This window comes from Bradyrhizobium sp. SOJA106, from assembly GCF_059448745.1.
Map to the genome: position 1 here is coordinate 169675 of NZ_CM182549.1, position 56489 is coordinate 226163.

The window sequence follows — 56489 nt, forward strand, 5'->3', positions numbered from 1 at the left end:
AGCACCAGGAGCGCAGGAAGCAGAAATCTCGCCGGGGGACAGGCAACGGACAAACGCTTGGACATACTCTGATCACTCGGCGACTGATCAGAGATGCTTTGCCGATTAACGCTAAAGTCCCGTTAAGGTCGCGATGCTTTGGACCTTAGTCGGTGAATTCGGCGCCGAATTCGCAACCGATCCGCCAGCGCAGACGGCATTGGCGGGAATAGTCCGGCGCGAAGATGATGGTGAATTGCGGCGGCACTTCCAGGAATTCCGCCACGACCTTCACGCCGCCATCCGAGATATCCGTGATCGTGCAATCCCGCGGCAGCGAGCCCGCGCCAAAATGAATCTTGGCGAGCCGGCTGCACACCCGACGTTCGCTTCTCCGGCGATTTACCAGCATTTGCTTGTTCACTTGTTAGACCACGGCCCATCCCGCAGCCCTAGGAGTAGCGGACATTCGTTGGAATGTGCTGAGCACAGCCGCTCGCATTCGAGGCTTAGTGTCTGGGCCCCGTTTACGGTTTGTTAGGGCTTGCCGCGCTCCGGAAATGTTCCTGTATTGTTCTTGCGCGGCGCCCCTGGGTCTGCTACCCTCGATTGTGCGAGAGGGCAGGCTGGTTCGGCATGGTTCAGCGGGTTTCTACCGTCGCTTTTGAGGGGATCGAGGCTCGTGCGGTCGATGTGCAGGTGCAGGTCGCGCCGGGCCTGCCGGCCTTTGCCATCGTCGGCCTGCCGGACAAGGCGGTCTCGGAGGCGCGCGAACGGGTGCGCTCGGCGCTGATCGCCTCGGGGCTGGCGCTGCCGGCGCGGCGGATCATCGTCAATCTGGCGCCGGCGGACCTGCCCAAGGAAGGCAGTCATTACGACCTGCCGATCGCGCTCGGGCTGATGGCGGCGATCGGCGCGATCCCGCCGGACGCGCTGGCGGGTTTTACCGTGCTCGGCGAGCTCGGCCTCGACGGCTCGATCGCGCCGGTGGCCGGCGTCCTCCCCGCCGCGATCGGCGCCAATATGCGCGAGGAAGGCTTGATCTGCCCGGCATCGTGCGGCTCCGAAGCGGCCTGGGCGAGCCCGGACATCCAGATCATCGCAGCTCACTCGCTGATCCAGATCGCGAACCACTTCAAGGGCACGCAGGTGCTGTCGCGCCCCTCGCCGAAGGTGCATGAGGCCGCCGCCTCCACGCTCGACCTGCGCGACATCAAGGGCCAGGAGAGCGCCAAGCGCGCGCTGGAGATCGCGGCCGCCGGCGGACATCATCTCCTCATGTGATCTTCCCAATGCCCATAGGGGGCGCTATAGGGAAGACCAGACATGAACAGCATCACCACCGCAGCCAGCCACCGCATCGTCACCGCAGCCATCAAGTTCAGTTGGGCCGTACAGATCGCAGGGGAGCGCAAGCAAGCCCTTGGGGAACGCATGGAGGCGTGGGCGCACCGCTTAGCCGTCCGGTGGGGTTGCGTCGATACCGTACTCGCCACGGTCACACGCGAAGCTCTGAGCCGCTGAGGGAAGCCCATGGACACGCAGCGGCTCCCGAGGGCGTACAGTTACGTTCGGTTCAGCACACCTGAGCAGGCCAAGGGCCATTCGCTCCAGCGTCAGACCGATGCAGCGCGGGCGTGGGCCGCTGCGGCCAAGATCACCTTGGATGACGAGCTGACTTTTCAAGACAAGGGCGTCTCGGGCTTCACAGGTGCCAATAGAGAGACCGGCGAACTGGGGGTGTTCCTTGAGCGCGTCAAGGACGGGACGATACCGCACGGCTCTTGGCTCTTGGTCGAGAGCCTTGACCGCATCAGCCGGCAAGCAGCGCGACGGGCGGTGCGGGTCATAGAAGACATCATCGAGCACGGGATCACCGTCGTGGACCTCTCCGATGGAGGACGGGAGTACAGCGCCGAGACGCTCGAAAAGGACCCGTTCCTCTTCATGATGATGGTTCTCAAGTTCATCCGCGCCAACGAAGAGAGCGCGACCAAAGGCGTGCGTGTGGCCAAGGCACATGCAGCCAGACGGCAGAAGTTCGCAGGTCAGGAGAAGCTCACCAAGCCCTACACCCTGAAGCTCCCGGCGTGGATCCGCTGGAACACCGAGACAGCAAGCTATGAGCTGATTGAACACCGAGCGAAGTTGCTGCGGTGGATGTTCGAGATGGCTGACGACGGGACGGGGGCTCACAGCATCGCCGCGCACCTCAACGATACCAAGGAGGACACGTGGGGCGCCGGGAAGTGGAAGGCCAAGTATTGGCACCGCTCCTACATCCGCAAGCTCCTGACTAACAAGGCCGCCATTGGGGTCTTTGTGCCGCACACGGTGCGGAGGATTGACGGCAAGCGCACCAAGGAACGGACACCGCAAGAGCCTATCGCGCACCGCTTCCCCGCTGCGGTAGACCGGGACCTATTCGAGCGTGTGAACGCCCGCCTGAGCACCACCGCTCCACGAGGGAAGAATGCCAAAGCGCCCACACGGTCAATCTTCGCGGGCCTCATGAAGTGCCAGCACTGCGGAGGCACCGTCACTCGGGTCAACAAGGGGCAGCAGGTGTATTTGGTTTGCGCAGCGGCACACGGGAAATCAGGGACATGCAAATATGAAAGCGTGCCCTACGCCCAGGCCGTCAGCGCCTTCAGGCTCCACTTGCTCGGAACGCTCGACAATGCGCCGACCGGCAGCAACACCGCAGACATGGACGCCAAAATCGAGCAGTTGAAGGGGACAGTCGATGCAGGTGAGGACTTCGTAAACGAGCTCTTAGAGCTGCGCATCACCGACAAAAGCAGGGCCGCGTCACAACGGCTCCGGGATGCTGAGCGCGAACTTGACGAGCACCGGGAGGCGCTGAGGGAACTGCTGGAGCGCAGGGACGCCCTCAGAAGCACCAACGTGACCATGCGACTGGCCGCCGTCGAGAAGGCGCTCACGAGGGAGCCCATGGACACTGAGGAGGCCAACAAGGCGCTTCGGGGGGCTGTGAGCAAGATGGTGATGCGGCCGCAGAATGCGCGCTTGGACATCTGGTGGCACCACGCGGAGAACCCGCAGGAGACGCTTTTCATGACGAGCCGCTTCGATTGGGACGCGAACTCAATCGAGAACATGTTGGAAGAGGAATGAGCCGAGTGGCGAAGAGCAAGAAGAAGAGCACAGAGCGCAGCCCCAGGGTGACCTGGGCCAACGTCGTGACGCCGAAGGACAGCGGCAAGACGGCTGAGGAGCTGAGGGCAGAGAGCACTGCAGCAGGGCCCCGAGGAACGCAGGGACCGCAGCTACGCAGCGTACCTCGGAGCAGCCTGCACTTGGCCGAGAGCGTGTTTCAGTGGCGTGGAGGGGCACGGGCGGATAAGCGCGAACGTGAGGAGCACATCCGCACGCTCGCAACAGCGCTGAAGAACCAAGGGACGCCTTTGGAACGACTGACCGTGTGGCCGGTGGCGGACAGGCTCTACGTCCTTGATGGGCACCATCGGCTGGCGGCCTATGACACCGTGAAATGGACGAAACCTATACCGGTGGAGGTGTTCGAGGGCGACCTTGACGAGGCGAGGCTCAGAGCCCTCGCAGGCAACATCAAAGACAAGCTGCGCATGACCTCCCGCCAGAAAAGCGAGGTGGCATGGAGGATTACGAAGGAGAACATCGGGAAGCTGAGTGCTGAAGGCGTAGCTGATGCAACAACAATAAGCCGAAGGCAGGCCTTCGTCATGAAACGGGTGTGGAGGGAGCTGAACGGACGAACCGACCTCACCGAGACACAGAGGGAGAAGCTACCGACGATCACATGGCAGCAGGCCCGCGACCCCGCGACCTGGGGGACCGCTGAGGCTTGGGACGCCGATGAGTGGATTGATCAGAAGGCGACGGAGCTTGCAGAACTACTGAGGACGAAGAATGTCGAGGCTGCCTTGACAAAGGACGTCGAAATCACAGCAACAGCACTCTACCTGATCGACGGGCGGCTGCCGGAGAGGCTCATAGAGCAATGGGCAGGGGACCATCGCGAGCTGATAATCGACCTCGCCAAGACCTTCACGGGGCCGGACGAGGATTTCTAGTGCAGACACAGGGAGTGCATTTTGCACTAAATCGGACCCCAAGAGCAGGCCTCGGAGCGCACCAGTTTATGACAAGGCAGGACGGCCTCCGCTGAAGTTCCGACTGTGATATATTACAACGCGGGAGGGAGATCGGGCACGTATAGAGCAAGCGCGGCCAGAGCATCACGGGCGGTCCGCCCATGGAGAGGCAGAGGGCACGCGGACGGGCACACGGGGAACAGCGAAGCGCTCGGTGGGCCCCTTGGGCGGACCTCTCGGGACCGTTGGACCCGCCAAGACGTAGCGGACCCCACGGCCGAAGAGCCAAAGCGCCCCGCCGCTCGCCAAAGCGGCCCAGCCGAACATGGGCACACCCTTGTTGACGAAGACCAGCACGGCGATAGCTCCGCAAAGGAGCGCTGCGGCGGTGAACAGCCAGCCAAGGAAGACACCGAGGCGGCCCAGTAATCCAAGCTCAGGGGGAGGCAAAGGATCATTCCTCGTTGGGGATACGGGAGCAGGCGCCGAGTAGCTGGGGGCACCAGACGGGCCAGTAGGGGCCCCTGAGAGCCGCGCCGGCCGCCCCCTGTTCCGCCCCAGCCAATCCTTGATGGGCATCGCCAGCCCTACGCAGGCCAGAGCGACCAGAGCGGCCTCAACATCGAATAGAACGTAGTGGATCAGGCGGTCCACCACGACCCAATGTGTCGGCTGGAAGTCGAGGGGGACACCAAGCTCGGAGCCGAGCGTGTAGGAGGGCCATTTGCCTGTCTGAACCCACTGCAGAGCTTGGTAGCCCAGACCGAGCACAGCACCCAGCGCGACCATCTCCCCCACGCCGATCAACATCACGACGCAGATCGCGAGAACCCACCAATCCACCGCAGCCGCCCCCAAGCCATTGCAGGCCACCATAGCGGACGATTGCACAGAGGCTCAACACAACCTTGGTGCAACAACGCTCCGGGATAATACGGGGCAGGAACGCCGCAGTCCTGAGCTTGGCGGCGGCGGCGGCTTCAACCCAAGAAGGTTGAAATCGGGTCGGGCATTCGCGCCAGATTAGGATCCAGTTGGGCCGGAGAGGCTCATTTGGGGCCCCAAAGGTTTCGGAGGTGCCATTTTCCCATTGACGCAACGACATGCTGATGATCGGCGCGCCCGGCGCCGGCAAGTCGATGCTGGCGGCGCGCCTGCCCTCGATCCTGCCGCCGCTGTCGCCGGGCGAATTGCTCGAGGTCTCGATGATCGCCTCCGTCGCCGGCGAGATCGAAGGCGGTGCGCTGACCGCGCGACGGCCGTTCCGCTCGCCGCATCATTCCGCCAGCATGGCTGCGCTCACCGGCGGCGGCATGCGCGCAAAGCCCGGTGAGATCTCGCTGGCGCATCAGGGCGTGCTGTTCCTCGACGAGCTGCCGGAGTTCGATCCGCGCGTGCTGGATTCGCTGCGTCAACCGCTGGAAAATGGCGAGGTCGCGGTGTCCCGCGCCAATCATCGCGTGACTTATCCGGCGCGCTTCATGCTGGTCGCCGCGATGAATCCGTGCCGCTGCGGCAATGCGTTCGAGCCGGGCTATGCCTGCAAACGCGGCCGCATCGACCGCTGCACCGGCGACTACCAGGCGCGCATTTCCGGCCCGCTGATGGACCGCATCGATCTGCGCATCGAGGTGCCCGCGGTGACCGCAGCCGACCTGATCATGCCGCCGCCGGCGGAGGGATCCGCCGAAGTCGCCGCGCGAGTCGCGGCGGCACGCGACATCCAGCTTGCACGCTATGCCGATGCCGGCCTGCCCAATGTCCGCACGAATGCCGAGGCGCCCGCCTCCGTGTTGGAGGACGTGGCCAAGCCCGACGCGCAGGGCCAGAAACTCTTGCGAGACGCCGCCGAGACCATGCGGCTGTCGGCGCGCGGCTATCACCGCGTGCTGCGTGTGGCCCGCACGCTCGCCGACCTAGACAACGCCGACAAGATCGGCCGGCTGCATCTCGCCGAAGCCTTGTCCTACCGCGCACTCGCGGAGGATGTGCGACAGTTGGCCTGATCCTTCCGCGCATCAACCCGGCGGTAACGAGTTTCCTTTACGCTCTGCAAACCATAAGGCCACGCGTTCCAGGGGACAGTTCCCGAGCGGCCTTGGTGAGTAGAGTGTCATGTTGCGTTTCAAGATCCTGGCCTCGGTTGTTCCCTTGTTGGCGGCTGCGGTGTTCGCCCGCGGCGAGATCGGATCGGTCTCGCATCCTTGCATCGCCCTTGGCGAAACCTCGGTCGAGCTGACATCGCTGTTCTGGACCGCCGGCGTCCACGTCGCCTTCACCGACGATCCCAAGAAGGCGACGGTCCGGGTTCAGATCACCGACGATGCGGACGCCGCGGACTTCGCCCTCGTCGACGACGGCCTCGGATCCGAGCCGGACTCCTGCCAGGCTACCTCGCCGAACCGCCTCGTCTCGATTGCCGCACAGCCGGTCGACGGCGGCCCGGTGATCTATCTTTCCACCGAGGAACCGGCGGATTACCGCATCTATGTGCGCTCGCGAACGTTCTCGCAGCGTGAGGCGGCGGCGCTGATCGTCGGTGCCCGCGGCGGCCATCGCCATTTCCAGGCTGCCTCGCTTTGAGCCATTAACACCTCGTCAACCCTGTTTGGAGGCAACCCCAAGGCCTCAAACTGTTCGCAAGGTCGGCACGACATCGTCGCACGCGGCGGCAGCGGGGTTTGGGTAAAGGTCTGTGGCAATGGGTCGGATGTTCCGGATCAAGGTGCGCATGCGCCGCTTCAGGCGGCGGCATCCCCGCATCGCCTTCGCTATCCGCTCCTTCATGATCTTCTCGGCGACCTTCGGCGGCGCCTATGGTTTCGTCACCGGCAGCCGCGCCGAAAACTCCGGCTACGATCCCCACGCGTTTGCGATCGGCGCGAGCTTCCTGTTCGCCCTCGCCTGCCTCGGCCTTGCCACGCTGAGCATGCGCCTGCGCTTCGTCAACAAGCGGATGCGCAGGCTCGCCGCGCACAACGAGGCGCTGATCGACCGCAATTGGGAGCTGAAGGAAGCCGAGGAGCGCGCGCGCAGCCTGTTCGAACAGCAGGGCGATCTGATCGTGCTGCGCGACACCCAGGGCCGCATCACCTTCGCCAATGACGCCTATTGCGCGCTCGCAGGGCAGCCGCGCGGCGCGCTGGTCGGCACGCGGTTTGACTTTGACGTGCTGGAGCAGGGCGACAGCGCCCGCGAGAGCAGCGGCACGCGCGTCCACGACCAGAAGATCGCAACTCCGCTCGGCGCGCGCTGGATCGCCTGGCGTGAAGGCTATGTCCGGCTCGATGCCGGCCAGCCCGCCGAACTACAGAGCGTCGGGCGCGACGTCACCGACCGCACCGAGAGTGAACGCGCGCTGTCCGACGCGCGCGACCAGGCCGATGCCGCCAACCGCGCCAAATCGCGCTTCCTGGCGATGGCCTCGCACGAGATCCGCACGCCGCTGAACGGCATCATCGGCATGGGTGGGCTGTTGCTCGACACCAGCCTGACGCCGGAGCAGGTGACCTATGCCAGGGCGGTGAAGACGTCGGGTGAAGCGCTGATGGCGCTGATCGAAGAGCTGCTCGACTATTCCAAGATCGAGGCCGGCAAGCTCGATCTCGAGCAGCGTCCGTTCGCGCTCTCGACCCTGATCGAGGAGATCACCGAGCTGCTGGCGCCGCGCGCGCAGGCCAAGCAGCTCGAGATCGCCGCCTATGTCGACGAGCGCCTGCCGCTGGAAGTGGTCGGCGACGCCGCACGGCTGCGCCAGGTGCTGCTCAACCTCGCCGGCAACGCCATCAAGTTCACTGCGAGCGGCGGCGTCGCGCTGATCGTCGAGCCCGGCACCTGGCCGAACGAGATCAGCATTCTGGTGCGCGACACCGGCATCGGGATCGCAACCGACGCGCAGCAGCGCATCTTCCGCGAATTCGAGCAGGCCGACGAGCGCGTCGCCCGCACCTATGGCGGCACCGGGCTTGGCCTCGCCATCAGCGAGCGCATCGTCAAGCGCATGGGCGGCCGCATCACGCTGACCAGTGAGCCGGGCAAGGGCGCAACTTTCGAGGTCGCGGTGCCGCTGCCGGCATCACCGGGCAGCGCGGGGCAGACGGCATTCCCGAGCCCCGACCTCACCGGCAAATCGATTCTTCTGGTCGCCGACGGTATCGAGGCCACGTTGATCGCGCGGCGCCTGGAGCGCTGGGGCGGCCAGACCTGCATGACGTCCGACGTCTCGGTCGCGGAAGCCCTGCTGCCGGAGCGATCCTGGCACGCAGTGCTGGTCGATCGCGCGATCGGCGCAGCCGCCGCCGACCGGCTTGGCGGCTTGGCGCGCGCGCATGCGGCGCAGCGGCTGGTGCTGCTGACGTCGAGCTCGCGCCACGAGAAGTTTTCGGCTGACTTTACCGGCTTCCTGGTCAAACCCTTACGTGCCGCCTCGCTCGCCGCACGCCTCGCGCTGACGCCGGAGGTCACGTCGCCTGACCTCGCGCCGGAGCCGCCGGCCGACTCCACCGGCGCAGCCCCGGCAAAGGGCTTGTCGATCCTCGTCGCCGAGGACAACGAGATCAACGCGCTGCTAATGCGCTCGCTGCTGACAAAACTCGGCCACCGCGTCGTCATCGCCGTCCATGGCGAGGCCGCGCTGGAATCCTGGCTCGCGGCGGCATCGGCCGGCACGCCCTACGATCTCGTGCTGATGGACATCCAGATGCCGCTGCTCGACGGCATCGAAGCAACCAAGCGCATCCGCGCCCAGGAGGCCGCCACCGGCGGTCAGCACACGCCGATCCTCGCGCTCACCGCGAACACGCTGGTGGAAGACCGCTACGCCTGTTTCGAAGCGGGCATGAACGGGTTTCTGATCAAGCCGCTCGATCGCGAGAAGCTGGAGCAGGCACTGGCCGGGCTGGCCGCGGCACGGCAGCCGGCGGTGTAGCGGCAATTGATGCTGCCCTAAAGCATGATCCGGAAAAGTGCGAAGCGGTTTTCCGGAAAGATCATGCGCAAACAACAAACTAAAGCGCGATGACGATTCATCCCCATCTCATCGCGCTTTAGAGTGGGCAAAGCGTAGCGTGCCCACCATATCGAGCGATGGTGGGCACGGCGCGCGAAGAGAGCGCGCCTTTGCCCACCCTACGGCACCGGGGCGCCGCGGCTTATAGCCTGCGCAGCGCCACGCTTTCCACCGTATGATCCGCGCCCTTCTTCAGGATCAGCGTCGCGCGGGGGCGGGTCGGCAGGATGTTGTCCTCGAGATTGGCGAGGTTGGTGCGCTCCCAGATCGCGATCGCGGTCGCGGTGGCTTCCTCGTCCGACAGCAGCGCATAGCGGTTGAAGTAGGACTTTGGATTGGTGAACGCGGTGTCGCGCAGCGCCAGGAAGCGCTTGATGTACCATTGCCGCAGCGCCGCCTCGTCGGCGTCGATATAGACCGAGAAATCGAAGAAGTCGGAGACCACGGGCACCGCCTTGCCGTCGCGTGGCAGCTTGCCGGTCTGCAGCACGTTGACGCCCTCGACGATCAGGATGTCGGGCTGGTCGACCTCGGCCCACTGGCCCGGAACGATGTCGTAGGTCAGATGCGAATAAACCGGCGCACGCACATGGCGGCGGCCGGACTTGATGTCGGAGAGGAAGCTCAAGAGCAGCGGCAGGTCATAGCTCTCCGGAAAACCCTTCTTCTGCATGATGCCCTGCCGGTCGAGCACCGCGTTGGGATAGAGGAATCCATCGGTGGTGATCAGCTCGACCTTCGGCCGCGGCGACCAGCGCGCCAGCAGCGCCTGGAGCACGCGGGCCGTGGTCGACTTTCCGACCGCGACCGAGCCGGCGACGCCGATGATATAGGGCACCTTGCGATCGCGGATGTTGAGGAACTGGCGTTCGGCGTAATACAGCCGCTGCGTTGCATCGACATAGATCGACAGCAGGCGCGACAGCGGGAGGTAGATGTCCTCGACCTCCTGCAGGTCGAGGCGGTCGTGCAGCGAGCGCAGCCGGTCGAACTCACCCGGCTCCAGCGTCATCGGCGTGTCGTCACGCAGTCGCGCCCACTCTTCGCGCGTATAGACGCGGTAGGGGTTATACTGCTGCTCGGGTGCGCGGATATCCATGACGCGACCTCTCCACCTCGGCTAGTTGCCGCCCTTGCGCGACGCCTTCTCTTCCAAGCCCGACATATTCGTGCGCTTGTCCAGCGCCGCTTCCACCTCTTCCAACTTTACGCCGCGGGACTTGAGCAGCACAAGGAAGTGATAGAGCAGGTCGGCACTTTCAGCGATCAGATGCGCGCGATCGTTTTCGACTGCTGCGATTACGGTTTCGACTGCTTCCTCGCCGAACTTCTTGGCGCAATGCTCGGCGCCCTTGTCGAGGAGCTTGCGGGTATAGGAGGCCTCGCCACCGGACGCCGCGCGGGCGTCGATGGTCTCGGCGAGATGATGGATCGTGAAACGCGCCATACAGAACACTCAAAACACGTCCGGCCGAACGAGCCGGTACCGCCGGCCTATGTAGCATTTTTATGAAGCGGAGTCGTCAGGCATCGAGGCGCATGGGTAGCCCGCGCCGGGCCATATGCTCCTTGGCTTGGCGGATGGTGAATTCCCCGAAGTGGAAGATCGAGGCGGCGAGCACTGCGGTGGCATGCCCGTCGCGGATACCGTCGACGAGATGGTCGAGATTGCCGACGCCGCCCGAGGCGATCACGGGGACGGGGACGCTGTCGGCGATCGCCCGGGTCAGCGGAATGTCAAAGCCCTGCCTGGTGCCGTCGCGGTCCATCGAGGTGAGCAGGATTTCGCCGGCGCCGAGCGAGACCACTTCCTGGGCATATTCGATCGCGTCGATGCCCGTGGAGTTGCGGCCGCCATGGGTGAAAATCTCCCAGCGGTCGCCGCCCGGGCGCTTGACCCGCTTGGCGTCGATCGCGACCACGACACACTGCTCGCCGAATTTCTCGGCAGCTTCCTTGACGAACTCGCGCCGCGACACCGCGGCGCTGTTGATCGAGACCTTGTCCGCGCCGGCGCGCAGCAGCGTCTTGATGTCGTTGACCTCACGGACGCCGCCGCCGACGGTCACGGGCATGAAGCAGGCCTCGGCCGTACGCCGGACCACGTCCAGCATGATGCCGCGATTCTCATGGGTCGCGGTGATGTCGAGGAAGGTGAGCTCATCGGCGCCGGCGGCGTCATAGGCGATTGCGGCTTCGACGGGATCGCCGGCATCGCGCAGATCGACGAAGTTGACGCCCTTGACGACGCGGCCGTCCTTGACGTCGAGGCAGGGGATCACGCGCACCTTGAACATATGTTAGCTCCTCCGCGCGTCGCGGATCAAGGTGAGGGCGGCGGCGGGATCGAGCCGGCCGTCGTAAAGTGCGCGGCCGGCGATCGCGCCGGCGAGCTTCTTGGCGCGCGGCGTCAGCATCGCCTTGACGTCCTCGATCGAGGCGAGACCGCCGGAGGCGATCACGGGAACAGAAATGGCGTCGGCCAATGCAATGGTTGCATCGAGGTTCAGGCCCTTGAGTAGGCCGTCGCGCGCGATATCGGTGAAGATGATGGCGGCAACGCCGGCATCCTCGAAGCGCTTGGCAATCTCCAGCACCGTCACCTCAGAGGTCTCGGCCCAGCCTTCGACCGCGACCTTGCCGTCGCGGGCGTCCAGCCCGACCGCGACGCGGCCGGGGAATTTCTTCGCGGCTTCTTTCACCAGCTGGGGATCGCGCACGGCGGCGGTGCCGATGATGACGCGGGTAATGCCCTTATTGAGCCAGGCTTCGACGGTCTTGAGATCGCGAATGCCGCCGCCAAGCTGCACCGGGATATTGATCGTCTTCAGCATCGCCTCGACGGCCTCGGCATTCACCGGCTTGCCGGCAAAGGCGCCGTCGAGATCGACGACGTGGAGATATTCAAAACCCTGCCCGGCAAAGCTCTGCGCCTGCGCGGCCGGATCGAGGTTGAACACGGTCGCGCGCGCCATGTCGCCCTGCTCGAGGCGCACGCATTGGCCGTTCTTAAGGTCGATCGCGGGAAAGAGAATCACGGTTTCCATCGCAAGAAGTTCGAGATCAGCGCCAGGCCGAAACGCTGGCTCTTCTCGGGGTGAAACTGCGTGCCGACCGCGGTATCCTTGGCGACGATCGCGGTGACTGGCCCGCCGTAATCGGCGCGCGCGAGCACGTCCGCTTCACTGGCGGGGTTGAGGTGGTAGGAGTGCACGAAATAAGCGTGCTGGCCGTTGAGGCCGAGCGGCAGCTTGTTCAGCACCGGATGATCCCTGAGCACCTCGAGCGTATTCCAGCCCATGTGCGGGATCTTCAGGTTCTCGTCGCGCGGCGTGATCTTCTCGACGTCGCCGCCGATCCAGTTCAGGCCTTCGGTGATGACATGCTCCTTGCCGCGGCTCGCCATCAGCTGCATGCCGACGCAAATGCCGAAGAACGGCCGCGCCTTGACGCGCACGGCTTCCGTGATCGCCTCGACCATGCCGTTGACCGCATCGAGCCCGCGCCGGCAATCGGCGAAGGCGCCGACACCAGGCAGCACCAGACGGTCAGCCTCATAGGCCTGATCGGGATCGCTGGTGACGAAAACCTTTTGCGGATTTTCCAGGCTGCGCGCAGCGCGCTCGAAGGCTTTCGCGGCGGAATGAAGATTCCCAGAACCGTAATCGATGATGGCGACGCTCATCTTGACCCTCCCGGTTCTGGAAACAAACCAATGATGCCGCCGGCCGGAATTGGCGGCGGGTTCGAGAATGGCTGGCCGGGCACGCTGCGGGTCGGCGGCGGACCGCCGCGATCGACGGCCCATTGATCGTTGACGATGCCGTGCTGCTTCTGGCTCCAGCGCTCGAAGAAGCGCCGCTCGGCAGTGTCCTCGTCGTCGGCAATGACGACGTCGAGCTGCCGCCATTTGCCCCGCGACAGGGTCCAGCGGCGCAGGCTCGAGGCCTCGAGACCCATCAGGAGCGCGATGATGATGTTCGCGAAGAAAACGGCGCGGCGGCCGACGCCGAGGCTGTGCAACCCGGCATCGAATGCAGCCAGGAACACGATCCAACCGATCAGCGCCAGCCAAAGCCGGTTCCACAATAGCCAGAACGGCCCGAAGATCATTGCCCAGAAGTGAAAACCGTCGCGCACGAACACGAACTGGTCGGTCGCGCGCAGATCGGCTGCGGCGGGAGAGGGAGCATGAACTGTGTAGACAGGCATGGCGATGCCCCGTTCTCGAAATTCAGTGATACCGCTGGCGGCGCGTGCCGCCCGAGGCAGACGTCAGCCGCCGAGCGAGCCCTTGGTGGACGGGATCTCGCCCGCCGCTTTGGGGTCGATCGCGACCGCAGTCCGCAGCGCCCGCGCCAGACCCTTGAAGCAGGACTCGGCGATATGATGGCTGTTATCGCCATATAGGGTCTCGACGTGGAGAGTCACGCCGGCATTGATGGCGAAGGCCTGAAACCACTCGCGCACCAGCTCGGTGTCGAACTCACCGATCTTGTCGCGGGGGAAGTCGGCCTTGAACACCAGGAACGGGCGGCCCGAGATGTCGATGACCACGCGCGACAGCGTCTCGTCCATGGGCATGTGCACGCCGGCATAGCGGGTGATGCCCGCCATATTGCCGAGCGCCTGCTTGACCGCCTGGCCGAGCGCGATGCCGGTGTCTTCGGTGGTATGGTGATAATCAATGTGCAGGTCGCCGACCGCCTTGACCATGAGGTCGATGCGGGAATGGCGGGCGAGGAGATCGAGCATATGGTCGAAAAAGCCGATGCCGGTCGCGATGTTGGCCACGCCGGTGCCATCGAGGTTCACGGTGACCTCGATGTCGGTTTCCTTGGTCTTGCGCTTGATCGTCGCAGTGCGCATTGAAAGCTTTCGCAGTTAGTTGGGCATGACCCTTCGGAAAACCGGTGCCCACTTTCCGGATCATGCCCGTTTGGCCGAAAACGCCAGTCTCTTAACAGCCAAATGACGCATTCGCTACTGCGGGAACGGCTGGCCGGGCCTCTACTTCTGCCTATGGTGAGTGAAATTCGGCCCGGAACGGCCCCGTTGTGCCCCCGCCCTCGACCCCCTAAATCAGCCCGGACAACGAGGGTCATTCATGCAGGATTCCCACAACAGCTCGCCGGGCTGGCACGGCACCACGATCTTGACGGTCCGCAAGGGCGGCAAGGTGGTGGTCGGCGGCGACGGCCAGGTCTCGATCGGCCAAACCGTGATCAAGTCAAACGCCAAGAAGGTCCGCAAGCTCGGCAAGGGCGACGTCATCGGCGGCTTCGCCGGGGCGACCGCCGACGCCTTCACCCTGTTTGAGCGGCTGGAGAGCAAGCTCGAGCAATATCCGGGGCAGCTGACGAGGGCCGCCGTGGAGCTCGCCAAGGATTGGCGTACCGATCGTTACCTCAGGCGGCTGGAGGCCATGATGATCGTGGCCGACAAGGACGTCTCCCTGGTGCTAACCGGCACCGGCGACGTGCTCGAGCCCGAGGCCGGCGTGATGGCGATCGGCTCCGGCGGCAATTATGCGCTGGCGGCCGCGCGGGCCCTGATCGACACCGACAAGGACGCCGAGACCATCGTCCGCCGCTCCCTCGACATCGCCGCCGACATCTGCGTCTACACCAACCGCAATTTGACGATCGAGAGCCTGGCGACGGGCTAGGGCTGTGTCCGACAGCGGAGCTCCGGGCTGGCACCTCTCGGGTTCGCGGGAGAGGGGGCGCAGCATCATCGACGGCGCTAGATGAACCCTACCTACACCTTCTACCCCATGACCACAGCCGATCTGCCGCTGATCCGGCGGTGGCTGGGTGAGGTCCATGTGCGAGAATGGTGGGGCGATCCGGACGAGCAGTTTTCGCTCGTCAGTGGCGATCTCGTTGAGCCCGCCATGGACCAGTTCATCGTGTTGGCCGCTGACAGGCCGTTCGGCTATCTTCAGTGCTACCGCCTGACCGCCTGGAATACGGGCTTCGGGCCGCAACCGGAGGGCACGCGTGGGATCGACCAGTTCATCGGCGAAAGCGACATGGTCGGGCGCGGCCACGGCTCGGCGTTCATCCGACAATTTGTCGATGAGTGCTTCCGGCGAGGCCTGCCGCGCATGGTGACCGATCCGGATCCGCTCAATGCGCGAGCTCTGCGCGCATATGAGAAAGCCGGCTTCATCCGCGACCGCATGGTCGAGACGCCCGACGGGACGGCGCTGCTGATGGTGCGCGAGCCGTGACGCTGACAAGCACGCACGACAGCAGGGCCGCAGTGTCGCCGCTCGCCTGGGTCGGCACCGCGCTGCTGCTGCTCGCGCTGCAAGCCTCGATCCTATCAGCGATGGGGCGCGTGCCGATCTGCACCTGCGGCTATGTCAAGCTCTGGCACGGCGTCGTGAACAGCGCGGAGAACTCGCAGCACATCGCCGACTGGTACAGTTTCTCGCACGTGCTGCACGGCTTCCTGTTCTATGGCTTGACCTGGCTGCTGTTCGCGCAGCTGCCGCTGCTGCGCCTCTCATGGCCCGTCCGGTTGATCATCGCAATGCTGATCGAAGGCGCCTGGGAGATTGTCGAGAATTCGCCCTTCATCATCGAGCGCTACCGCGCCGGTACGATCTCGCTGGATTATTACGGCGACAGCATCGTGAATTCGGTCTCCGACACGCTGTTCATGACAATCGGGTTCCTCGCCGCGCGCATGCTGCCTGTCACGTTGACGGTCCTCACCGGGCTCGCCTTCGAAACCATGCTGGCGCTCCACATTCGCGACAATCTGACGCTCAATGTATTGATGCTGATCCATCCGCTCGAGGCCGTGAAACAATGGCAATCGGGCCCGCCCATCATCTGACCTAAAATGCGGCTTGTCCTTGGCCGCCTCCCGCCCTAGCTAAGCAGACATGACAGACTTCTCTCCCCGCGAAATCGTATCCGAACTCGACCGTTTCATCGTCGGCCAGGCCGACGCCAAGCGCGCCGTCTCGATCGCGCTGCGCAACCGCTGGCGCCGGCAGCAGCTTGAAGGCTCGCTGCGTGAAGAGGTGCTGCCGAAGAACATCTTGATGATCGGGCCCACCGGCGTCGGCAAGACGGAGATCGCGCGGCGGCTCGCCAAGCTTGCGAACGCGCCGTTCCTGAAGGTGGAAGCCACGAAGTTCACCGAGGTCGGCTATGTCGGCCGCGATGTCGAGCAGATCATCCGCGATCTCGTCGAGGTCGCGATCGCCCAGGTCCGCGAGCGCAAGCGCAAGGATGTGCACGCACGCGCGCAGCTCGCCGCCGAGGAGCGCGTGCTCGACGCGCTGGTCGGCGCCAACTCCAGCTCCGCGACGCGGGAATCCTTCCGCAAGAAGCTGCGGGCCGGCGAGCTCAACGACAAGGAAATCGAGATCGAGACGCAATCGTCCGGCGGCGGCATGCCGATGTTCGAGATCCCGGGCCTGCCGGGCGCGCAGATGGGCGCGATCTCTATCGGGGACATTTTCGGCAAGCTCGGCGGCCGTCCCAAGACGCGGCGGCTGACGGTGGAAGGCTCGCACGAGATCCTCGTCAACGAGGAATCCGACAAGCTGCTCGATTCCGATCAGCTGACGCTGGAGGCGATCAGCGCCGTCGAGAACAACGGTATCGTGTTCCTGGACGAGATCGACAAGATCTGCGCGCGCGAAGGCCGCGCCGCCGGCGACGTCTCGCGCGAGGGCGTGCAGCGCGACCTCTTGCCGCTGATCGAAGGCACCACGGTCTCGACCAAGCACGGCGCGGTGAAGACCGACCACATCCTGTTCATTGCCTCGGGCGCCTTCCACGTCGCCAAACCGTCGGACCTGTTGCCGGAATTGCAGGGCCGCCTGCCGATCCGCGTCGAATTGCAGGCGCTGACCCGCGACGACATGCGCCGCATCCTGACCGAGCCCGAGGCCTCGCTGATCAAGCAATATGTCGCCCTGATGCAGACCGAGGGCGTCACGCTCGACATCACCGACAGCGCCGTCGACGCGCTCGCCGACGTCGCGGTCGCCGTCAATTCCACCGTCGAGAACATCGGCGCGCGGCGGCTGCAGACCGTGATGGAGCGGGTGCTCGACGAGATCTCCTTCACCGCCCCCGACCGCAGCGGCGAGACCGTCAAGGTCGATGCCGATTTCGTGCAGAAGCACGTCGGCGACCTCGCCAAGAACGCCGATTTGAGCCGGTTTATTTTGTAATTCCGGCTCAGTCCACTATCTATCCGCTGTCGTCCCTGCGACAGCAGGGATCCATAACCACCGGCATTCCTTATTGGAAAAGATAGCGGCTCCAGCCTTGGCTCAAATAATGCCCTGTGGTTACGGGTCCCGGGTCGCGCTTCGCTTGCCCGGGACGACGGCGGAGTTTGACGCGCCGCAGGTGCCGCGTGCTCGCTGACCTCCAGAAAAACCCCTGGCGCGTGCTGCTCGCGATCAACGCGGCGGTGTTTGTCGGCGTCTTCATTCACAAGATCCTGCTGCCGCCTTACGTTCCCTATATCCACCTTCTCGTCGACTACCATTTCGGCTTCATCAAGCGCGCGCTGATCGGTGCGATTGTCGCGCTGTTCACGGACAGGGTGCCGGTGTGGCTGGTGTTCGCGATCTCAGGCGCGGCGTGGCTGGTGACGCTCGGCCTGTTCCTCAGGCTGTTCCAGAGAACGTTCGGCTTCTCGAACAAGACGCTGCCGCTGTTCGTGCTGATCGCGGGCTCGCCGTATTTCCTGAAGAACTTCATGCACACGCTCGGCCATTTCGACATCTATGGCTGCGTGTTCGCACTCGTCCTGCTGCTGATGCCGGCCGGTTCGCTGCTGTTCGTCGCAGCAGCCACGCTGTTCGCGATCATCCTGGTGCTGATCCACCACATCCATTTGTTGATGTATGTGCCGACGATCATCACCATCGTCGGGATCAGGCACTATCTCGCGCACGGCATCACCAGAACGAATCTCGCATTCGGTTTTGCGGCGCTGCTGTGTGTGAGCGCGCTGTTCTTCGCGGCGCAGTTTCTGGGAACGATGCCGGTCCCCGAGGCGGACTTCCTGGCCTATCTGAAGAGCCGGATGGCCGATCCATCCCGCACCAGCCTGCTCCAGTTCAGCTACATCTGGTACCAGCCGCTGTCGAAGGAAGTGTCCGACACCTGGGCATGGCTGCCGCACAACAGCCTCGGCCTGCCCGTATTCGCGCTGCTGCTCTGGCTGCACACGCCGGTGTGGCGTTATTTTGCGAGCCTGATCGCCGCGCTCGCAAACGAGCTGCACCGGCGTCTCGTCATCGCGGCGCTGATCGGAATCGGCCTCGGCTATCTCGTCATGTTCGCGATGGTGTTCGATTATTCGCGCTGGATGTCGAACTGGGCGGTCTGCATGTTCCTGATCCTGCACGCGGTCAAGACGCTGCCCGCCGCGCGCGACACCGCCCTGATCCCGTCGGACGACAGGAAGACCAACATCTTCGGCCTGGTCCTCACCCTGATCCCGCGCGTCGGAATCGTCCGGCCGTTCTAAGATCTCGCCCGCCTGATCCGCACATACAGCGCCCCCTCGCCGCCGTGGCCGATCGCGGCCTCCTCGAAACCGACCACCAAGGCGCGGAATTCCGGCAGGCTCAGCCATTCCGGCACTTGCCGCCGCAGCACGCCGCTTTCGCCGCCGCTTCGGCCCTTGCCGGTGATGACGAGCACGAAGGTCAGGCCGTCCTGATGCGCGCGGTGCAGGAAGCCGGTGAGGGCGCGATGGGCGCGCATCTGGGTCATGCCGTGCAGATCGAGCCGCGCCTCGATCTCGCTGCGGCCCCGCGACAGTTTTGCGCGCTCGCGCTTGCCGAGCGGTGCCAGCGGCGGCATCACCGGTTTTGCCACGCGCGGCGCCGGCGCAGCCGCGATCGGCCGCGGTGATGGCGCAGGTCGCGCCACCGGCGCAGGCGAAGGCTCCGCGCGCGGCGCGATCGGCGCCTTTGGCGCGCGATGCTTGCGCAGTGGCTTGACGTGCTTGGCGACGAGATCCCACAGCTCGCGCTCTTCCTCGCTCAGCGCGCGGCGGCGCGGCGAGGGACGAGGCTCCAGCACGGGCGGACGGGACGATCGCTTCATTGCTGCCTGTGGAGCCGATTCTTCATCGGCCGCCGCGGCTCCTGCACGGGCTCGATCACGGGACGCGGCACCGGCAGCGGGACGGGGTTAGCAACGGCTACCGTCTCGCTTCTCGCCGGCGTTGCGGCAGCGGCAGGCGCGCCCTTGGCAGAATCCTTCGCGGGCCCAGTTTGCGGAAACAGCTTTGCGATTTTCTCCGACGGCCTGGGATCCGGCACCGGCAGCCGCGCCGCACGCACCGCAGGATCGATGCTCTTCGGCACCAACATGACGAAGTGCATGGGATGGCGCAGCCGGCCCGACACCCGACCAGCCTCCTGGCCGGCACCAAAGTAGAGATCGGCGCGCGCCGGGCCGATGATCGCCGAGCCGGTGTCCTGCGCGATCATTAAACGATGGAACGGCGTCTTCGAGCGTTCGGAATCGATCGGCAGCTCGCCCTCGATGAAGAACGGCGTGCCGTAGACGTGCAGCGACTTGTCGACCGCAATCGAGCGCCCCGCGGTCAGCGGAATGCCTTGCGCGCCGACCGCCTCGTCCTTGTCGGAAAGGTTGACCTCGCGGAAGAAGATGTAGGAGCGGTTCTGGCGGCGCAGCTCCTTGGCGCCGTCGGGGTTCTGCGCCATCCACTCCCTGATTTTCTGCATCGACATCTCTTCCTTCGGAATGATGCCGCGCTCGATCAAAATGCGACCGACGGCCGTGTAGGGATAGCCGTTGTAGGCGTCATAGTTGAGCCGGATGGTGCCGCCGTCATCGAACTTGATCCGCGCCGAGCCTTGGATCTGGGCGAACAGCAGATCGGTCGGATCCTTCAGCCAGGCGATCTCGAGCCTGCGGCCGGCGATCTTGCCGTCCTCGATCTCACCGCGGTCGTAATAGGGCACGAGCTTGCGGCGGCCGATCTTGCGGTACACCGGCCCCTTGTTGGGCAGGCTGATCGAATCCTGCTTGTAGCCGCGCACGAACAGGTTCGACGGGCGGCGATAGACCGGCACGTTGAAGACGTCGGTCTGCGTGCGCGATCCCTCCAGCACCGGCTCGTAATAACCGGTGACGAAACCGTCGGGCTCGCCCAAGCGGGAGATGCGCAGGGCTACGAAATTCTGCTGGAAGAAGGCTTTCGCTTTCGCGTCGTCGCTGAGGTCGAGCGATTTGGCGGCGCGACAAGGTTCGTTCAGCGAGGCCCCCAGTGCCTTCGGTTCAGGCGCCCCAGTCTGCGCATTGATCGACTTGCAGCTGGCGCGAAAGGTCTTGTAGGCGGCGAGATGATCGTCCTCGCTCCAGCCCTTCACATCGGCCCAGGCCACCGGCAGATATTGCGCGCCTGATATCTCGAACGGCAGGGGAAGCTGCGGATAGGGCAGAGCCCGCGGCGGGGCGGCGGGCAGTTGCGGGAGATGATGGTGATGGCTGCGATAGTGGCGCCGCGCCGCCTCGGCGCCGAGCGAAAACGACGATAGCGCGACGGCAGCTGCGCAAAGCGCCGTCGCGCTAGTCTTCAGAACGGTCCTAGTTCGCGCTTCCGGTGCCAACCAGCTTCCAGTTTGGATCGCGAGAGGTGGTGTCGCGGGCGAAAGTCCAGATGTCGGTGATGTCGGCCACCGTGTCGGCGCTGCCGTCAACGATGTTGCCGGTCTTGTCGCGCGTGACCGAGATCATCTGCGAGACGAATCGCACGGTCAGCTGGGCGGTACGGTCGCGCAGCTCCGCGCCGACGAGCTCAGCCTTGTCGATCGAGACGAACCGCGTCTCGGTCTTCTGCTCGTTCTTCTCGCGCTCCTTGATCGCGGCGTCGAAGCTCTCATAGACCTCCGACGACAACAGGTCGCGCAGCGCGCGGCGGTCGCCATTGGCAAAAGCCAGCACGATCATCTCGTAGGCGCCGCGGGCCCCCGAGATGAAATGGCGCGGGTCGAAGGTCGAATCCTTCTCGACGATCGCGTCGAGACCCTGGGCCAGTGCGGTGCCCGGTTCAGTCAGGCCCTTCCAGCGATCGGAGGGCGGGGCCGGCTCGGCCGCCGGCGCCAGCGGGGCCTGGTCGATCACCTTGCCCGGCATGGTCACGACGTTCTTGTCCTGGGCGCCCTGGAGCGCGTTGCGGTCGAACGGCGGCCGCTCGTTGCCCGTGCGCTGCCCCAGCACGCTGCGCAGCCTCAGGAAGATAAAGACCGCCAGCGCCAGGAAGATGATGGTGTAGATGTCCACGTCGTATTCGCTTTCTGGTCTTCTAGAAGAGTCTTCAGGATCGTCGCCGGGAAAATCGATCCGGCCAGTAGACCGTTCCATACGGGAACGGCAAGTCTACATCACCATTTTGGGTCCGCGTCGGTCCGTGGGATGTAGGCACGGAATCTTGCCCGGCCAATGGCGCCTTTTGGCACAGCGGCGAGTGTAGCGCGTTTTATGCTTAAGGGGAAACCCGATCGTGCCCGGAAATCGCGCATTTTCAATCATTTAAGGCGCAATTTCGCCAAAAGGCCGGGCCGAGCGTCACAGTTGTGGGCGCGGCCCCGGATACGCCATCCGGCGCCGTTCGTCCTTGTGGAACGAGGCGGGCCTATGTTAGCCAACCGCCGCGAAATTCAGCCCCAATCGGGTAAGGAGAGACTTTCATGACCAACGGTAACGGCACCCCTCCCGAGGCGGCCCAGGCTCCCCAGCTCAACGTTCTGGCACAGTATACCAAGGACCTGTCGTTCGAAAATCCGAACGCCCCCAGCTCGCTCCAGCAGCAGAGCCAACCGCCCCAGATCAACATCCAGATCAATGTCAGCGCCAACAATCTCAGCGAAACCGAATTCGAGGTAACGCTGTCGGTCGAAGGCAAGGCCGAGTCGGCGGGCAAGATCATGTTCTCGTTCGAGCTCGCCTATGCCGGCGTGTTCCGCGTCACCAACGTGCCGAAGGAGAATTTGCATCCGCTGGTCATGATCGAGTGCCCGCGCCTGCTGTTCCCGTTTGCTCGCGAGATCATCGCGACCGCCGTGCGCGACGGCGGCTTCCCGCCCCTGATGCTGGATCCGGTCGACTTCGTCGGTCTCTATCGCCAGAACATGGAACGGCAGATGGCCGCCCAGGGCGGACAGACCGGTCAGGCCTGATGAGCGAGCCTAACCGGCCGCAACAGCGGCCGGAGCGGCGAGGTACTCGTTCCAGATTGCCTTCTCGCCGAGCGTCGCGATGAAGGCCTTGTGGGCCTCGCGCTCGGCGTCCGAGATCCGGGGCGCAAGCGGCACCGGCCGCTGCCGTCGCGGGGCGTCGCCAGAAGTGCTGATGCGAATCTCCTCGGGTTCCGACGCCAGCAGCAGCTGCGACTGCCGCGCCCCGACCAGATCGACATAGACTTCGGCCAGAAGCTCGGCGTCGAGCAGCGCGCCGTGCTTGGTGCGGTGTGAATTGTCGATCGAATAGCGCGAGCAGAGATCGTCGAGCCGGTTCGACACGCCGGGATGCTTGCGACGCGCCAGCAGTAGCGTATCGACCAGCCGTTCGCGCGGGATCGCCGCGCGCTTGATGCGGTCGAGCTCGGCATTGATGAAGCTGATGTCGAACGAGGCGTTGTGGATCACCAGCGGCGCATCGCCGATGAACTCCAGAAACGCATCGACCACCTCGTGGAACAGCGGCTTGGTCGACAGGAATTCGGCCGACAGCCCGTGCACCGCAAAGGCTTCCGCCGGCATGTCCCTCTCAGGGTTGATATAGACGTGATAGGTCTGTCCCGTCGGCATGCGGTTGAAAATCTCGACGCAGCCGATTTCGACCAGGCGATCGCCACGGAGCGGATCAAGGCCGGTGGTTTCGGTGTCGAGAACGATTTCGCGCATGAAATTGAGGTGCCTGGTGGGACGGCGAATCAGGTTCGCCGCTGCGGCATCTTACCGACCTCGGCCAGGATGTGCGCGATTTGCGCCCGCACGGGTTCAAGTCCGTGTGACGTATCCACCACGAAATCGGCGCGCCTGCGCTTTTCGGCATCGGGCGTCTGCTTGGCAATAATCGCGTCGAGCTTGGCCTCGTCCATCGTGCCGCGCGCCAGCACCCGCTCGCGCTGAAGTTCCGGCGAGGTCGAGACCACGACCACGGCATCGACGCGCTTCTCGCCGCCGGTCTCAAACAGCAGCGGGATATCCAAAACCACCACCGGCGCCTTGGCCGCCTCCGCATCGGCAAAGAATTTTTGCCGGGACGCGCCAAGCATCGGATGGACGATTTGCTCGAGCTGCTTGATCGCGGCGGGATCATGCACCACGCGCGCGGACAGCTTTGTCCGGTCGACCTTGCCGTTCACGGTGGTGCCGGGGAAGGCTGCTTCGATGGCCGGCGCGGCCTCACCTTCATAGAGCTGGTGGACGGCGGCATCGGCGTCGTAGACGGGCACACCGGCCTCCGCAAACAATTTTGCGGTGGTGGATTTGCCCATTCCGATCGAGCCGGTCAGTCCGAGGATCCGCATCAGCGCCGAGCCATTCTTGAAATTTAGACCGCAACTAACCGTTCGCGCCGCAGGAACGCAAGCAGCGGCAGCAACGGCAGGCCGAGAATGGTGAAATGGTCGCCCTCGATGCGTTCGAACAGGTGGATGCCGAGGCCTTCGAGCTGATAGGCACCGACGCTGGTGGTGACGGCGTCGCCGGCGGCGTCGAGGTAGGCGGACAGTTCAGCATCGGTCATTTTTCGCATGGTCATGCAGGCCACCGAGACATCCTCGAAGACGATCTTGCCGTCATGCGCCACGGCCACGGCCGAATTCAGCTCATGGCTGTTGCCGGCGAGATCGCGCAGTTGCGCCAGCGCCTCGGCGCGGCCGGCAGGCTTGTTGAAGAGGCGATCGCCAAGCGCCAGCGTCTGATCGGCGCCGATCACATAGCTTCCCGGACGATGGGCCGAGACCGCCTTCGCCTTTTCGCGCGCCAGCAGCAGGCCGATCTCGCGCGGATTCGAAAGGTTGGACGCCGCCTGAATGCCGCGCTCGTCGATATCGGCAGTGACGGCCTCGAATGCGAGCCCGGCATTCGCCAGCAGCATCTTTCGCGCGCTGCTTTGCGTGGCCAGGATCAATGGAGATGTGCCGCGCCAGAGAGCCATTATTCCGACGGCCGGTTGCGCTGGCGATCGCTGTAGAGCTTCATGATCGCTGCCGCGGTTTCCTCGATCGAGCGGCGCGTCACATCCAGCAAGGGCCAATCATGTTTGGCGCTGAGCTTGCGCGCAAACGCGACCTCCTCGGTGACCGATTGTCTGTCGGTATAGGTGTCGCTGCCGGAATCGGCGCCCAGGGAGAGCAGGCGGTTCTGACGGATCTGGATCAGGCGTTCCGGCGTCGCGTGCAGGCTGACGACCAGCGGCCGTGTCAGTTTCTCAAGTTGCTCAGGCACGGGAATGCCGGGAACCAGCGGCACGTTGGCGGTACGGATGCCGCGATTGGCGAGATAGATCGACGTCGGCGTCTTGGAGGTGCGGGACACGCCGACCAGAACCACGTCGGCATCATCGAGACCTTCGACATGCTGACCGTCGTCATGGATCATCGTGTAGTTCAGCGCGTCGATGCGCTTGAAGTATTCCGCGTTGAGGACGTGCTGGGCGCCGACGCGGCCCGTGGTCGCAGCGCCAAGATAGGCTTCGAACAGCTGCATCACCGGGCCGATGATCGACAGGCTCGGAACATTGATTGCCTTGCACTTGTCCTCGAGCCTCGCGACCAGATCCTTCTCCAGCAGGGTGAACAGCACGATCCCGGGCGCTTCCTCGATCTCGTCGAGCACACGGTCGAGCTGCTTCTGGCTGCGCACCAGCGGGTAGACATGCTCGACCGGGGTCACGTTGGCGTATTGGGCAGCGACGGCGCGCGCCACGGTGATCAGCGTCTCACCGGTCGAGTCGGAAACGAGGTGCAGATGGAAATAGTTGTTCGAGGTCGGCACAAAAACCCTTTGAATTGCGTTGGGGCGGTTTGTGGATTTCTGTGGAGCTTAACCGCTCGGAAAGGGATGCGCGACACCGGGGGCGGGACAAGTGCCAATTTTCTTCACACCGCCGCCGGTCAGAACAAGTCAGGTGCCCAGGCCGCACGGAAGCGGGATTGCGCGGACAACCCCCTTGATAAGCTGCCGACGGAAACGTGCAAGCCTTTGAAGCTGGCCGACTTATCGAAAGTCACCAGAGCTCGCCGGGACATGTTGATGGATGTGAACAAGCGCGCGCGAACCGGCGGACGGTATTGCGTGAGTCCAATCCACGGTCACTCAGACTCAAACCTTTAAGAATCTAAGATTCTAGATTTGAGGAAGGCGCTACGGACGGATATGTGTGCAGGGTAAGACCTTAACGAGTTCTTACTATCCACAGCCTTCCCTCGGCTGGGCAGCAATCCGGGCGCAGAGCATGTTCGAAGACGTCTATCTCTGGATCAAGGCGCTGCATGTGATCGCCGTCATCTCCTGGATGGCGGGCATGCTCTATCTGCCGCGGCTGTTCGTCTATCACTGCGAGGCCGAGATCGGCTCCAAACAGTCCGAGACGTTCAAGATCATGGAACGCCGGCTGCTCAAGGCGATCATCAACCCTGCCATGATGGTCACCTGGCTCGCCGGGCTCTATCTCGCCTGGTCCGGCCATTGGTTCACCTTCGGCTGGCTGCACGTAAAACTGGCACTGGTGCTGGCGATGTCCGCGGTCCACGGCTTTTTTTCCCGCTGGGTGAAGGATTTCGCCGCCGACCGGCGCCCGCGCAGCCAGAAATTCTATCGGATTATCAATGAGGTGCCGACCGCCCTCATGATTATCATCGTCATTATGGTGATCGTGAAGCCGTTCTAGGCAGCCGCGCGACGTTTCGCTCAGCGGTTCGTCTTGCGGAGCCGGAAGCGATTTTCTATATTATCGACATCCCACCCAACGCAGGCGGATGTGGTTGTGTCTGAGCTTTCCAGAAGCCGGACACCGCATCAGGTTTGAAGCCTCACCGGCACTCTCCTTGCCAGACCTGCGGACCTTACCTTCTCACGTCCGCATTTCAGAGCCTCCTCGCACCCCCTCTCCCTAAGGTTACCCCACAGGACCACCCCAATGCGGGAAATCAAACTCCAGGACCTCAAGTCGAAGACGCCGGCCGAGCTCGTCTCGTTCGCGGAAGAGAATGGGGTCGAGAACGCCAGCACCATGCGCAAGCAGGAGCTGCTGTTCGCCATCCTCAAGCAGCTCTCGCTCGCTGAGACCGATATCGTCGGCGAAGGCGTCGTCGAGGTTCTGTCCGACGGCTTCGGCTTCCTCCGCTCGCCCGACGCGAATTATCTGCCGGGCCCTGACGACATCTACGTTTCGCCCTCGCAGATCCGCCGTTTCGGCCTGCGCACCGGTGACACCATCGAAGGTCACATCCGCAGCCCGAAAGAGGGCGAGCGCTATTTCGCGCTGCTGAAGGTCAACACGCTCAATTTCGAGGACCCGGAAAAGGCCAAGCACAAGGTCAATTTCGACAACCTCACGCCGCTGTTTCCGAATCAGCGTTTCCGCATGGAAATCGACGATCCGACGCGGAAAGACCTGTCTGCGCGCGTGATCGACATCGTCGCCCCGATCGGCAAGGGCCAGCGCGCGCTGATCGTCGCGCCGCCGCGCACCGGTAAAACCGTGCTGATGCAGAACATCGCGCACTCGATCACGCACAATCATCCCGAATGCTATCTAATCGTACTCTTGATCGACGAGCGTCCGGAAGAAGTCACGGACATGCAGCGTTCGGTGAAGGGCGAGGTCGTGTCGTCGACCTTCGACGAACCGGCGGTGCGTCACGTCCAGGTCGCCGAGATGGTGATCGAGAAGGCAAAGCGCCTGGTCGAGCATGGCCGCGACGTCGTGATCCTGCTCGATTCGATCACGCGCCTCGGCCGCGCTTACAACACCGTGGTGCCGTCATCCGGCAAGGTGCTGACCGGCGGCGTCGACGCCAACGCGCTGCAGCGCCCGAAGCGCTTCTTCGGTGCCGCCCGCAACATCGAGGAGGGCGGCTCGCTCACCATCATCGCGACCGCGCTCGTCGATACCGGCAGCCGCATGGACGAAGTCATTTTCGAAGAGTTCAAGGGTACCGGTAACTCTGAACTGATCCTGGACCGCAAGGTCTCGGACAAGCGCACCTTCCCGGCGATCGACATCTCGCGCTCCGGCACCCGCAAGGAGGAGCTCATCACCGATCCGCAGGTGCTTAAGAAGATGTACGTCCTCCGCCGCATCCTCAATCCGATGGGCACGATGGACGCGATCGACTTCCTGCTCGACAAGCTGCGCTCAACCAAGAGCAATTCGGAGTTCTTCGACTCCATGAACACCTGAGTGCGGTGCAACAAGAGATCAGGGGGCGCCTTCGGGCGCCTTTTGTTTGTGCGGTCATGCTGCGGGAAAAGTGCAGCATGGCGGGTAGCCGCGGTACAAATCTGGCTTTGCCAGAAGCTGTTGATGCATTTACGTAATCGTTGAGTCTAGCCAACAGAGCTGCTCCGAGGCGGAACAGTTTTGCAGCAAAGTGCTGCGTTTGGATTGCGCTGCAATAGGGCCATTGCTGCGGTCGAAAGCGCAGCAAATTGTGGCGGTCGACACCGCGAAACGGGCCGTTTGCCTTTTCCCTGCCAGCCGGACAAATAGGCTATGCATCCGCGAGACCAGACCATCTTTGCGCTGTCGTCCGGCCGTGCGCCGAGTGCGATCGCGCTGGTGCGCGTCTCGGGCCCGCAAGCCGGCGCAGTTGTGACGGCGCTCGCGGGCAGGCTGCCGGCGCCGAGACAGGCCAGCCGACGGCTGCTGCGGGATCACGCGGGCGAGCCGATCGACGACGCGGTCGTGCTCTGGTTTCCAGGGCCGGGCAGCGCGACGGGCGAGGACATCGCCGAATTCCACGTCCACGGCGGCCGCGCGGTACTGGCCGCGCTCTTCGCCGCTATTTCGCTAATTCCGAATACACGCGCGGCCGAGCCGGGGGAGTTCACGCGGCGCGCGTTCGAGAACGGCAAGCTCGATCTCACCGAAGCCGAAGGCCTTGACGATCTCATCCACGCCGACACCGACCGTCAGCGGCGCCAGGCGCTACGTCAGCTTGAGGGCCTGCTCGGCCATCGCGCGCGCGACTGGCGCGAGCGCATTATCGAGGCGTCGGCGCTGATCGAGGCCGGCATCGATTTTTCTGACGAGGGCGATGTGCCGGCGGAGCTGATGGCACCGGCGGTGCAGGCGATCAGGGCGCTGCACGATGAAATTGCAAACGCTCTTGCGGCACAGGGCCATGCTGAACGCCTGCGCGACGGCCTTGTGGTTGCGATCGCCGGCGAGCCGAATGTCGGCAAGTCGACGCTGATGAACCAGCTCGCGCGCCGCGAGGTCGCGATCGTCTCGCCGCATGCAGGCACCACGCGTGACGTGATCGAGGTGCAGCTGGATCTCGACGGCTATCCGGTCACGGTCATTGACACAGCCGGCATTCGCGAGACGGATGACCCGGTCGAGCAGGAGGGCGTGCGCCGGGCGCGGGCGCGGGCGGAAGATGCCGACCTCGTGCTGTGGCTGGTGGAGGCTGAGCAGGCCGCCGATCCGAAGTCGCTGCGGGCACTTCGGACATCCGGAGACGACCATCAGCCAGACAGCTCCGTTTGGATCGTGCGCAACAAGATCGACCTCGGGTTCGGAGTTGCGCCGCCGGGCGAGTTCGCCATCTCGGCCAGTCGCGGGGATGGCATCCCGGCCCTGGTCGATGCGCTCGTCAAATTCGCTGCCGAGTTCTTCGGAACCAGCGAGGGCGCCCTGGTGACCCGGGCGCGTCAGCGCGAGCTGCTGATCCAGGCGCGAGACGGCTTGCGCCGGAGTCTGGAGCTTGTAGAAGAGGGCGAGGAGCTCGCCGCCGAAGAGCTTCGTTCCGCCGCCTACGCCCTCGGCCGGCTCTTGGGCCGGGTGGACGTCGAGGACGTCCTCGGGGCCATTTTCCAGAAGTTCTGTATCGGAAAGTAGTGCTTCATTCTAGAACTAGTCCTTGTTCCATTGCTTGTGTTTCACTTGAAACACGGCGCGCCCATCCATGGACGTCTCATGCGAGCGAGTCTCTGCCCAATCTCGCCCGATCGCCGACATTGGCGAGGAGCTCTTGCGACGACACAATCGAGGCTGCCTTCGCCGAGGCACGCTGAATTTGCTTAGCGACGCTCGCGATGACGGTGGCGGTGTCGAGACCTGGCGTTGCGGCGCTACCTGGTTTTGCCTGCCCTTGGACAGAACCCGGGTTGTTTCACGTGAAACAGCCATCCGTTCAGCGCTCCGCCTACTGTGCATGGGGTTGTTTTCAAAAAACGCTCTGGCCCCCGGGCCCCGCCTGTTTCACGTGAAACACCAGCTCTGAGTTTCTACTTCCGGCTTTCCCACCTCTGAGCTAGAAGTCCGCTTATGCGAACAGAGCGAGAGCGCTTCGACGTCATCGTGATTGGCGGCGGCCACGCCGGCTGCGAGGCCGCGGCTGCGTCTGCGCGGATGGGCGCGACGACCGCTCTGGTGACGCACCGTTTCGCCACCGTCGGCGCGATGTCCTGCAATCCCGCCATTGGCGGTCTTGGCAAAGGCCATCTGGTTCGCGAGGTCGATGCTCTCGACGGCCTGATGGGCCGGGTGAGCGATGCCGGCGGTATCCAGTTTCGTGTCCTCAATCGTCGCAAGGGTCCCGCTGTCCGTGGTCCCCGGGCCCAGGCCGACCGGAAGCTCTATGCGGCGGCGATGCAGACCGCGATCCGGGAGACCGAGGGTCTTTCGGTCATCGAAGGCGAGGCCGACGAGCTGATCGTGGTCGAGGGACGGGTGATCGGGCTGCGCCTGGCAGACGGCCGGGAGGTTCGGGCAGGGGCCGTTGTCGTGACCACCGGCACCTTTCTCCGTGGTCTGATCCATCTCGGTGAGAAGAATTGGCCCGCCGGACGGGTTGGCGAAGCCCCCGCGATGGGTCTTTCGGCGTCCTTTGAGCGCGCGGGCTTCACCCTGGGACGGCTCAAGACTGGCACGCCGCCGCGTCTGGACGGCACCACGATCGACTGGTCAGCAGTCGAAATGCAGCCCGGGGACGAGCCGCCGGAGCCGTTCTCGGTCATGACCGAGCGGATCACGACCCCGCAGATCCAGTGCGGGATTATCCGGACCACGGCCGCAACCCATGAGGTGATCCGGGCCAACGTCCATCGCTCTCCGATGTACTCCGGCCAGATCAAGAGCTCGGGACCGCGTTATTGCCCGTCGATCGAGGACAAGATCGTCCGCTTCGGCGATCGCGACGGCCATCAGATCTTCCTGGAGCCGGAAGGGCTCGACGACACGACCGTCTATCCCAATGGCATCTCCACCTCGCTGCCGGAGGAGGTCCAGCTCGCAATTCTCGCCAGTATCCCCGGCCTCGAGCGGGTGAAGATGGTCCGGCCGGGCTACGCCATCGAGTACGACCACATCGATCCCCGCGAGCTCGATCCGACCCTCCAGACCAAGCGCTTGCGTGGCCTGTTCCTGGCCGGGCAGATCAACGGGACCACCGGATACGAGGAAGCCGCCGGGCAGGGCATCGTGGCCGGCCTGAACGCCGCGCTCGCCGCCAGTGGCGCGGCGCCGACCGTGTTCGATCGTGCTGACGGCTATCTCGGCGTGATGATCGACGACCTCGTCACCCGCGGGATCACGGAGCCCTATCGGATGTTCACCTCGCGCGCCGAGTACCGGTTGACGTTGCGGGCGGATAACGCCGACCAGCGTCTGACCGAAAAGGGGATCGCTCTGGGCTGTGTCGGGAGTGCCCGGACCCAGCATCACCGCGCCAAGATGGACGCTCTGAACGCGGCTCGGATCTTGTCGAAGTCGCTGACGATCACTCCGAACGAGGCGATCAAGCACGGGCTGTCCCTGAACCGGGACGGCCAGCGCCGCTCAGCCTTCGAGCTGATGGCCTATCCGGAGATTGGCTGGAGCCAAGTCCGTGCGATCTGGCCGGAGCTGTCCGCGATTGATCCCGTGATCGCCACCCATCTTGAGATCGATGCCAAATACGATGTGTACCTGGAGCGCCAGAGCGCCGACGTGGAGGCGTTCCGGCGGGACGAAGGAATGGTGCTGTCGGAGGTCGATTACAAGCTGGTCCCAGGTCTCTCCAACGAGGTCCGCGCCAAGCTGGAGAAGGCCCGCCCGTTCACGGTCGGCCAGGCCGGCCGGATCGACGGCATGACGCCGGCGGCGCTGGGCATCTTGGCGGCCTATCTCCGCCGTGAGGCGCGAAAGAGCTCCAAGGCAATCGCATAGGCGTTTCACGTGAAACAGCGCGGACCGGGCGGGGACAGACCGCTATCCCGACGACCCGGAGCGGGTGAGGGCGCCGCTCGCCGGGGCGAGCCTCTGCCGGCCAGACCGAAGATCGACAAGGCCAGCGCCAACGATCAGTCGCTGGACGCGACCATCGCCGCCGACAAGATCGCAGCGCTGAAGCTGGCTCAGGTTTCACCTGAAACCGAGGACCGGCTCGACCGCTACATCGCGCTACTCCGCGAGTGGCAGGCCAAGACCAATCTGGTCGCGCCTTCGACCCTGCCAAACCTCTGGACCCGGCACATCGCCGACTCGCTTCAGCTCGTCGATCTCGCGCCATCGGCAAAACGCTGGGCCGACCTTGGCAGCGGCGGCGGCTTTCCTGGCGTGGTCCTCGCCTGCGCCATGGCGAACACGCCAGGCGCGAGCGTCCACCTCGTCGAGCGAATCGCCAAGAAGGCCGCGTTTTTGCGCGAAGCGATTCGCGTCACCACGTCTCCGGGGGTCGTACATCTCGCTGAGATCGGGGATAATGTGGATAGAATCACCGGCCCCGTCGATTGCGTCACCGCGCGTGCACTGGCTCCGCTACATCAACTCATCGGCTTTGCGGAGCCGCTGCTGCACCAAGGCGCAAAGGCGCTATTTCTCAAGGGTCAAGATGTAGATGCTGAATTGACCGAATCCGCTAAATATTGGAATATTCAGCCGCAGCTCCATCAAAGCCGGACAGGGGATGGCTGGATCGTCGAGCTGACTTCAGTTGAACGGCGCGGGTGAGGCCTTCAGGGGTTGAGTGGGGATTTCGATGACCGTGATTGACGAGCCGCAGCAAGAACAAAACCGAGATGAAGCTGGGGTGGTTCCGCAAGGTCACCCGCGCATCCTGGCGCTGGCGAATCAGAAGGGCGGGGTGGGCAAAACAACCACAGCGATCAATCTCGGCACGGCGCTCGCCGCGATTGGCGAGCGCGTCCTGATCGTCGATCTCGACCCGCAGGGCAACGCCTCGACCGGCCTCGGCATCGACCGCCGCAACCGAAGCTGCTCGACCTATGACGTGCTGATCGGCGAAGCGAGCTTGCGCGAAGCCGTGGTCTCGACCGCGGTGCCGCGGCTGCACATCGCGCCCTCGACCATGGATCTCTCCGGCCTCGAGCTCGAGCTCGGCACCACCCCCGGCCGCGCTTTCAAGCTGCGCGACGCCATTAGTGCGCTCAACAACAATGTCTCGCCGGACGCCGACTACACCTATGTGCTGATCGACTGCCCGCCCTCGCTCAATCTGCTCACGGTCAATGCGATGGCGGCGTCGGACGCGATCCTGGTGCCGCTGCAGTGCGAGTTCTTCGCGCTCGAAGGTCTGTCGCAATTGCTTCAGACGGTGGAGCAGGTGCGCTCGACGCTCAACCCGAACCTGTCGATCCACGGCATCGTGCTGACCATGTTCGACTCGCGCAACAACCTCTCGAACCAGGTCGTCGCCGACGTCCGCCAGTTCATGGGCGAGAAGGTCTACAAGACCATGATCCCGCGCAACGTGCGCATCTCCGAAGCGCCGTCCTACGGCAAGCCGGTGCTGGTCTACGATCTCAAATGCGTCGGCAGCGAAGCGTACTTGCGGCTCGCCACCGAAGTGATCCAGCGCGAGCGCGAGCTGCGCACGACGCATTGACGCCAGGCGATCTCATTCCGGACAATTCGCGGGACGCGAATTGATCCGGAATCCCGAGATTGGAATTTGAACAACATCGAGATTCCGGGTTCGCGCTTGGCGCGCCTCGGAATGACGGCAACAGAGTAGCAGGAGCGTTCGAGTTGAATCCAAGGGAGCTGGCGATGGCCGACGAAGCGCGTTCGCGACTGGGCCGGGGTCTTGCGAGTCTGATCGGCGATGTCGGCGGCGAGGCTCAGCACGTCGATCGTCCACGCGCGCAGCGCAAGGTGCCGATCGAATTCCTCAAGGCCAATCCGCGCAACCCGCGCCGCGCCTTTTCGGACACCGAGCTGAAGGAGCTCAGCGAGTCCATCAAGCAGCATGGCGTGATCCAGCCGATCGTCGTGCGCCCGGTCAAGGGCGCGCAGGATCGTTACGAGATCATCGCCGGCGAGCGGCGCTGGCGCGCTTCGCAGATGGCCGGCCTGCACGAGGTGCCGATCGTCCCGGTCGACATCAGCGACAGCGATGCGCTGGAATTCGCGATCGTGGAGAACGTGCAGCGCGAAGACCTCAACCCGATGGAAGAGGCGCTCGGCTATCACGCGCTCGCCAACGAGTTCAAACGCAGCCAGGACGACATCGCAAAGGTGGTCGGCAAGAGCCGCAGCCACATCGCCAACATGATGCGGCTGACCAAGCTGCCGGCCGAGGTACAGGCCTTGATAACCAGCGGTGATCTGACCGCCGGGCACGCCCGCGCGCTGATCGGCGTGCCCGATCCGCTTGCGGCCGCCAAGCGCATCGTCGAGGAAGGCCTCAACGTCCGCCAGGCCGAGGCGCTCGCGCATGAAGAGGGCGTGCCTGAGCGCAAGCCGCAGAAGGCGCGCGCCAGCGGAGGCAAGGACAAGGACCCCGACACGATCGATCTGGAAAAGCGCGTCAGCGACGCGCTCGGCCTCAAGGTCACCGTCAACCACCGCGACCCCGGCGGCTCGGTCCAGATCAACTACCGCAACCTCGATCAGCTCGACGAGGTGATGAAGCGGCTGGCGAAGGGCGTGCTGTAGACTGACCCTCGGTGTCGTCCTGGCGAACGCCAGCACCCATACCGCGTGATCGCCATTGCTTCGCTTCGCTCGCAATGAGGATAGAGTGAGGCTCAGCCCCGCCGCTTCGCGTTGGCGGCGATGGCCATCAGCGTGCGCTGGGCGATGGCGGCGGCGAGGGTGGATTGCTTGCGGGTGTCGAGCGCGGCGGTCGCGAGCTGTTCGATCACTACCGCGAGCCGGGCTACGCTGAAATTGCGCAGCGCCGTTTCGACCATGGGCTTGCGCGAAAAATGCAGCCGCGGAAAGCCGCCGTCGAGCACGGCGGAGGCGGGCTGGCCGTCGGCGATCGCGAGCGCGGATTTGTGCAGCCACGCCGCCTGGCGCTGCGCGGCCGAGATGATCAGGCCGGGATAGGTGCCGGCGATCATGGCTTTTGCGAACTCGGTCTCGACGATATCGGGCCGGCCGGCGAAGGCGCCGTCGACGATCGGATCGAGCTTCAGCTCGGAGGCGTCGGCGACCACGGACATCACGTCATCCAGTGTGATCTCGCCTTTGCCATGGGCATAAAGCGTGAGCTTGCGCAGCTCGTTGCGCGAGGCCTGGCGATCGCCGCCGAGGAAGGACACCAGCGCGGCGCGGGCATCCTGCGCGATGCGCAAATTCGCAATGCGCAGCTCGTCTTCCATCAGTTTTGCGAGATCGCGCTCGGTGTCGGGATAACAGCCGATCGCCACCGCCGTCTTGGCCTTTTCGCAGGCCTTGCGCAGCGGCGATTCGGGGCGCAGCTCGCCGGCCTCGATCACGATGCGGCAATCCTTCACGCCCATGTCGGCGAGCGTGTCGATGCCGCCGGCGAAGCTGCGCGAGCCGGCGCGAATGCGGATGGCGCGGCGGCCGCCGAACAGTGGCACGGTCATGGCTTCATCGACGAGGCGCGACGGCTCGGCCGAGAGTTCGTCGCCGTCGAGCTTGACCAGCGAGAAGGGATCGTTGGGATCGTCGATCGCGGAGGCGATCAGCGCATCGGCGCGCTCGCGCACGAGGCCGGCGTCAGGACCATAGAGCAGGATGATCGGGCGGCCCGCATCGGGGTGGGCAAGGAAAGCGTCGATCTCTTTTCCGCGCAGCGCGACCATTTCGCCTCGAAGACGTCATTCCGGGGCGTGCCTGGCGCGAACCCGGAATCCAGAGCTTGCGAATCGAGTATTCCGGGTTGGCCCTTGGGGCGCCCCGGAATGACAAGGAGACTACGTACCCGCGGTGAAGAACGCGGCCAACCGGGTCGTGATGTTCTCGGCGATCTCGTTGGCGGCACGATCCTCGGCGTCGCGCACGGCACGGTTGCGGGCGAAGCGCTGATAGGAGCCGGGCATGTCATAGGAAACGCGCGAGAACGTGGTGCCGGTCATCACCGACTTGCCGGTGGCGACTTCGATCAGGTTGTACTGGCAGTCGATGCCGTAGTTTTCGCTGGTCGGCAGGCCGGTATTGGCATCGACCAGCAGCGACGACTTACTGCTGTTGAAGCGGATGTCGAGCCGGTGGGTCGGCGGCATGCCCGTGGCGCTGCCGTAGAGCTTGAAGGCCAGGGCATTGCGGACCTCGACGCCGACGCGAGCCTCGCGGGAGGCGTTCGGTTTGCTGATCGGCGGGAGGTCGACCCCCATCAGCTTCTCGCGCAGGCCGGGGGTGCCGTCGGTGCGCTCGGCGTACATCGGCTGGAAGCAGCCGGCTGTCAGCGCCGCCAGAGCGGCGACCGCCAGCAAGCGGGCTGCGATACGGATCCTAGCCGACAACATTCACGATCCTCTTGGGGACGATGATCACTTTGCGGACGGGCTTGCCATCCAGGGCCAGTTTTACCGCATCGAGGGCCAAAACGGCAGCCTCGATTTCCGGATTCTGGGCCGCTGTTGCAACTGTGACTTCACCCCGCTTCTTGCCGTTGACCTGGACCACCAGGGTCACGCTGTCTTCAACCAGCAAATCGCGTTCGATTTGCGGCCAATTGGCCTCCGAAACCAGCCCGGAGTGCCCCAGGACCTGCCAGCACTCCTCGGCCAGGTGTGGCATCATCGGGGAGAACAGTTGGACCAGGATCTGGCTCGCCTCCCGGATCGCCCAAGCCAAATCTGGGGCCGGCTGCCCGGGACGCTGGAGCACCTCCGAAAACGCGTTGGTGAATTCGCGGATATGGGCGAGGCAGACATTGAAGTGCAATCGCTCGATGCCGGTGGTGACCTTGTCCAGCGCACCATGGGCCGCCTTGCGCAAGGCGGTCGCATCCGCTCCGAAGCTGGCCGGCCGGTCCGCCGGCGCGGCCCTGCCGATGTTTACGGAGTCGTTCACCAGCCGCCACAGCCGCTGCACGAAGCGCGAGGCGCCCTGGACGCGCTCGTCACTCCAGATCACGTCGCGGTCGGGCGGCGAGTCCGACAACATGAACCAGCGGGCGACGTCGGCGCCGTAGGTCTCGATGATATCGTCGGGGTCGACCGTGTTCTTCTTCGACTTCGACATCTTCTCAATCGGGCCGATCGTGACGTCTTCGCCTGATGTCAGCAACGTCGCGCGCCGGCCATTGCTGCCGACCTCGATCTTCACTTCGGCCGGCTGCACATAGGTGCCGTCGGCCTTCTGGTAGGTCTCGTGCACCACCATGCCTTGGGTGAACATGCCGGCGAACGGCTCGTCCAGCGCGATGTGCCCGGTCGCCTTCATGGCGCGGGTGAAGAAGCGGCTGTAGAGCAGATGCAGGATCGCGTGCTCGACGCCGCCGATATACTGATCGACCGGCAGCATCCGGTTGGCGACTGCGGGCGTCGTCGGCGCGTTCTCGTTCCAGGGATCGGTGAAGCGCGCAAAGTACCAGGACGAATCCACGAAGGTGTCCATGGTGTCGGTTTCGCGCTGGGCCTTGGCCCCGCATTGCGGGCAGGTGACGTGCTTCCAGGTCGGATGATGATCGAGCGCGTTGCCCGGGCGGTCGAAGGTCGCATCGTCAGGCAGCTTCACCGGCAGGTCGGCATCCGGCACCGGCACAACGTCGCATTTCGGACAATGGATGACCGGAATCGGGCAGCCCCAATAGCGCTGGCGCGAAATGCCCCAGTCGCGCAGGCGGAAATTGACCTGGCGTTCTCCAACGGGTGCATTGCCGCGCAGCTCGCTCTCGAGACGCTTGGCGACCTCTTCCTTGGCCTGATCGATGGTCATGCCGTCGAGGAAGCGCGAATTGATCATGCGGCCGTCACCGTCATAAGCGGTGTCGGTGATGACGAACGTCTTCGGATCCTGCCCTTCCGGGCACACCACCGGCGTATTGCCGAGATTGTACTTGTTGACGAAGTCGAGGTCGCGCTGGTCATGCGCCGGGCAGCCGAAGATCGCGCCGGTGCCGTACTCCATCAGCACGAAATTCGCGACATAGACCGGCAGCTTCCAGGAGGGATCGAACGGATGCACCGCACGAATGCCGGTGTCAAAACCCTGCTTCTCCGCGGTATCGATGATCTCCTGCGCGGTGCCGATCTTCTTGATCTCGGCGATGAACTCCGCGAGCTTCGGATTCTTGGCCGCGGCGGCCTGCGCCAGCGGATGATCCGCCGAGATCGCCATGAACTTCGCGCCGAACAGCGTGTCCGGGCGCGTCGTGAAGATCTTTAGCTCGTTTTCGCCGGCGGGCGTCGTCGCCGCGTCCAGCGCGAAGCGAATCAACAGGCCTTCCGAGCGGCCGATCCAGTTGCGCTGCATCAGCCGCACCTTGTCGGGCCAGCGATCCAGCGTATCCAACGCCGTCAGCAGTTCCTGCGAGTACTTCGTGATCTTGAAGACCCACTGGTTCATCTCGCGCTGCTCGACCACAGCGCCCGAACGCCAGCCGCGACCATCGATCACCTGCTCGTTGGCGAGCACGGTCATGTCGACGGGGTCCCAGTTCACCTTGCGCTTCTCGCGCTCGGCAAGGCCAGCGCGCAGGAAGTCCAGAAACATCTTTTGCTGGTGCTTGTAATAGGAGGGATCGCAGGTCGCGATCTCCCGCGACCAGTCCAGCGACAGCCCGATCGAGCGGAGCTGCTTCTTCATCGCGGCGATGTTGTCGTAGGTCCAGGCCCTCGGCGCGACCTTGCGCTCGATGGCGGCGTTCTCGGCCGGCAGGCCAAATGCGTCCCAGCCCATCGGGTGAAGCACGTTGTAGCCCTTGGCGCGCATGAAGCGGGCCAGCACGTCGCCAAGCGTATAATTGCGGACATGGCCGATATGAATGCGCCCGGACGGGTAGGGAAACATCTCGAGGACGTAGTATTTCGGCCGCGAATCGTCGTTCTTCGAGACGAAGATCGCCTGTTCGTCCCATTGGCGTTGCCAGCGCGGTTCGGCGTCGCGGGCGTTGTAGCGTTCGGAGGTCATGGAATCGTTGGTTTTCTTGGATTCGGCCGTCAAAGACGGCGGACTAGGCCATAGAAGTCCTCGGGGGGTCAATGGGTTGCCGCGATTTGGAACTTGGGCTGGGCGTATCCGCATAAGTACTGAGCCCTCGTTGGGGGTGATTAAGGGGTCGGTGCGAGGTTGCGGCCCGCTAAGACCCCGCTGCCGCGATGGATTCCAGCTTCGACGATCCCGATCATGACTATGCCGCGTCCCTTGCCGGGCGGGCGATGCGAGCTATGGCCGAACAGCGGATTCCGCCGACACCGATCAATTTTTCCGTCTGGTTCCAATATTTCGCCGGTAGCCATGACGATCTGCGCAATGCCATCGATCTCCTGATCGACCGCAACCGGCCCTTCGATAACAGGACCAATCTGGATCTGTTCGAGACTTATGTCGCGCCCCAGGTGAGCGCCGTCGTCGCCGTCACGTCCGAGCGGCTGCATACGCTGATGGGTACGGCGAAGGAATTTCTGACGAGCGCGATCGCCGACAATCATTCCCAGATGCAGGCGATCAGCGAGGTTACCGAACGGGGCAAGGCCGGCGTCGATCCGAAGGTGCTGGTCGCCCAGCTCATGAACGAGCTGGCGCGGGCCGCCACCAGGGCGACGCGGCTCGAGGCAGGCTTTGCTGAGAAAACCCGCGAGCTCGACGTGATCCGCGATTCGCTCTCGCGGTCCGAGGAGCGCGCCCGGACCGACACGCTGACGGGCCTTGCCAACCGCCGGGCGCTGGACGAATTCCTGCGCAAGGCGCAGGCGACGGCGGAATGGGGCGAGCCGCTCAGCGTGCTCCTGCTCGACATCGACCACTTCAAGACCTTCAACGATAGTTTCGGTCACGGCGTCGGCGACCAGGTGCTGCGGCTGATGGCAAAGGTGTTGCGCGAAAAGGTTCGCCGGCAGGATCTGCCCGCGCGCTATGGCGGCGAGGAGCTGATCGCGGTGCTGCCGGATGCCGACCTCGCCACCTGTGCCGGGATCGCCGAGCGCATCAGGCGCACGATCGCCGAATGCAGCATCACGCGCCGTTCCACCGGTGAGACGCTGCCCAGCATCAGCGTGTCCATCGGCGTTGCGCAGTACCGGGCCGGCGAAGCGATCACCGATTTGATCGAGCGCTGCGACCGCGCGCTCTATCTCGCCAAAGGCGGCGGCCGCAATCGCGTAGTGACGGAGATCGAGCTCGATCGCGCCGGGGCCGCGGGCTAAGGCATGATCCGGAAAAGTGCGAAGCGGTTTTCCGAAAAGATCATGCACAAACAACAACCTAAAGCGCGATGACGATTCATCCCAATCTCATCGCGCTTTAGGCGCTCGCTGCCATCATCATCTCGGCGGCACCGTTCTCGATCGTCTGCACGCCGTGCTCGACGACGTTGTTGCGGCCGCGATGCTTTGCGGCGTAGAGCGCGGCGTCGGCGGCTTCGATGAGATCGCCGGGACGCAAGGCCTCGTTCGGCCTCGTCGCCGCGACGCCGATCGAGACGGTGACGATCATGTGGCCGGAGGTGATGTGCGGCAGGCACAGCTTCAGCACGGCCGCGCGCACCTGCTCGCCGATCTCGACGGCGCGGTTCACGTCGGTGTTCGGCAATAGCAGGCAGAATTCCTCGCCGCCATAGCGCGCGGCAAAGCCCATCGTGTCGGCGGCGATGCCGGACAGCGATTCGCCGAGCCTGGTCAGGCAGGAATCGCCTTCGAGATGGCCGTAGGTGTCGTTGAAGAGCTTGAAATGGTCGACGTCGATCATCAGCAGCGCGAGCTCGCTGCCATATTGCTGCGCGCGCATCCATTCGAAATCGAGCCGGCTCTGGAAGCCGCGGCGGTTGGCAAGGCCCGACAGCATGTCGATCGACGCCATCACGGTAAGGCGGTCGTTGCTCGCGATCAGCTCGCGCTCGCGCTGGCTGAGCTGCGCCGCCATCGCGTTGAAGGCACGGGCGAGCGGCACGAATTCGGCCGGCAGGCGATTGCGCGCGGCGCGCGCCGAGAGGTCACCTTCGCCGAGGCGTTTGGCCATGTCGGCCAGCATCTCAATCGGCTTGATCACCAGCTTCTCGGCGGCGATCAGTGCGCCGAGCAGGACGAACACGACGACGAAAGCGAGCTGGAGATAGGCGGTGCGGATTTCGCGGCTGACGGCCGCCGACACCTTGTCCTCGTCGATGCTGGCAATCAGGCGGGCATTGGTGCCGGCGATGCGGATGTAGCTGACGGCGCGGCGCGAGCCGTCGGCGGCGAGAAACGACAGCGAGCCTTCGTCCTGGTCCGACCGCAATGCCTTGTCGGCGATCGCCGACATCAGCGGCATGTTGTCGAGGGGACGGCCGACCGCGCTGTGCTGATCGGCGGGCGCGGCCAGCACGGTGCCGGCGCTGTCGACCAGAACCGCGGTGATGCCGTCGCGGCCGCCGAGATTGCTCATGACCTTCGACATCCAATCGAGGTTCACGGTGGCGAGCACGACGGCATCGGCGACGCCGCTGAAGGCGGATACCGGATAGACTGCCATCACGGTCGGCGATGGCACGGGCCGTGACATGATGAAGTCGCTCAGCACGAAGCGGCCGGTTTCCTGCGCCTGCTGGAAGTAGGGCCGGTCACTGAGGTCGAGCCCGACATACATGTTGTTGGTCGCGCACTGGATGCGGCCGTCCTGGCCGGCGATCAGCAGCGTGCGGATCCAGGGAAGGTTCGACGGCAGGCTCGCGCGCAGCACGTCACAGCTCTTGCTGATGCCACCAGCGGAGGCGCGAATGAAGGCTTCCGATTTCAGGATGGTCTCGACCGACGAGATCACCTCGCGCTGCGCATCGGCGCTGTGCCTTGCGATGGTGGTGAATTCGGCCGCAGCCTGCGCGATCTGCTTGGCGCGCGTGTCCTCGAGCGAACGGATGCGCTCGAACATCAAGGGTGTCACCAAAATCACCGCGAGCAAGGCGAGCCGCGCCCGGATCCCGAGAACCTGCTTGAGTTTCGCTCGTTTGCGGTTGAAACTGACGTTTGCCATCTTCGCTGCCCACCCCGCGGGCAAGGTAAAGCGAAGGGTTCAAAAACTCTTTCTTGAACTCGGTAAAATTGGACTTACCTCCGTTACGCTCACGGTCAATCGACGTCATGACAGAACACCACGACGCGCCGGTAACCGGCCATTCACCAAGCGCGCTCGCCGCGGTCGAAGCCGAGATTGCACGCGCCTGCAAGGATGCGCAGCGCGATCGCGCCTCCGTGACGCTGATCGCGGTGTCGAAGACGTTCACTGCCGATGCAATTACGCCGGTTATCGCCGCCGGACAGCGCGTATTTGGCGAGAATCGCGTGCAGGAGGCCAAAGGCAAGTGGCCGGCGTTAACGTCTGTTTACCCCGATATCGCGCTGCACCTGATCGGGCCGCTGCAATCCAACAAGGCGAAAGAGGCCGTTGCGCTGTTCGATGCCATCCATTCGGTCGACCGCCCGAGCATTTGCCAAGCGTTAGCCAAGGAAATCGAATCTCAGAAGAAGCACCCGCAGCTGTTCGTCCAGATCAACACCGGCGAGGAGCCGCAGAAGGCCGGCGTCGCCCCGGGCGAGGCGGACGCTTTCCTTGCGAGCTGCCGCGACACCTATGGGCTGACGATCTCCGGTTTGATGTGCATCCCGCCGGTGGACGAGCCGCCGGCGGCGCATTTCGCGCTGACTGCCAAGATCGCCGCGCGCAATGGATTGAAGAATCTCTCGATGGGCATGAGCGCCGATTTCGCCACAGCCATCATGCTGGGCGCCACCCATGTGCGCGTGGGCAGCGCGATTTTTGGGCACAGGTAGTTGCTGTAGTTGCCGTCGTCCCGGACAAAGCGCAGCTCCCGACAACGCGCAGCGTTGTCTTGAGCGGAGCGCAGATCCGGGATCCATAACCACAGGACGTGATCTGACGAAGACTCGTAGCTACCACTTCGCACCATAACCCCCCCCCCCTGGGGTTATGGGTCCCTGCTTTCGCAGGGACGACAGCGGGTGTGAGGCTGCTTACGCGAATCCCACCGACACCTTCCCCAGCACAGCATGTGCCCTCACCCGATGATGATTCTTGTTTTGGGTCCGAGCCTTCGCAGCAGTTGCAGCATCGCCGCCTTGGTCATGGAGACGCAGCCTGCCGTCGGCCCGAAATTGTCGCGCGCGAGATGCAGGAAGACGGCGCTGCCGCGGCCGGCGATGCGCGGCCTTGTATTGTGGTCGATCTCGATGATGAAGTCGTAGAGATGGTCGTCCCGCTTGAGTCGGTCGCCGCCCTCGCCCTGCCCGCGCCGGATCCACTGGTTGTAATGGCGATCGGCAGGATCTTCGCACCAGGCGTCCGCGCCGCTGATGGTCCGAGCCGGCAGGAAGGTCTTGGGACGGCTGTGCCGGTCGGCCCGCCACCACAATTGCCTGGGACGAAAACTGCCCCTGGGGGTGCCGCCGTCGCCCTCGCGCTTGTTGGCGAGAATGCCGCCCCGCCCCAGCGCCACCGGAATCGTCAGCGCGCCGGCGGTCAGCCAACCCCGGCGCGGATTCCCGGCGGCAGGCTTAACGCGGATCGCGGACAACGGCCCGGCGCGCCGGATTCTGGCGTAACTAGCTGACCTAGCTTTGTTTTTCATGTGAACCTGCAATGTCGAATTCATTACAGGACATTCATCAAATCGCCCTGCTATTCTGCGTTAGAGTGGTTCTGGCTTGAGAATCGGTAACAGCCCACTACTTCAACACGAACAACAATAATAACGGCGACCCCTAACTTTCCATCGCGGCTGGGTGCAGCATGCATGCGCGCCGAGTCCGACTCCAAAAGGATGACCCCCTATGGCCAATGCCCGCAAGATCCTGATCGTGGATGACGATACCGATCTGCGCGATACGTTGGTGGAGCAATTATCGCTGCACGAAGAATTCGAAGCCTCCGCCGTCGATACCGGCGCAAAGGGTGCGAGCGCCGCAAAGGCCAATTCCCCCGATCTGGTGCTGATGGATGTCGGCCTGCCCGACACCGACGGCCGCGAGGTGGTCCGCTCCTTGCGCAAAGGCGGCTTCAAGGCTCCCATCATCATGCTGACCGGACATGACACCGATTCCGACACGATTTTGGGGCTAGAATCCGGCGCCAACGACTATGTCGCAAAGCCCTTCCGTTTCGCCGTGCTGCTGGCCCGCATCCGCGCCCAGCTTCGCCAGCATGAGGCCAGCGAGGATGCGGTGTTCTCGGTCGGCCCCTACTCCTTCCGTCCGGGCTCGAAAATGCTGACCGCGGCCAATGCCCGCAAGGTGCGGCTGACGGAAAAGGAAACCGCCATCCTCCGCTTCCTCTACCGGGCCGGCCAGATGCCGGTCTCGCGCGAGACCCTGCTCCAGGAAGTCTGGGGCTACAATTCCGGGGTGACCACCCACACGCTGGAAACCCATATCTACCGCCTGCGCCAGAAGATCGAGAAGGACGCCGCCAACCCGGAGATCCTGGTAACGGAAGCCGGTGGCTACAAGCTGGTGCCGTGATACGCTTCAGGGGCGCCCGAATCGTTTTAGATATCGTGCCCTTGAGCCTCGGACCTGAATGTCAATCGACGACGACGTAGCGCTTCTCGAGCGTGTCCCGACCCTGCGCCTGTTGGGGGACGCCTCGTTGCGCATGCTGGCGATTGGCTCCGAACAACGCAACCTCGTCCGCGGTGACGTCCTGTTCAATCTCGGCGACGAGGCCGATGCCGGCTTCGTGGTCCAGCGCGGCGCCTTCCGGGTCGATGACGGTGCCGGCGCCGAGATGATCGCAGGCCCCGGCGCGCTCATCGGCGAGCTTGCGCTGGTGGTCCCGATGAAGCGACCGTCGAGCGCGATCGCGCTGGAGCACGCCTCCGTCATCCGCGTCGCGCGCAGCCTGTTCCAGCGCGTGCTCGAAAGCGATCCGGCTGCGGCCGTCCGCCTGCGCGATGAATTCGCGGTGCGCTCGAGCCAGATTGCCAGCGATATCTTGATGGCGGGCGCGAAGCTGACGTCGTGATGTCGGTTTCTCCGCCCGTCATTTCGGGGCCCGCGACTTCGTCGCGTCCCGGAATGACGCAGGCTACACCTCCAGCGTCACCGTCACAGGCACATGGTCCGACGGACGCTCCCAGCTGCGCGCATCGCGCAGGATGCTGAAATCACTGACCGCATCCTTCAGCGCGCGCGACACCCAGATGTGGTCGAGCCGGCGGCCGCGATCGCCGACGGTCCAGTCGGCGGAGCGATAGCTCCACCACGTATAGACTTTTTCCGACATCGGGATGCGGTCGCGCGCGACGTCGATCCATTCGCCGGCTGCAAGCGCAGCCTTGAGCTTCTCGGTTTCGACAGGCGTGTGCGAGACCACTTTCAAGAGCTGCTTGTGCGACCAAACATCGTTCTCGTGCGGGGCGACGTTGAGATCGCCGACCAGGATGTGGCGGTCCTCGCCGCGCGGATGCAACGGCTCGCACGCCGTCATCTCGTCGAGGAAGCGAAGCTTGTGGTCGAACTTCTCGTTCAGCGCGGGATCGGGAATATCGCCGCCGGCGGGCACGTAGAAATTATGCAGCACCAGCGGCTTTGCGATGTTGGCGTTCTCGCCGAACGATACCGAGATATGGCGCGAATCCACCTTGTCGCAAAAAGTGCGGATGTCTTTCGAGTCGAATGGAATCTTCGAGACGATGGCGACGCCGTGATAGCCCTTCTGCCCGTTCAGAGCCACGTGCTCATAGCCGAGCCGCTTGAAGCGCTTCAGCGGAAAGGCGTCGTCGATGCACTTGGTCTCCTGCAGGCACAACACGTCCGGCCGCGCGCTCTTGAGGAATTTTGCGACCAGGTCGATGCGCAGTCGCACCGAGTTGATGTTCCACGTTGTCAGGGAAAGACGCATGGGAAATGCGTCTTAGCAAGCTCCCGTAAGGTGGGCAAAGGCGCAAAGCGCTGTGCCCACCGTCTTTTGGCTGTGAACGGCGGAACGAACTCTCTCGTGCCCCGGACGCTGCGCGGCACGAAGTGGCGCTGCAGAGCCGGGGCCCATCTGTGAGGGGGTCCGAGTCGCGGCTCTGCGCCGCACCGCTACGCGCTGCGTCGCGTCTGGGACACGAGGCAGACCTATCCCGGAGCCGGGCCGTAATTGGTGAAATCGATCTTGAACATGCTGGGATCGAGCTTCTTGCTCGAGTCCAGATTGTAGACCGCGATCGTGGTGTCGTAGCCCTGCGGGTCGGTGACGGTCCACTGCTTGAGCTGGCCGTCCTTCGCGCCGAACATCAGCAGCAGTCGGCTGGTGCCGACCAGCGCCTGCTTCTCCTCGATGGTGACACTGACGAAGACGTCATCGGCCGTGACGTTGACGACATTGGTGTCCTTCATCAGGTCGATACGGTCGGACAAGAGGAAGCGCAGCGGGGTCTGCGACAGCGGATAGACGTCCTGGGTCGCCAGCTTGCGGTCGCGCACCACCAGCGAGGAGCCGTCGGCGACGATGTCGATCGGGCTCGGCGCGTCATATTCGAAGCGCACCTTGCCGGGCTTCTGGATGTAGAAATCGCCCTGCGTCTTGCTGCCGTCGGGTCCGACCTGGACGAAATTCCCGACCAGCGTCTGGAGCGAGGACAGATACGCGCTGACCTTGGCCGCCTGTGCCTTCTGCTTCTCGTCGAAGGTCTGGAAGATGCTGCTCGGCACGTTGCGGCGCGGATCCGGGATGATCGGATTCGGCGGCTGCTGGGTCGCACCGGTGATCGCGGGGCCGCCGGCGGATGCCGCGCCATCGCGGCCCTTCGGCGCGGGCTTTGGCACGGGAACGTTCTGCGCGAGCGACGCAGTGGTCACCATCGCGGCGGTGACGAGAAGCACGCCGGCCATGCGCACGCTTCGCGCGGCGATGGTGGCAGCGAATCGAGTGTCCGGATGTCTGATCAACGCGTCGTCCTGTGTGGCTGGGCGTCTTTTAGCGTGATTTCGGGCAAAAGGAGATATCGATTCTACGTGAAATTTCGTTCAGGGCGGCTGCCTCACATGTGGCTGTCTTCTTCCTCGACCAGAATCTCACGCTTTCCGGCGTGGTTGGCGGGTCCGACGATGCCTTCCAGTTCCATGCGCTCCATCAGCGACGCAGCACGGTTATAACCGATTTGCAGGCGGCGCTGGATGTAGCTGGTCGAGGCCTTGCGGTCGCGTTTGACGATCGCAACAGCCTGCGTGAACAGGTCGCCGCCGCCGTCCGCGCCCATGCCGGTGGCGTCGAACACCGCGCCGTCCTCGTCCTCGGTCGGCTCTTCGGCAGTAACGGCTTCGAGGTATTCGGGCTGGCCCTGCGTCTTGAGGTGACGCACCACCTTCTCGACTTCCTCGTCGGAGGCGAATGGCCCGTGCACGCGGCTGATGCGGCCGCCGCCCGCCATGTAGAGCATGTCGCCCTGGCCGAGCAGCTGCTCGGCGCCCATCTCGCCGAGGATGGTGCGGCTGTCGATCTTCGACGTCACCTGGAAGGCGATGCGGGTCGGGAAGTTGGCCTTGATGGTGCCGGTGATGACGTCGACGGACGGACGCTGCGTCGCCAGGATCACGTGCAGGCCGGCGGCGCGCGCCATCTGCGCGAGGCGCTGCACCGCGCCTTCGATGTCCTTGCCGGCGACCATCATCAGGTCGGCCATTTCGTCGACGATGATGACGATGTAGGGCAGCGGGTCGAGCGAGAGCTTCTCTTCCTCGTAGATCGCCTTGCCGGTCTCCTTGTCGAAGCCGGTATGCACCGTGCGCGTCGGCTCCTCGCCCTTGGCTTTCAACTCGCCAAGGCGCGTGTTGTAGCCGTCGATGTTGCGCACACCGAGCTTGGCCATGTTCTTGTAGCGCTCCTCCATCTCGCGCACCGCCCATTTCAGCGCGACCACGGCCTTCTTCGGATCGGTCACGACGGGCGTGAGCAGATGGGGAATACCGTCATAGACGGACAGTTCGAGCATCTTCGGATCGACCATGATCAGCCGGCACTGGTCGGGGCGCAGCCGGTAAACCAGGCTGAGGATCATGGTGTTGATGGCGACCGACTTGCCCGAGCCGGTGGTGCCGGCGATCAGCATGTGCGGGGTGCGCGCGAGATCGATGATCACGGGATCGCCGCCGATGGTCTTGCCGAGGCAGAGCGGCAGCTTCGCCACCGTCTCGGTCGCTTCCTTCGCGACCAGCAGTTCGCGCAGATAAACCTTCTCGCGATGCGCGTTCGGCAGCTCGATGCCGATCGCATTGCGGCCGGGCACGACGGCGACGCGCGCCGACAGCGCGCTCATCGAGCGGGCGATGTCGTCGGAGAGACCGATCACGCGCGAGGACTTGATGCCGGGCGCCGGCTCGAGCTCGTATAGCGTGACGACCGGACCCGGATTGGCCTTCACGATCTCGCCGCGCACGCCGAAATCCTGCAGCACGCCTTCGAGCGAGCGGGAATTGGCTTCCAGCTCGGCCTTGCTGAGCGGCTGGCGATCGGCCGCCTTCGGGGCGGCCAGCATGGAGACCGAGGGAAGCTCGAATTTGTCGGAGCCCTTCTTGGCCGCCGCCTTCGGCGCAGCCTTCTTGCGCGGAGCGCGCGCGGCGGGCTCCTCCTCTTCGTCCTCTTCCGCCTCGCCTTCCTCGTCGTCCTCCTCATGCTCGTCCTCGTCGTCCTCGTCTTGGAACTGCGGCGAGATCGAGGGCGCAGCGCGTCCGCCGCCGAGATTCGGCTCCTGGCGGCTGAACGCAGCGGCCTTGGTCTTCGGTCCGCTCGAGACGAGCGCGCGGTAAGCGACACCACAGAGCCAGATCAGGCGTGCCTTGGTGCTCATCAGCGCGTGGAACAGCCAGCCCAGCGACACCGAGCCGCGGTCGCTCTCCTCGTCCTCGTCGAGCGGCTTGTCGTCATCCTCGATCTCGGCGAGTTCGTCGTCATGCTCGCGTGCGCCGAGACCGCAGGCGATCAGGAACGTCGCGGTCATCGCTGCGAACAGGATCGTGCCGAGCACCATGCGGTAGATCGTGCCCGCGGGTCCGAAAATCACAGCAGGCGCGCGCACCAGGGCGTCGCCGACCACGCCGCCGAGGCCAGTCGGCAGCGGCCAGGCGCCGCCATGCGGCCAGCAGCTGACGAAGCCCGCCGCGATGACGGTGCAGAGAATCCACGAGCCGAGCCGCAGCGCCTCGCGGTCGAATGGGCGATGCGTCATCATGCGCCAGCCCCAGACCGCGACGGTCAGGACCAGCATGATGGCGCCGAGCCCGAGAATCTGCATTGCAAGGTCGGCGCCGATCGCGCCGGCATAGCCGAGAATGTTGCGGATCGGCCGTGAGGTCGCGTGGCTGAGGCTGGGATCCTGCACCGACCACGTCATCAGCGCGGCCGAGGCCACGCCCGCCAGCCCGACCATGCCGAGACCGGTAAGCTCGCGCATCCGCCGCGCCAGACCCTCGCGAATCGAGGGCGGTAGATGGCCGACCAGTGGAATGACACGTTCGATTGCCGACATGCTCATGGGCCCCGCCTAACCCAGAGTTTCGACCAGCCGGTGCAGCGCCTGCGCCGTGGTCTCACTATCCTGCACCAGCGCCAGGCGAATGTAGCCGGCGCCGGGATTGAAGCCGTCAGGCTGAAGCCTCGCCAGATAGGAGCCGGGCACCACGCGGACGCCGGCTTCCTTGAAAAGCTTGAGAGTCACGGAGACGTCGTCACCGATCTCGGACGTGTTGAGCCAGACGCAGAAGCCGCCGTCGGGCCGGCGATAGCCGTAACGATTGCCGATGATCTGGTCGGCGAGATCGAACTTGATCCGGTAGAGCCTGCGGTTCTCCTCGACATGCGCCTCGTCGCCATAGGCGACGGTCGCGACATGCTGCAGCGGCACCGGCACCTGGGGCGCTGCGATGTTGCGCAGCTCCAGGAACATGCCGATCAGCTTCTTGTCGCCGGCGGCGAAGCCGACGCGCAGGCCAGGCAAGTTGGAGCGTTTCGACAGCGATTGAAACGCAACCACGCGGGTGAAGTCGGCACCCGCACATTCGAGCGCGCTGCCCGGTGCTTCGCGGGTGTAGATCTCCGAATAGCATTCGTCGCTGAGGATGACGAAACCGTAGCGGTCGGCGAGCTGCTTCAACCGCTTGAAATAGTCGGGTTTGGCGACCGAGCCCTGCGGATTGGCGGGCGAGGCCAGATAGAACGCCACGGTGCGCGCCAGCGTCGCCTCGTCGATGGCGTCGAGATCGGGCAGGAAGCCGTTCTCGATGGTGGTCGGCAGATGGACCGGCTCGCATGCGGCCGCAAGGGCGCCGGCGCCATAGACCGGATAGAACGGGTTCGGCATCAGGATGGCGGGCTTGCCGGGACGTGGGCCGACATAGCGCGCGGCCGCGATCGCAGCGAGGAACAGCCCCTCGCGGCTGCCATTGAGGACCAGAATTTCGGTCTTGGGGTCGAGTGCGCGCGGCAGCTTGAAACGCGAGGACAGCCAGGCGCCTGCAGCGTTGCGGAACGGCTCGGTGCCCTGGTTCATCGGGTAACGGCCGAAATCGGCGATGTGCTTGGCCAGCACCGGGCCGACGAAGTCGGGCACCGGGTGCTGGGGCTCGCCGACTGCAAGCGAAATCAAGGGCTTGCCCGGCTGATGCGGGGCCAGCAGCTCGTTGAGCCGGACGAAGGGCGAGCGTGCGGAATCGGAGCTACCACCGCCCTGCGGCGCACGGGATGAAGCGGTCAGAGCCATTCGTTGGGCGCCAGTACTCTTGGAACGGCCGGTCGCAGCGAGGCGCCGGCGGGAAGCGGTTCAGTTCACCATAGATAGGGCGAGGTTAAGACGCGATTAACCATCGGTCGCCGCCTCCGTCCAGAGCTGGAATAATGAAGTCGATAACAACGGGATGCATGGCGCGTCGCCTCTCCCGTTTGCTTGCGGGAGAGGTCGACGCGAAGCGTCGGGTGAGGCTTCTCCTCTCGGGAGTTCTCGCCAGCGAAGACACCCTCTCCCCTGCCCTCCCGCAGGCGGGAGAGAGAGGCACCGTCATCGCGGCCTCAGTGCCCCGGCAGCTTCTCGAATGTCTTCATGCCCGCGGGGATGGTGTGGAACTCCTGCTTGTCGCAGGTGTAGATCGCCACCTGCGGCTGGAACTGGGACGGGTCGTCCAGCGTGCCGACTTTCAGGATAGCCGCAGGCAGGCCCGGCACCTTGGTCACCAGATGGGTGCCGCATTCCGGGCAGAATTCGCGCGTCACGGCGCGCTCGAGGTCCTTGCGCGTGAACTGCTTGGGCTGTCCGGTGATGTAGCTGAAGCCGGCCGCCGGCATCGCGATGAAGGTGTTGGGCGCGCCGCCCGAGATGTACTGGCACTCGCGACAATGACACTGGGCCTGCATCATGGGGTCGCCCTCGGCCACGTAGCGCACTTCGCCGCAATAGCATCCGCCTTCCAAACGCATGACGACCTCCCGGTTTGTTGTTCGTTGTGGTCGGTATTTCTGCGCCGGCAATCTGGAATGGCAATCCCTTTCTTTTGCACGGCCGACCAAAACGGATATCGTACCGCAATGGTCCTGTGGCAGCTAGCGCTTGGCAAGCCCGCAGCCACTGAAACCTCGGCCGCGCCAGCATCCGCTGCTCATGCACTCCCCTTCCAGACGCGGGCAGACGGTTGAAGCGCAATTTGGATTGCCGCTAAGCCCGACACATGCAGTGGCGCATCTGCTCCGCATCATCGAACAGCTCAGCCCCCCAGTTTGCCGTGGCTTTCCGCCGTCCCGCTGTTCGGGCGGGATTACCGCGGTCTTTTCCTCGTGCCGGGTGGCCCGCTTCGAATCAGTCTGAGCCGGGTTCGCACCCGGGCTCTGTGGTGCCAGCTTGGTCAATTCCATTTGGCACTGCCGCGGCGTCTCCGTCCGCACGCCGGCTCCGCTGGAGTCCTTCAGCGCAAGGACGATCTTGTACTGGTAGGGAGATCCGGCGGGCCGACGCAGCGGGTCGTTCTCCGGCAACAGGCCCTTGACCATGATGGTGGCGCTGCCATCCGCCTCGATCTTTCCGTCATAGACGGACGAACCAGACTTGCCGTCGTCGCCAAAAACCGCATGAAGCACGCCGTCCTTGATGCGCAGCGCGTGCTGGTAATAGGACTCCAGGAAAGGAGGCTGAGATTGACAACGTTCCTTGCCGATCCAGGTCCCGTCAAACGCGATACTGCGCTTGGCATCATCGGCGGATTTTGCCAGCGCCGCGATCCGGGATTTTGCGAGGTCCGCGAATGCACAGTTGGGGAAGCGCATCAAGTGATCCTTGAAGGCTGCCAGCGTGCCCAGCGTCTCCGCGCTGCGCCAATGATCACCGGCATCCGCACAGGGATCGATCGGCGGCGCTGGTGCCGGGGCCAAAGCCGACGTCTCCGGTTTGCCGTTGAGGTAGTACTCGCCGAAAAACGACAGCGACAGTTCGGGCACCTGAGTGCCTTTGGTGCGCTGGTACACGCCCGCGCTGATGGTCTGAAACACCGTGTTGATATTGCCCTGGTCGCGTATGTGCTCCAGGAACGAGCTCGTATAGGGGCTGTTGCGACCATCGCCGTCGTCGGCGGTTCGACCGGCCTGCGTCGCATAGGAGATGATCGTGCCGTCCGGACTTTCCATCTTCGCCAGGCCGCGGGACACAGTCACGCCGCGGCCCTGTCCCACATTCCTCCGCAATTCGTCAGCAAACGGGTTGTCGCGGCATGCGTCGAGCACGAGGATCCGGAGGTTCTTGGCCTGTTGCAGGTCCGCCAGAATCTCGTCGGCGCGCACCAGGCGCCGCAGATCGACCTCGTCGCGGACGACGGCATCGACGGGCACCAGATAGTTGACGCCGGCGAACTGAAGCGCGTGCCCGCTGTAATAGAACAAGGCGACATCGGCCCCGTGCGCCTCGCGCGCAAACCGCAGAACAGCCTCCTGCATGGCGGACTGGTCGAGATCTGTCGCAACGATCGGCTCGAATCCGGATCGTTTCAGTGCTGCCCCGACGTCGGCCGCGTCGTTGGTCGGATTGGGTAGCGCCGGGACGTTCCGGTAGGCGCCGTTGCCGATCACCAGCGCGACGCGCTTGTCGGCGTGGGCATCTAGGGCGGAGAGAGTGAGCGACAGGAGGCAAAGGCTCAAAAACTGGAACAAACGCATTGAATGCCGCTCCAAATCGGGAGTCGGAGGCATGATAATCGCCAGCGATGGCGTCGTCCAATTTGACTTGCGGCGAGTCCGGACCACGCGAAATGCCGCGTGGTAAAAAGAAAGGGGCTCCAACTTGCGCTGGAGCCCCTCAACGGTCGGGGCATTGCCGGGTATGTGCCCAAACCGTAGTTGTGGGCACGGTCTCGAGGAGACCGCGCCCGGGAGGAGAGCGTTACATGTTGTAGGCGCGCTCGGTGTGCTCGGTGATGTCGAGGCCTTCACGCTCGCTCTCGACATTGGCGCGGAGGCCAACGATCACGTCGACGACCTTGTAGAGGATCGCCGAACCGACGCCCGACCACACCAGCGTGGTGCCGACAGCCTTGAGCTGGGACAGCATCTGCGCGGCGAAGTCGTAATCGGCAACCTTCGGCGGGATCGCGGTGTAGTCGATGATGCCCGCACCACCGAGAGCCGGATTGACCAGGATGCCGGTGCCGATCGCGCCGACGATGCCGCCGATGCAGTGCACGCCGAACACGTCGAGGCTGTCATCGTAGCCGAGCGCGTTCTTCACAACGGTGCAGAAGAACAGGCAGACCACGCCGACCACGAGACCGAGGACGATCGCGCCCATGACACCGGAGAAGCCGGCGGCAGGCGTGACGGCCACGAGGCCCGCGACGGCGCCTGAGATGACGCCGAGCACCGACGGATGGCCCTTCACGATCCACTCCGCGAACATCCACGACAGCGCGGCGGCTGCGGTGGCGACGAAGGAGTTGGTCATGGCGAGCGCAGCGCCGCCGTTGGCTTCCAGGTTGGAGCCGGCGTTGAAGCCGAACCAGCCGACCCAGAGCAGCGAGGCGCCGATCATCGACATGGTCAGCGAGTGCGGAGCCATCAGCTCCTTGCCGTAACCGACGCGCTTGCCGATCAGGAGAGCGCCGACGAGGCCTGCGATACCGGCGTTGATGTGCACCACGGTGCCGCCGGCGAAGTCGATCGCGCCCGCCTTGAAGATCCAGCCAGCATCAGCGTTGATCTCGTCGAGCTTGGCCTGCGCCGCGGTCTTCGCCGCCGCATCACCGGCAGCAGCCAGAGCCTTGGCCGCATCCTGGATCGCGTCCGGGCCGGGCCAGTACCAGACCATGTGCGCGATCGGGAAGTAGATCAGCGTGACCCAGAGCGGGATGAAGAGCGCGATCGCCGAGAACTTCATCCGCTCGGCGAAAGCGCCGACGATGAGGGCAGGCGTGATCGCCGCGAAGGTCATCTGGAAGCACACGTAGACAAGCTCCGAGATGTTGGCGTCGACCGAGAAGGTCGCAGCCTTCGAGTCGGTGGTGACGCCCATCATGAAGGCCTTGGAGAAGCCGCCGATGAAGTCGGAGCCGCCGGTGAAGGCGAGGCTGTAGCCGTACACGGCCCAGATCACGGTGACGACGCAGACGGTGTAGAACACCTGCATCAGCACGGAGAGCATGTTCTTGGAACGGACGAGACCGCCGTAGAACAGCGCGAGGCCGGGGATCGTCATCAACAGCACCAGCACCGTCGATGTCAGCATCCAGGCGTTGTCTCCCTTGTTGACCGTTGGCTCGGCATAGGCTGCGGTCGCAGCGAACAGGCCGACTGCGAGAGCCGCCAATCCCGCGCCATAGGGACGCTTAAACGTCATTTTATTCACTCCTGATTGGATAAGGTTGAGCGCGAAATCAAAGGGCCGCGGCATCGGCCTCGCCGGTGCGGATACGAACCGCATGGTCGAGATTGATGACGAAGATCTTGCCGTCGCCGATCTGTCCCGTTTTCGCCGCGGACGTGATGGCATCGATGGTCTTGTCGACCTGTTCGGACGCGACAGCGACCTCGATCTTGATCTTGGGCAGGAAGCTCACGGCATATTCGGCGCCGCGATAGATCTCCGTATGGCCTTTCTGCCGGCCATATCCCTTGACTTCCGTCACCGTGAGTCCGTGAACGCCAATGGCGGTCAGGGCGTCACGGACTTCTTCCAACTTGAATGGCTTAATGATCGCCATAACAATTTTCATGGGTCCTATCCCCGCTTGAGCCCGGTCCGGACGTGGCCGGGCGTTTCTCGACTGGTTCGCCACGAGGGAGAAGTTTCACTACGCGGGCACAGCCAGGCCCCCTAGAATCAAATGCCGTGCCAGATCGGGCGCATTGCCTAACGGACTATGAAAACGGGTGTTTTCGCGCTCGAGGCGTATTGCGCCGCACTGCGCTAATACGTCGCGCTCAAAACGTGGTCAGAACTGCTCAAAATACGAGCACGACAGGCTGCCGACACAATGTTGCTCATGTGTCGGGCAGACAAAAGGTATCACGTTATGGGGTGGACGCCGCGCCGCGGCGGGAGATAGCGAGCCTGACGCACTCGTGCTCACCGGGTGCGCGCAATAAACCGTGCGGTTGAAAGGCCACTGCAGGACCGTCAGGCAGCGTCACGTTCGGCAAAAACCCGGTCGATCAATCCCCATTCGACGCCCTGCTGTGCGGTCATGAAGTGGTCGCGGTCCAGGGTCCGCTCCACCTCCGCCTCGGAGCGTCCGCAATGCCGTGCATAGAGCCGGATGATGCGTCGCTTGGTTTCCTGCATTTCGTTGGCATGGATCAGGATGTCGGAGGCCTGGCCCTGGAAGCCGCCGAGCGGCTGATGCACGTGAAGGCTTGCGTTGGGCAAGGCGGCGCGGTGACCGGGCTCGCCGGCCATCAGCAGGAACGAGCCCATCGAGCGCGCGGTGCCCATGCACAGCGTGTGGACCGGCGCCTTGATGAACTGCATGGTGTCGTACATCGCAAGTCCAGAGGTGACCACGCCGCCGTAGGAATTGATGTAGAGGTTGATCGGCCGGCTCGGATTCTCCGCCTCCAGGAACAAGAGCTGCGCGCAGACCAGTCCGGACATCGCATCATTGACCTCGCCGTTGAGGAAGATGATGCGCTCGCGCAGGAGGCGTGAGTAGATGTCGAAGGATCGTTCGCCGCGCGCCGATTGTTCGACCACCATAGGGACGAGCTGAAGCATGTCGCGCATCGGCGACCTCCCATATCTACAATGAAGTCTTGTTGGTGTCAGGCCGCCGCGCGCATCAGGCAGCAATTGCTGTTGGCCGGTTGCGGTAGCTTCGTTCGATCGTCACAGGCTTGTTGGATGATGCGAAAGCGGGTGCCGCCGTCTTCGTTTGGTTCGATCCGGAAGATGACGTGGCTTTCGCGAAACGGCGGCTCGGAATCGCGCAGCCGATAGCGCACCTCTTCGCCTGGAATCGATGATTCCGGCTCGGCGCCCGCAAGGTCGCAATCCGGCAGCCAGCGCTCGCGCAATTCAGGAATGGTCACGGCGCGCCAGACTTTTGCCGGCGGCGCATTGAAAACGAATTCGAGCACGAGCTTTGCGTCGGGACGATCAGGCTTCGCGGCGTCGCTCATTGATCCATGTCCTTCAAGAGGTCGGCGAGTGCTTCCATGCGCTTCGGCCAGTAGGCGCGGTAGCGCGCGAGCCATGTCCCGATGGTGGCGATCCCGTCCGGGTCGACTTCGTAGTTCACAAAGCGGCCCTGCCGCTGCTCGCGTACGAGCCCTGCCGCGCGCAGCACCGCCAGATGCTGCGACATCGCCGGCTGGCTGATCTCCAATCCGTCCCGCAAAGCGCTGGCA

At 64.2% G+C, this 56489-nt stretch carries 54 protein-coding genes and 2 pseudogenes (2 of these 56 only partly in view); 24 read left to right on the plus strand and 32 right to left on the minus strand.

The window, feature by feature from the left end:
- On the minus strand, positions 1–65 hold the start of the coding sequence (locus tag AC5V87_RS00795; RefSeq protein WP_495369710.1) for a tetratricopeptide repeat protein. Its footprint begins 709 nt before the window's first position; the window shows 65 of its 774 coding nt (coding positions 1–65); it begins with the start codon at positions 63–65; its stop codon lies off the left edge, out of view.
- An 80-nt stretch (positions 66–145) separates the two neighbouring features.
- Positions 146–391 carry a PilZ domain-containing protein gene (locus AC5V87_RS00800; RefSeq protein ID WP_130364001.1) on the minus strand — a complete coding sequence of 82 codons (246 nt, stop codon included), beginning with the start codon at positions 389–391 and terminating at the stop codon, positions 146–148.
- Positions 392–615: 224 nt separating this feature from the next.
- Between AC5V87_RS00800 and AC5V87_RS00805 the strand changes: the two are divergent.
- The 7 genes and pseudogenes from AC5V87_RS00805 to AC5V87_RS00835 all read left to right on the plus strand — a co-directional run.
- Positions 616–1260 (plus strand): annotated as a pseudogene (locus AC5V87_RS00805) (magnesium chelatase domain-containing protein); the annotation flags it as partial.
- 45 nt (positions 1261–1305) lie between these two features.
- Positions 1306–1503, plus strand: coding sequence for a hypothetical protein (locus AC5V87_RS00810; RefSeq protein WP_495369711.1), 198 nt, complete (start codon positions 1306–1308; stop codon positions 1501–1503).
- Between the two features lie 9 nt (positions 1504–1512).
- Positions 1513–3117 carry a recombinase family protein gene (locus AC5V87_RS00815; RefSeq protein ID WP_495369712.1) on the plus strand — a complete coding sequence of 535 codons (1605 nt, stop codon included), beginning with the start codon at positions 1513–1515 and terminating at the stop codon, positions 3115–3117.
- A gap of 5 nt (positions 3118–3122) precedes the next feature.
- A complete protein-coding gene (locus AC5V87_RS00820; protein ID WP_495369713.1) occupies positions 3123–4055 on the plus strand; it encodes a ParB/RepB/Spo0J family partition protein in 933 nt (310 codons plus the stop codon).
- Positions 4056–5179: 1124 nt separating this feature from the next.
- Positions 5180–6082: pseudogene (locus AC5V87_RS00825) on the plus strand (YifB family Mg chelatase-like AAA ATPase); the annotation flags it as partial.
- 109 nt (positions 6083–6191) lie between these two features.
- A complete protein-coding gene (locus AC5V87_RS00830; protein ID WP_456841716.1) occupies positions 6192–6659 on the plus strand; it encodes a hypothetical protein in 468 nt (155 codons plus the stop codon).
- A gap of 118 nt (positions 6660–6777) precedes the next feature.
- Positions 6778–9003 carry an ATP-binding protein gene (locus tag AC5V87_RS00835; protein ID WP_495369714.1) on the plus strand — a complete coding sequence of 742 codons (2226 nt, stop codon included), beginning with the start codon at positions 6778–6780 and terminating at the stop codon, positions 9001–9003.
- Positions 9004–9226: 223 nt separating this feature from the next.
- On the opposite strand, the gene coaA is transcribed toward AC5V87_RS00835, so the two are convergent.
- From coaA to hisB, 7 genes are all read right to left on the minus strand, one after another.
- Entirely contained in the window at positions 9227–10183 is a 957-nt protein-coding gene (gene coaA / locus AC5V87_RS00840; protein WP_456841718.1) for a type I pantothenate kinase, read from the minus strand.
- A 21-nt stretch (positions 10184–10204) separates the two neighbouring features.
- Positions 10205–10531, minus strand: coding sequence for a phosphoribosyl-ATP diphosphatase (locus AC5V87_RS00845; RefSeq protein WP_456841719.1), 327 nt, complete (start codon positions 10529–10531; stop codon positions 10205–10207).
- Positions 10532–10607: 76 nt separating this feature from the next.
- A complete protein-coding gene (gene hisF / locus AC5V87_RS00850; RefSeq protein WP_456841720.1) occupies positions 10608–11381 on the minus strand; it encodes an imidazole glycerol phosphate synthase subunit HisF in 774 nt (257 codons plus the stop codon).
- Between the two features lie 3 nt (positions 11382–11384).
- A complete protein-coding gene (hisA, locus tag AC5V87_RS00855; RefSeq protein WP_495372018.1) occupies positions 11385–12122 on the minus strand; it encodes a 1-(5-phosphoribosyl)-5-[(5-phosphoribosylamino)methylideneamino]imidazole-4-carboxamide isomerase in 738 nt (245 codons plus the stop codon).
- On the minus strand, positions 12119–12769 hold the full coding sequence (gene hisH, locus AC5V87_RS00860) for an imidazole glycerol phosphate synthase subunit HisH (RefSeq protein ID WP_495369715.1): 651 nt from the start codon (positions 12767–12769) through the stop codon (positions 12119–12121). Before hisH ends, hisA begins: the two co-directional genes overlap by 4 nt.
- Positions 12766–13296, minus strand: coding sequence for a DUF2628 domain-containing protein (locus AC5V87_RS00865; protein WP_456841722.1), 531 nt, complete (start codon positions 13294–13296; stop codon positions 12766–12768). Before AC5V87_RS00865 ends, hisH begins: the two co-directional genes overlap by 4 nt.
- A 63-nt stretch (positions 13297–13359) precedes the next feature.
- A complete protein-coding gene (gene hisB, locus AC5V87_RS00870) occupies positions 13360–13953 on the minus strand; it encodes an imidazoleglycerol-phosphate dehydratase HisB (RefSeq protein ID WP_495369716.1) in 594 nt (197 codons plus the stop codon).
- Positions 13954–14191: 238 nt separating this feature from the next.
- On the opposite strand from hisB, the gene hslV reads away from it, so the two are divergent.
- The 5 genes from hslV (at position 14192) to AC5V87_RS00895 (ending at position 18600) form a co-directional block, all read left to right on the plus strand.
- The gene (hslV, locus tag AC5V87_RS00875; protein ID WP_456841723.1) at positions 14192–14752 is read left to right on the plus strand and encodes an ATP-dependent protease subunit HslV; all 561 of its coding nucleotides are present in this window, start codon (positions 14192–14194) and stop codon (positions 14750–14752) included.
- A gap of 81 nt (positions 14753–14833) precedes the next feature.
- On the plus strand, positions 14834–15319 hold the full coding sequence (locus tag AC5V87_RS00880) for a GNAT family N-acetyltransferase (protein ID WP_495369717.1): 486 nt from the start codon (positions 14834–14836) through the stop codon (positions 15317–15319).
- A complete protein-coding gene (locus AC5V87_RS00885; RefSeq protein WP_495369718.1) occupies positions 15316–15933 on the plus strand; it encodes a DUF2585 domain-containing protein in 618 nt (205 codons plus the stop codon). Before AC5V87_RS00880 ends, AC5V87_RS00885 begins: the two co-directional genes overlap by 4 nt.
- A 49-nt stretch (positions 15934–15982) precedes the next feature.
- On the plus strand, positions 15983–17287 hold the full coding sequence (hslU, locus tag AC5V87_RS00890; RefSeq protein WP_456841726.1) for an ATP-dependent protease ATPase subunit HslU: 1305 nt from the start codon (positions 15983–15985) through the stop codon (positions 17285–17287).
- Positions 17288–17475: 188 nt separating this feature from the next.
- Positions 17476–18600 (plus strand): hypothetical protein, encoded by a 1125-nt coding sequence (locus AC5V87_RS00895; RefSeq protein WP_495369719.1) that lies wholly within the window; start codon positions 17476–17478, stop codon positions 18598–18600.
- Here AC5V87_RS00895 and AC5V87_RS00900 read toward each other — a convergent pair.
- From AC5V87_RS00900 to AC5V87_RS00910, 3 genes are read right to left on the minus strand one after another with little or no spacing between them, the layout of a single operon-like run.
- Positions 18597–19184, minus strand: a complete 588-nt coding sequence (locus AC5V87_RS00900; protein WP_495369720.1) for a Smr/MutS family protein — start codon at positions 19182–19184, stop codon at positions 18597–18599. The two genes, AC5V87_RS00895 and AC5V87_RS00900, sit on opposite strands and share 4 nt — an antisense overlap.
- Positions 19181–20719: a murein transglycosylase A gene (mltA, locus tag AC5V87_RS00905; RefSeq protein WP_495369721.1), complete on the minus strand. Its 1539-nt coding sequence runs from the start codon at positions 20717–20719 to the stop codon at positions 19181–19183. The genes AC5V87_RS00900 and mltA overlap by 4 nt, the downstream gene beginning before the upstream one ends.
- Positions 20697–21392, minus strand: a complete 696-nt coding sequence (locus AC5V87_RS00910) for a Tim44/TimA family putative adaptor protein (RefSeq protein WP_456841730.1) — start codon at positions 21390–21392, stop codon at positions 20697–20699. Before AC5V87_RS00910 ends, mltA begins: the two co-directional genes overlap by 23 nt.
- A gap of 407 nt (positions 21393–21799) precedes the next feature.
- Between AC5V87_RS00910 and secB the strand changes: the two genes are divergently transcribed.
- A complete protein-coding gene (secB, locus tag AC5V87_RS00915) occupies positions 21800–22288 on the plus strand; it encodes a protein-export chaperone SecB (protein ID WP_456841731.1) in 489 nt (162 codons plus the stop codon).
- A 9-nt stretch (positions 22289–22297) separates the two neighbouring features.
- Here secB and dnaQ read toward each other — a convergent pair whose 3' ends face one another.
- From dnaQ to AC5V87_RS00935, 4 genes are read right to left on the minus strand one after another with little or no spacing between them, the layout of a single operon-like run.
- Positions 22298–23014 (minus strand): DNA polymerase III subunit epsilon, encoded by a 717-nt coding sequence (gene dnaQ, locus AC5V87_RS00920; protein ID WP_495369722.1) that lies wholly within the window; start codon positions 23012–23014, stop codon positions 22298–22300.
- Between the two features lie 29 nt (positions 23015–23043).
- Positions 23044–23643, minus strand: a complete 600-nt coding sequence (coaE, locus tag AC5V87_RS00925; protein ID WP_495369723.1) for a dephospho-CoA kinase — start codon at positions 23641–23643, stop codon at positions 23044–23046.
- A gap of 23 nt (positions 23644–23666) precedes the next feature.
- A complete protein-coding gene (locus AC5V87_RS00930) occupies positions 23667–24275 on the minus strand; it encodes a Maf family protein (RefSeq protein ID WP_495369724.1) in 609 nt (202 codons plus the stop codon).
- The gene (locus AC5V87_RS00935) at positions 24275–25114 is read right to left on the minus strand and encodes a pyruvate, water dikinase regulatory protein (protein WP_456841734.1); all 840 of its coding nucleotides are present in this window, start codon (positions 25112–25114) and stop codon (positions 24275–24277) included. The genes AC5V87_RS00930 and AC5V87_RS00935 overlap by 1 nt, the downstream gene beginning before the upstream one ends.
- Positions 25115–25574: 460 nt before the next feature.
- Between AC5V87_RS00935 and hemJ the strand changes: the two genes are divergently transcribed.
- The 7 genes from hemJ (at position 25575) to AC5V87_RS00970 (ending at position 34226) form a co-directional block, all read left to right on the plus strand.
- Positions 25575–26009, plus strand: a complete 435-nt coding sequence (gene hemJ, locus AC5V87_RS00940) for a protoporphyrinogen oxidase HemJ (RefSeq protein WP_456841735.1) — start codon at positions 25575–25577, stop codon at positions 26007–26009.
- 249 nt (positions 26010–26258) lie between these two features.
- The gene (gene rho, locus AC5V87_RS00945; protein ID WP_011083462.1) at positions 26259–27524 is read left to right on the plus strand and encodes a transcription termination factor Rho; all 1266 of its coding nucleotides are present in this window, start codon (positions 26259–26261) and stop codon (positions 27522–27524) included.
- A 312-nt stretch (positions 27525–27836) separates the two neighbouring features.
- Entirely contained in the window at positions 27837–29186 is a 1350-nt protein-coding gene (gene mnmE, locus AC5V87_RS00950) for a tRNA uridine-5-carboxymethylaminomethyl(34) synthesis GTPase MnmE (protein ID WP_495369725.1), read from the plus strand.
- A 429-nt stretch (positions 29187–29615) separates the two neighbouring features.
- Complete coding sequence (gene mnmG / locus AC5V87_RS00955; protein ID WP_495369726.1) at positions 29616–31496, plus strand: tRNA uridine-5-carboxymethylaminomethyl(34) synthesis enzyme MnmG; 1881 nt, start codon at positions 29616–29618, stop codon at positions 31494–31496.
- A 141-nt stretch (positions 31497–31637) separates the two neighbouring features.
- Entirely contained in the window at positions 31638–32279 is a 642-nt protein-coding gene (gene rsmG, locus AC5V87_RS00960) for a 16S rRNA (guanine(527)-N(7))-methyltransferase RsmG (protein WP_495372019.1), read from the plus strand.
- A gap of 28 nt (positions 32280–32307) precedes the next feature.
- Positions 32308–33174 (plus strand): ParA family protein, encoded by an 867-nt coding sequence (locus tag AC5V87_RS00965; RefSeq protein WP_495369727.1) that lies wholly within the window; start codon positions 32308–32310, stop codon positions 33172–33174.
- 164 nt (positions 33175–33338) lie between these two features.
- Positions 33339–34226: a ParB/RepB/Spo0J family partition protein gene (locus tag AC5V87_RS00970; RefSeq protein WP_456841739.1), complete on the plus strand. Its 888-nt coding sequence runs from the start codon at positions 33339–33341 to the stop codon at positions 34224–34226.
- Positions 34227–34318: 92 nt separating this feature from the next.
- On the opposite strand, the gene holA is transcribed toward AC5V87_RS00970, so the two are convergent.
- From holA to leuS, 3 genes are all read right to left on the minus strand, one after another.
- Complete coding sequence (gene holA / locus AC5V87_RS00975; RefSeq protein WP_495369728.1) at positions 34319–35347, minus strand: DNA polymerase III subunit delta; 1029 nt, start codon at positions 35345–35347, stop codon at positions 34319–34321.
- Positions 35348–35458: 111 nt separating this feature from the next.
- Entirely contained in the window at positions 35459–36010 is a 552-nt protein-coding gene (lptE, locus tag AC5V87_RS00980; protein WP_456841741.1) for an LPS assembly lipoprotein LptE, read from the minus strand.
- Complete coding sequence (gene leuS / locus AC5V87_RS00985; protein ID WP_495369729.1) at positions 35997–38621, minus strand: leucine--tRNA ligase; 2625 nt, start codon at positions 38619–38621, stop codon at positions 35997–35999. The genes lptE and leuS overlap by 14 nt, the downstream gene beginning before the upstream one ends.
- 188 nt (positions 38622–38809) lie before the next feature.
- Here leuS and AC5V87_RS00990 point away from each other — a divergent pair, with 188 nt between their 5' ends.
- Positions 38810–39856 carry a GGDEF domain-containing protein gene (locus AC5V87_RS00990; RefSeq protein WP_495369730.1) on the plus strand — a complete coding sequence of 349 codons (1047 nt, stop codon included), beginning with the start codon at positions 38810–38812 and terminating at the stop codon, positions 39854–39856.
- 97 nt (positions 39857–39953) lie between these two features.
- On the opposite strand, the gene AC5V87_RS00995 is transcribed toward AC5V87_RS00990, so the two are convergent.
- A complete protein-coding gene (locus AC5V87_RS00995; protein ID WP_495369731.1) occupies positions 39954–41657 on the minus strand; it encodes a diguanylate cyclase domain-containing protein in 1704 nt (567 codons plus the stop codon).
- 107 nt (positions 41658–41764) lie between these two features.
- On the opposite strand from AC5V87_RS00995, the gene AC5V87_RS01000 reads away from it, so the two are divergent.
- Positions 41765–42454: a YggS family pyridoxal phosphate-dependent enzyme gene (locus AC5V87_RS01000; protein ID WP_456841745.1), complete on the plus strand. Its 690-nt coding sequence runs from the start codon at positions 41765–41767 to the stop codon at positions 42452–42454.
- 245 nt (positions 42455–42699) lie between these two features.
- Here the strand turns inward: AC5V87_RS01000 and AC5V87_RS01005 are convergent, their stop codons facing one another.
- Positions 42700–43269, minus strand: coding sequence for a L,D-transpeptidase family protein (locus AC5V87_RS01005; protein ID WP_495372020.1), 570 nt, complete (start codon positions 43267–43269; stop codon positions 42700–42702).
- A 202-nt stretch (positions 43270–43471) separates the two neighbouring features.
- On the opposite strand from AC5V87_RS01005, the gene AC5V87_RS01010 reads away from it, so the two are divergent.
- Complete coding sequence (locus AC5V87_RS01010) at positions 43472–44158, plus strand: response regulator transcription factor (RefSeq protein ID WP_008142830.1); 687 nt, start codon at positions 43472–43474, stop codon at positions 44156–44158.
- A gap of 58 nt (positions 44159–44216) precedes the next feature.
- The gene (locus tag AC5V87_RS01015; RefSeq protein ID WP_495369732.1) at positions 44217–44660 is read left to right on the plus strand and encodes a cyclic nucleotide-binding domain-containing protein; all 444 of its coding nucleotides are present in this window, start codon (positions 44217–44219) and stop codon (positions 44658–44660) included.
- Positions 44661–44723: 63 nt separating this feature from the next.
- Here the strand turns inward: AC5V87_RS01015 and xth are convergent, their stop codons facing one another.
- From xth to AC5V87_RS01070, 11 genes are all read right to left on the minus strand, one after another.
- A complete protein-coding gene (gene xth, locus AC5V87_RS01020; protein WP_456841746.1) occupies positions 44724–45539 on the minus strand; it encodes an exodeoxyribonuclease III in 816 nt (271 codons plus the stop codon).
- 221 nt (positions 45540–45760) lie between these two features.
- Positions 45761–46516 (minus strand): outer membrane lipoprotein carrier protein LolA, encoded by a 756-nt coding sequence (locus tag AC5V87_RS01025; protein WP_456841747.1) that lies wholly within the window; start codon positions 46514–46516, stop codon positions 45761–45763.
- Positions 46517–46665: 149 nt separating this feature from the next.
- The gene (locus AC5V87_RS01030) at positions 46666–49155 is read right to left on the minus strand and encodes a DNA translocase FtsK (protein ID WP_456841748.1); all 2490 of its coding nucleotides are present in this window, start codon (positions 49153–49155) and stop codon (positions 46666–46668) included.
- A gap of 9 nt (positions 49156–49164) precedes the next feature.
- Positions 49165–50379, minus strand: coding sequence for an aminotransferase class I/II-fold pyridoxal phosphate-dependent enzyme (locus AC5V87_RS01035; RefSeq protein WP_495369733.1), 1215 nt, complete (start codon positions 50377–50379; stop codon positions 49165–49167).
- Between the two features lie 305 nt (positions 50380–50684).
- Positions 50685–51089 (minus strand): GFA family protein, encoded by a 405-nt coding sequence (locus tag AC5V87_RS01040; protein WP_495369734.1) that lies wholly within the window; start codon positions 51087–51089, stop codon positions 50685–50687.
- Positions 51090–51212: 123 nt separating this feature from the next.
- Positions 51213–52811 (minus strand): caspase family protein, encoded by a 1599-nt coding sequence (locus AC5V87_RS01045; protein ID WP_495369735.1) that lies wholly within the window; start codon positions 52809–52811, stop codon positions 51213–51215.
- A 223-nt stretch (positions 52812–53034) separates the two neighbouring features.
- Positions 53035–54483 carry an ammonium transporter gene (locus tag AC5V87_RS01050; RefSeq protein ID WP_456841752.1) on the minus strand — a complete coding sequence of 483 codons (1449 nt, stop codon included), beginning with the start codon at positions 54481–54483 and terminating at the stop codon, positions 53035–53037.
- A gap of 37 nt (positions 54484–54520) precedes the next feature.
- A complete protein-coding gene (locus AC5V87_RS01055) occupies positions 54521–54859 on the minus strand; it encodes a P-II family nitrogen regulator (RefSeq protein WP_027535364.1) in 339 nt (112 codons plus the stop codon).
- A 404-nt stretch (positions 54860–55263) separates the two neighbouring features.
- Positions 55264–55866, minus strand: a complete 603-nt coding sequence (locus AC5V87_RS01060; protein WP_495369736.1) for an ATP-dependent Clp protease proteolytic subunit — start codon at positions 55864–55866, stop codon at positions 55264–55266.
- Positions 55867–55904: 38 nt separating this feature from the next.
- Complete coding sequence (locus AC5V87_RS01065; protein WP_456843495.1) at positions 55905–56261, minus strand: SRPBCC family protein; 357 nt, start codon at positions 56259–56261, stop codon at positions 55905–55907.
- Positions 56258–56489, minus strand: partial view of an ArsR/SmtB family transcription factor gene (locus tag AC5V87_RS01070; RefSeq protein WP_211383744.1) — the 3' portion only. Its footprint extends 83 nt past the window's final position; the window shows 232 of its 315 coding nt (coding positions 84–315); its start codon lies beyond the right edge, outside the window; the stop codon is at positions 56258–56260. The genes AC5V87_RS01065 and AC5V87_RS01070 overlap by 4 nt, the downstream gene beginning before the upstream one ends.

Coding starts and splice junctions, on each gene's coding strand:
- AC5V87_RS00800 (WP_130364001.1), bottom strand. CDS start 391: ATGCTGGTAAATCGCCGGAGAAGCGAACGTCGGGTGTGCAGCCGGCTC.
- AC5V87_RS00810 (WP_495369711.1), top strand. CDS start 1,306: ATGAACAGCATCACCACCGCAGCCAGCCACCGCATCGTCACCGCAGCC.
- AC5V87_RS00815 (WP_495369712.1), top strand. CDS start 1,513: ATGGACACGCAGCGGCTCCCGAGGGCGTACAGTTACGTTCGGTTCAGC.
- AC5V87_RS00830 (WP_456841716.1), top strand. CDS start 6,192: ATGTTGCGTTTCAAGATCCTGGCCTCGGTTGTTCCCTTGTTGGCGGCT.
- AC5V87_RS00835 (WP_495369714.1), top strand. CDS start 6,778: ATGGGTCGGATGTTCCGGATCAAGGTGCGCATGCGCCGCTTCAGGCGG.
- coaA (WP_456841718.1), bottom strand. CDS start 10,183: ATGGATATCCGCGCACCCGAGCAGCAGTATAACCCCTACCGCGTCTAT.
- AC5V87_RS00845 (WP_456841719.1), bottom strand. CDS start 10,531: ATGGCGCGTTTCACGATCCATCATCTCGCCGAGACCATCGACGCCCGC.
- hisF (WP_456841720.1), bottom strand. CDS start 11,381: ATGTTCAAGGTGCGCGTGATCCCCTGCCTCGACGTCAAGGACGGCCGC.
- hisH (WP_495369715.1), bottom strand. CDS start 12,769: ATGAGCGTCGCCATCATCGATTACGGTTCTGGGAATCTTCATTCCGCC.
- AC5V87_RS00865 (WP_456841722.1), bottom strand. CDS start 13,296: ATGCCTGTCTACACAGTTCATGCTCCCTCTCCCGCCGCAGCCGATCTG.
- hisB (WP_495369716.1), bottom strand. CDS start 13,953: ATGCGCACTGCGACGATCAAGCGCAAGACCAAGGAAACCGACATCGAG.
- hslV (WP_456841723.1), top strand. CDS start 14,192: ATGCAGGATTCCCACAACAGCTCGCCGGGCTGGCACGGCACCACGATC.
- AC5V87_RS00880 (WP_495369717.1), top strand. CDS start 14,834: ATGAACCCTACCTACACCTTCTACCCCATGACCACAGCCGATCTGCCG.
- hslU (WP_456841726.1), top strand. CDS start 15,983: ATGACAGACTTCTCTCCCCGCGAAATCGTATCCGAACTCGACCGTTTC.
- AC5V87_RS00900 (WP_495369720.1), bottom strand. CDS start 19,184: ATGAAGCGATCGTCCCGTCCGCCCGTGCTGGAGCCTCGTCCCTCGCCG.
- secB (WP_456841731.1), top strand. CDS start 21,800: ATGACCAACGGTAACGGCACCCCTCCCGAGGCGGCCCAGGCTCCCCAG.
- dnaQ (WP_495369722.1), bottom strand. CDS start 23,014: ATGCGCGAAATCGTTCTCGACACCGAAACCACCGGCCTTGATCCGCTC.
- coaE (WP_495369723.1), bottom strand. CDS start 23,643: ATGCGGATCCTCGGACTGACCGGCTCGATCGGAATGGGCAAATCCACC.
- AC5V87_RS00930 (WP_495369724.1), bottom strand. CDS start 24,275: ATGGCTCTCTGGCGCGGCACATCTCCATTGATCCTGGCCACGCAAAGC.
- hemJ (WP_456841735.1), top strand. CDS start 25,575: ATGTTCGAAGACGTCTATCTCTGGATCAAGGCGCTGCATGTGATCGCC.
- rho (WP_011083462.1), top strand. CDS start 26,259: ATGCGGGAAATCAAACTCCAGGACCTCAAGTCGAAGACGCCGGCCGAG.
- mnmE (WP_495369725.1), top strand. CDS start 27,837: ATGCATCCGCGAGACCAGACCATCTTTGCGCTGTCGTCCGGCCGTGCG.
- mnmG (WP_495369726.1), top strand. CDS start 29,616: ATGCGAACAGAGCGAGAGCGCTTCGACGTCATCGTGATTGGCGGCGGC.
- AC5V87_RS00965 (WP_495369727.1), top strand. CDS start 32,308: ATGACCGTGATTGACGAGCCGCAGCAAGAACAAAACCGAGATGAAGCT.
- AC5V87_RS00970 (WP_456841739.1), top strand. CDS start 33,339: ATGGCCGACGAAGCGCGTTCGCGACTGGGCCGGGGTCTTGCGAGTCTG.
- holA (WP_495369728.1), bottom strand. CDS start 35,347: ATGGTCGCGCTGCGCGGAAAAGAGATCGACGCTTTCCTTGCCCACCCC.
- lptE (WP_456841741.1), bottom strand. CDS start 36,010: ATGTTGTCGGCTAGGATCCGTATCGCAGCCCGCTTGCTGGCGGTCGCC.
- leuS (WP_495369729.1), bottom strand. CDS start 38,621: ATGACCTCCGAACGCTACAACGCCCGCGACGCCGAACCGCGCTGGCAA.
- AC5V87_RS00990 (WP_495369730.1), top strand. CDS start 38,810: ATGGATTCCAGCTTCGACGATCCCGATCATGACTATGCCGCGTCCCTT.
- AC5V87_RS00995 (WP_495369731.1), bottom strand. CDS start 41,657: ATGGCAAACGTCAGTTTCAACCGCAAACGAGCGAAACTCAAGCAGGTT.
- AC5V87_RS01000 (WP_456841745.1), top strand. CDS start 41,765: ATGACAGAACACCACGACGCGCCGGTAACCGGCCATTCACCAAGCGCG.
- AC5V87_RS01005 (WP_495372020.1), bottom strand. CDS start 43,269: ATGAAAAACAAAGCTAGGTCAGCTAGTTACGCCAGAATCCGGCGCGCC.
- AC5V87_RS01010 (WP_008142830.1), top strand. CDS start 43,472: ATGGCCAATGCCCGCAAGATCCTGATCGTGGATGACGATACCGATCTG.
- AC5V87_RS01015 (WP_495369732.1), top strand. CDS start 44,217: ATGTCAATCGACGACGACGTAGCGCTTCTCGAGCGTGTCCCGACCCTG.
- xth (WP_456841746.1), bottom strand. CDS start 45,539: ATGCGTCTTTCCCTGACAACGTGGAACATCAACTCGGTGCGACTGCGC.
- AC5V87_RS01025 (WP_456841747.1), bottom strand. CDS start 46,516: ATGGCCGGCGTGCTTCTCGTCACCGCCGCGATGGTGACCACTGCGTCG.
- AC5V87_RS01030 (WP_456841748.1), bottom strand. CDS start 49,155: ATGAGCATGTCGGCAATCGAACGTGTCATTCCACTGGTCGGCCATCTA.
- AC5V87_RS01035 (WP_495369733.1), bottom strand. CDS start 50,379: ATGGCTCTGACCGCTTCATCCCGTGCGCCGCAGGGCGGTGGTAGCTCC.
- AC5V87_RS01040 (WP_495369734.1), bottom strand. CDS start 51,089: ATGCGTTTGGAAGGCGGATGCTATTGCGGCGAAGTGCGCTACGTGGCC.
- AC5V87_RS01045 (WP_495369735.1), bottom strand. CDS start 52,811: ATGCGTTTGTTCCAGTTTTTGAGCCTTTGCCTCCTGTCGCTCACTCTC.
- AC5V87_RS01050 (WP_456841752.1), bottom strand. CDS start 54,483: ATGACGTTTAAGCGTCCCTATGGCGCGGGATTGGCGGCTCTCGCAGTC.
- AC5V87_RS01055 (WP_027535364.1), bottom strand. CDS start 54,859: ATGAAAATTGTTATGGCGATCATTAAGCCATTCAAGTTGGAAGAAGTC.
- AC5V87_RS01060 (WP_495369736.1), bottom strand. CDS start 55,866: ATGCGCGACATGCTTCAGCTCGTCCCTATGGTGGTCGAACAATCGGCG.
- AC5V87_RS01065 (WP_456843495.1), bottom strand. CDS start 56,261: ATGAGCGACGCCGCGAAGCCTGATCGTCCCGACGCAAAGCTCGTGCTC.